Source organism: Alteromonas genovensis, from assembly GCF_010500895.1.
Lineage (GTDB): Bacteria > Pseudomonadota > Gammaproteobacteria > Enterobacterales > Alteromonadaceae > Alteromonas > Alteromonas genovensis.
In genome coordinates this window covers 1-57,671 of the sequence record NZ_JAAAWO010000004.1, presented here as the reverse complement: position 1 = coordinate 57,671, position 57,671 = coordinate 1, and the positions used below count along the sequence as shown (strand labels likewise).

General features: G+C 45.2%; 46 protein-coding genes and 1 tRNA gene (1 of these 47 running past the window's edge). 32 read left to right on the top strand and 15 right to left on the bottom strand.

Annotated elements, in window-relative coordinates; genetic code table 11:
* The 5 genes from GTQ48_RS06855 to GTQ48_RS06835 form a co-directional block, all read left to right on the top strand.
* A protein-coding gene (locus GTQ48_RS06855; protein ID WP_235207859.1) for a lipase family alpha/beta hydrolase crosses the window boundary here: on the top strand, window positions 1-305 show its final stretch. It extends 589 nt beyond the left edge of the window; the window shows 305 of its 894 coding nt (coding positions 590-894); the start codon falls outside the window, past its left edge; it ends in the stop codon at window positions 303-305.
* Window positions 305-1,276 (top strand): lipase chaperone family protein, encoded by a 972-nt coding sequence (locus GTQ48_RS17885; RefSeq protein ID WP_163105808.1) that lies wholly within the window; start codon window positions 305-307, stop codon window positions 1,274-1,276. Before GTQ48_RS06855 ends, GTQ48_RS17885 begins: the two co-directional genes overlap by 1 nt.
* A 119-nt stretch (window positions 1,277-1,395) precedes the next feature.
* Window positions 1,396-2,004 carry a glutathione S-transferase family protein gene (locus GTQ48_RS06845; protein WP_163105807.1) on the top strand — a complete coding sequence of 203 codons (609 nt, stop codon included), beginning with the start codon at window positions 1,396-1,398 and terminating at the stop codon, window positions 2,002-2,004.
* A complete protein-coding gene (locus GTQ48_RS06840; RefSeq protein WP_163105806.1) occupies window positions 2,004-2,663 on the top strand; it encodes a glutathione S-transferase family protein in 660 nt (219 codons plus the stop codon). The genes GTQ48_RS06845 and GTQ48_RS06840 overlap by 1 nt, the downstream gene beginning before the upstream one ends.
* Window positions 2,664-2,845: 182 nt before the next feature.
* Window positions 2,846-4,822, top strand: a complete 1,977-nt coding sequence (locus GTQ48_RS06835) for an alpha/beta hydrolase family protein (RefSeq protein WP_203565126.1) — start codon at window positions 2,846-2,848, stop codon at window positions 4,820-4,822.
* A 59-nt stretch (window positions 4,823-4,881) separates the two neighbouring features.
* Here the strand turns inward: GTQ48_RS06835 and GTQ48_RS06830 are convergent, their stop codons facing one another.
* Together GTQ48_RS06830 and GTQ48_RS06825 are read right to left on the bottom strand one after the other, a co-directional pair.
* Window positions 4,882-5,853, bottom strand: a complete 972-nt coding sequence (locus GTQ48_RS06830) for a homocysteine S-methyltransferase family protein (protein ID WP_163105805.1) — start codon at window positions 5,851-5,853, stop codon at window positions 4,882-4,884.
* Between the two features lie 10 nt (window positions 5,854-5,863).
* On the bottom strand, window positions 5,864-7,000 hold the full coding sequence (locus GTQ48_RS06825) for an ROK family transcriptional regulator (protein WP_163105804.1): 1,137 nt from the start codon (window positions 6,998-7,000) through the stop codon (window positions 5,864-5,866).
* Between the two features lie 394 nt (window positions 7,001-7,394).
* On the opposite strand from GTQ48_RS06825, the gene GTQ48_RS06820 reads away from it, so the two are divergent.
* Entirely contained in the window at window positions 7,395-8,363 is a 969-nt protein-coding gene (locus GTQ48_RS06820) for a carbohydrate kinase family protein (protein ID WP_163105803.1), read from the top strand.
* A 157-nt stretch (window positions 8,364-8,520) separates the two neighbouring features.
* Here the strand turns inward: GTQ48_RS06820 and GTQ48_RS06815 are convergent, their stop codons facing one another.
* From GTQ48_RS06815 to GTQ48_RS06800, 4 genes are all read right to left on the bottom strand, one after another.
* Window positions 8,521-10,212: a cisplatin damage response ATP-dependent DNA ligase gene (locus GTQ48_RS06815; protein WP_163105801.1), complete on the bottom strand. Its 1,692-nt coding sequence runs from the start codon at window positions 10,210-10,212 to the stop codon at window positions 8,521-8,523.
* A complete protein-coding gene (locus tag GTQ48_RS06810) occupies window positions 10,212-11,228 on the bottom strand; it encodes a ligase-associated DNA damage response exonuclease (protein ID WP_163105800.1) in 1,017 nt (338 codons plus the stop codon). The genes GTQ48_RS06815 and GTQ48_RS06810 overlap by 1 nt, the downstream gene beginning before the upstream one ends.
* A gap of 104 nt (window positions 11,229-11,332) precedes the next feature.
* The gene (locus tag GTQ48_RS06805) at window positions 11,333-12,154 is read right to left on the bottom strand and encodes a lipase family protein (RefSeq protein WP_163105798.1); all 822 of its coding nucleotides are present in this window, start codon (window positions 12,152-12,154) and stop codon (window positions 11,333-11,335) included.
* Between the two features lie 43 nt (window positions 12,155-12,197).
* The gene (locus GTQ48_RS06800; RefSeq protein ID WP_420837598.1) at window positions 12,198-13,001 is read right to left on the bottom strand and encodes a UDP-2,3-diacylglucosamine diphosphatase; all 804 of its coding nucleotides are present in this window, start codon (window positions 12,999-13,001) and stop codon (window positions 12,198-12,200) included.
* Between the two features lie 266 nt (window positions 13,002-13,267).
* Between GTQ48_RS06800 and GTQ48_RS06795 the strand changes: the two genes are divergently transcribed.
* Together GTQ48_RS06795 and pdeM are read left to right on the top strand one after the other, a co-directional pair.
* Entirely contained in the window at window positions 13,268-15,730 is a 2,463-nt protein-coding gene (locus GTQ48_RS06795) for a ligase-associated DNA damage response DEXH box helicase (RefSeq protein ID WP_163105796.1), read from the top strand.
* Between the two features lie 10 nt (window positions 15,731-15,740).
* Complete coding sequence (gene pdeM / locus GTQ48_RS06790; RefSeq protein ID WP_163105794.1) at window positions 15,741-16,493, top strand: ligase-associated DNA damage response endonuclease PdeM; 753 nt, start codon at window positions 15,741-15,743, stop codon at window positions 16,491-16,493.
* 147 nt (window positions 16,494-16,640) lie between these two features.
* Here the strand turns inward: pdeM and GTQ48_RS06785 are convergent, their stop codons facing one another.
* The 3 genes from GTQ48_RS06785 to folM form a co-directional block, all read right to left on the bottom strand.
* Window positions 16,641-17,534 (bottom strand): carbon-nitrogen hydrolase, encoded by an 894-nt coding sequence (locus GTQ48_RS06785; protein WP_163105793.1) that lies wholly within the window; start codon window positions 17,532-17,534, stop codon window positions 16,641-16,643.
* Complete coding sequence (locus GTQ48_RS06780; RefSeq protein WP_163105791.1) at window positions 17,521-18,585, bottom strand: agmatine deiminase family protein; 1,065 nt, start codon at window positions 18,583-18,585, stop codon at window positions 17,521-17,523. Before GTQ48_RS06780 ends, GTQ48_RS06785 begins: the two co-directional genes overlap by 14 nt.
* Window positions 18,586-18,730: 145 nt before the next feature.
* Complete coding sequence (gene folM / locus GTQ48_RS06775; RefSeq protein ID WP_163105790.1) at window positions 18,731-19,438, bottom strand: dihydromonapterin reductase; 708 nt, start codon at window positions 19,436-19,438, stop codon at window positions 18,731-18,733.
* 164 nt (window positions 19,439-19,602) lie between these two features.
* Here folM and folE point away from each other — a divergent pair, with 164 nt between their 5' ends.
* Complete coding sequence (folE, locus tag GTQ48_RS06770) at window positions 19,603-20,286, top strand: GTP cyclohydrolase I FolE (RefSeq protein ID WP_032097730.1); 684 nt, start codon at window positions 19,603-19,605, stop codon at window positions 20,284-20,286.
* Between the two features lie 189 nt (window positions 20,287-20,475).
* On the opposite strand, the gene GTQ48_RS06765 is transcribed toward folE, so the two are convergent.
* Together GTQ48_RS06765 and GTQ48_RS06760 are read right to left on the bottom strand one after the other, a co-directional pair.
* Window positions 20,476-20,715 carry a hypothetical protein gene (locus tag GTQ48_RS06765; protein WP_163105788.1) on the bottom strand — a complete coding sequence of 80 codons (240 nt, stop codon included), beginning with the start codon at window positions 20,713-20,715 and terminating at the stop codon, window positions 20,476-20,478.
* 312 nt (window positions 20,716-21,027) lie between these two features.
* Entirely contained in the window at window positions 21,028-22,977 is a 1,950-nt protein-coding gene (locus tag GTQ48_RS06760) for an alpha-amylase family glycosyl hydrolase (RefSeq protein WP_163105787.1), read from the bottom strand.
* A gap of 293 nt (window positions 22,978-23,270) precedes the next feature.
* Here GTQ48_RS06760 and GTQ48_RS06755 point away from each other — a divergent pair, with 293 nt between their 5' ends.
* Together GTQ48_RS06755 and GTQ48_RS06750 are read left to right on the top strand one after the other, a co-directional pair.
* Entirely contained in the window at window positions 23,271-24,488 is a 1,218-nt protein-coding gene (locus GTQ48_RS06755) for an MFS transporter (protein ID WP_163106144.1), read from the top strand.
* Window positions 24,489-24,707: 219 nt separating this feature from the next.
* Window positions 24,708-25,520, top strand: coding sequence for a mechanosensitive ion channel family protein (locus tag GTQ48_RS06750; protein ID WP_163105786.1), 813 nt, complete (start codon window positions 24,708-24,710; stop codon window positions 25,518-25,520).
* A gap of 216 nt (window positions 25,521-25,736) precedes the next feature.
* On the opposite strand, the gene gloA2 is transcribed toward GTQ48_RS06750, so the two are convergent.
* Both gloA2 and GTQ48_RS06740 read right to left on the bottom strand, forming a co-directional pair.
* Window positions 25,737-26,126 (bottom strand): SMU1112c/YaeR family gloxylase I-like metalloprotein, encoded by a 390-nt coding sequence (gene gloA2 / locus GTQ48_RS06745; protein ID WP_032097734.1) that lies wholly within the window; start codon window positions 26,124-26,126, stop codon window positions 25,737-25,739.
* A gap of 88 nt (window positions 26,127-26,214) precedes the next feature.
* A complete protein-coding gene (locus GTQ48_RS06740; RefSeq protein ID WP_163106143.1) occupies window positions 26,215-27,165 on the bottom strand; it encodes an aldo/keto reductase in 951 nt (316 codons plus the stop codon).
* 257 nt (window positions 27,166-27,422) lie between these two features.
* On the opposite strand from GTQ48_RS06740, the gene GTQ48_RS06735 reads away from it, so the two are divergent.
* The 4 genes from GTQ48_RS06735 (at window position 27,423) to dbpA (ending at window position 31,523) form a co-directional block, all read left to right on the top strand.
* Window positions 27,423-27,959 (top strand): lipocalin family protein, encoded by a 537-nt coding sequence (locus GTQ48_RS06735; protein ID WP_163105785.1) that lies wholly within the window; start codon window positions 27,423-27,425, stop codon window positions 27,957-27,959.
* A 207-nt stretch (window positions 27,960-28,166) separates the two neighbouring features.
* The gene (locus GTQ48_RS06730) at window positions 28,167-28,646 is read left to right on the top strand and encodes a PhnA domain-containing protein (RefSeq protein ID WP_163105784.1); all 480 of its coding nucleotides are present in this window, start codon (window positions 28,167-28,169) and stop codon (window positions 28,644-28,646) included.
* A 175-nt stretch (window positions 28,647-28,821) separates the two neighbouring features.
* Window positions 28,822-29,871: a dihydroorotase gene (pyrC, locus tag GTQ48_RS06725; RefSeq protein ID WP_163105783.1), complete on the top strand. Its 1,050-nt coding sequence runs from the start codon at window positions 28,822-28,824 to the stop codon at window positions 29,869-29,871.
* A gap of 272 nt (window positions 29,872-30,143) precedes the next feature.
* Window positions 30,144-31,523 (top strand): ATP-dependent RNA helicase DbpA, encoded by a 1,380-nt coding sequence (gene dbpA, locus GTQ48_RS06720; RefSeq protein ID WP_163105781.1) that lies wholly within the window; start codon window positions 30,144-30,146, stop codon window positions 31,521-31,523.
* 105 nt (window positions 31,524-31,628) lie between these two features.
* Here dbpA and GTQ48_RS06715 read toward each other — a convergent pair whose 3' ends face one another.
* On the bottom strand, window positions 31,629-33,686 hold the full coding sequence (locus tag GTQ48_RS06715; RefSeq protein ID WP_163105779.1) for a M13 family metallopeptidase: 2,058 nt from the start codon (window positions 33,684-33,686) through the stop codon (window positions 31,629-31,631).
* 347 nt (window positions 33,687-34,033) lie between these two features.
* Between GTQ48_RS06715 and GTQ48_RS06710 the strand changes: the two genes are divergently transcribed.
* A complete protein-coding gene (locus GTQ48_RS06710) occupies window positions 34,034-34,660 on the top strand; it encodes an RraA family protein (protein WP_163105778.1) in 627 nt (208 codons plus the stop codon).
* A gap of 26 nt (window positions 34,661-34,686) precedes the next feature.
* On the opposite strand, the gene GTQ48_RS06705 is transcribed toward GTQ48_RS06710, so the two are convergent.
* On the bottom strand, window positions 34,687-37,218 hold the full coding sequence (locus GTQ48_RS06705; protein ID WP_163105776.1) for a carbohydrate binding family 9 domain-containing protein: 2,532 nt from the start codon (window positions 37,216-37,218) through the stop codon (window positions 34,687-34,689).
* Window positions 37,219-37,509: 291 nt separating this feature from the next.
* Here GTQ48_RS06705 and GTQ48_RS06700 point away from each other — a divergent pair, with 291 nt between their 5' ends.
* The 16 genes from GTQ48_RS06700 to tuf all read left to right on the top strand — a co-directional run.
* Window positions 37,510-39,351, top strand: coding sequence for an ABC transporter ATP-binding protein (locus GTQ48_RS06700; RefSeq protein WP_163105775.1), 1,842 nt, complete (start codon window positions 37,510-37,512; stop codon window positions 39,349-39,351).
* Between the two features lie 167 nt (window positions 39,352-39,518).
* Window positions 39,519-39,595: transfer RNA gene (locus GTQ48_RS06695), tRNA-Trp, on the top strand.
* Window positions 39,596-39,653: 58 nt separating this feature from the next.
* Complete coding sequence (secE, locus tag GTQ48_RS06690) at window positions 39,654-40,031, top strand: preprotein translocase subunit SecE (protein ID WP_032097746.1); 378 nt, start codon at window positions 39,654-39,656, stop codon at window positions 40,029-40,031.
* Between the two features lie 3 nt (window positions 40,032-40,034).
* The gene (gene nusG, locus GTQ48_RS06685; RefSeq protein WP_032097747.1) at window positions 40,035-40,583 is read left to right on the top strand and encodes a transcription termination/antitermination protein NusG; all 549 of its coding nucleotides are present in this window, start codon (window positions 40,035-40,037) and stop codon (window positions 40,581-40,583) included.
* 120 nt (window positions 40,584-40,703) lie between these two features.
* On the top strand, window positions 40,704-41,231 hold the full coding sequence (locus GTQ48_RS06680; RefSeq protein WP_338023300.1) for a methanogen output domain 1-containing protein: 528 nt from the start codon (window positions 40,704-40,706) through the stop codon (window positions 41,229-41,231).
* Window positions 41,209-42,210, top strand: a complete 1,002-nt coding sequence (locus GTQ48_RS06675) for a GGDEF domain-containing protein (RefSeq protein ID WP_163105772.1) — start codon at window positions 41,209-41,211, stop codon at window positions 42,208-42,210. The genes GTQ48_RS06680 and GTQ48_RS06675 overlap by 23 nt, the downstream gene beginning before the upstream one ends.
* Before the next feature lie 224 nt (window positions 42,211-42,434).
* Window positions 42,435-42,863: a 50S ribosomal protein L11 gene (gene rplK / locus GTQ48_RS06670; RefSeq protein ID WP_163105771.1), complete on the top strand. Its 429-nt coding sequence runs from the start codon at window positions 42,435-42,437 to the stop codon at window positions 42,861-42,863.
* 4 nt (window positions 42,864-42,867) lie between these two features.
* A complete protein-coding gene (rplA, locus tag GTQ48_RS06665; RefSeq protein WP_032097750.1) occupies window positions 42,868-43,563 on the top strand; it encodes a 50S ribosomal protein L1 in 696 nt (231 codons plus the stop codon).
* A gap of 309 nt (window positions 43,564-43,872) precedes the next feature.
* Entirely contained in the window at window positions 43,873-44,391 is a 519-nt protein-coding gene (gene rplJ, locus GTQ48_RS06660) for a 50S ribosomal protein L10 (RefSeq protein ID WP_032097751.1), read from the top strand.
* A 57-nt stretch (window positions 44,392-44,448) separates the two neighbouring features.
* Entirely contained in the window at window positions 44,449-44,823 is a 375-nt protein-coding gene (gene rplL / locus GTQ48_RS06655; RefSeq protein WP_163105769.1) for a 50S ribosomal protein L7/L12, read from the top strand.
* Window positions 44,824-45,150: 327 nt separating this feature from the next.
* Window positions 45,151-49,179, top strand: coding sequence for a DNA-directed RNA polymerase subunit beta (gene rpoB / locus GTQ48_RS06650; protein ID WP_163105767.1), 4,029 nt, complete (start codon window positions 45,151-45,153; stop codon window positions 49,177-49,179).
* Between the two features lie 81 nt (window positions 49,180-49,260).
* Entirely contained in the window at window positions 49,261-53,433 is a 4,173-nt protein-coding gene (gene rpoC / locus GTQ48_RS06645; protein ID WP_163105765.1) for a DNA-directed RNA polymerase subunit beta', read from the top strand.
* A 310-nt stretch (window positions 53,434-53,743) separates the two neighbouring features.
* Window positions 53,744-54,118, top strand: coding sequence for a 30S ribosomal protein S12 (rpsL, locus tag GTQ48_RS06640; protein ID WP_032097755.1), 375 nt, complete (start codon window positions 53,744-53,746; stop codon window positions 54,116-54,118).
* 75 nt (window positions 54,119-54,193) lie between these two features.
* Entirely contained in the window at window positions 54,194-54,664 is a 471-nt protein-coding gene (rpsG, locus tag GTQ48_RS06635; RefSeq protein WP_163105764.1) for a 30S ribosomal protein S7, read from the top strand.
* 27 nt (window positions 54,665-54,691) lie between these two features.
* On the top strand, window positions 54,692-56,794 hold the full coding sequence (gene fusA, locus GTQ48_RS06630) for an elongation factor G (protein WP_163105762.1): 2,103 nt from the start codon (window positions 54,692-54,694) through the stop codon (window positions 56,792-56,794).
* Window positions 56,795-56,857: 63 nt separating this feature from the next.
* Window positions 56,858-57,671, top strand: an 814-nt coding sequence (gene tuf / locus GTQ48_RS06625) for an elongation factor Tu (protein ID WP_163105761.1), incomplete at its 3' end; no start/stop codon positions are given.

The following is a 57,671-nucleotide window of genomic DNA, read 5'->3' as shown; positions in this document are numbered from 1 at the left end:
ATGATGGCAAAATGCTGGCGGAAAATGGGGTGTATTACTATTCATGGAGTGGAGGTAAAACTTTTACCAATGCGCTTGACGTTGTCGACCCTTTCTTAGCCATTACCGGCACTGCATTTAACGAAGCCAATGATGGATTAGTGGCTACCTGTAGCTCTCACTTAGGCAAAGTACTGCGAGATAACTACAGAATGAACCATCTCGATGAGGTTAATCAAAGTTTTGGTATTACCCACTGGTTTGAAACCAACCCAGTGAATGTGTTCGTGCAACAGGCTAACAGACTGAAACGTCAAGGGCTGTAGTGAAAGCGGCAGTTATAGGAGGGGGGCTATTTGTCCTCCTTATCATTGTTGTGTTATTGACGGTTGCTACAACACAGAGCGATACAGAAGCTTTTGTGGCGACGACTTCAGGCTCACAAGATACCGCTAACAATGGCGCATCCCCATCGTTTCCCGCTGCTTTAAAAAGCACGGTTGCAAGTCAGGCAGCCTCATCCACAGTTGAAGGTGAAAATGCCAAAAATCTCATTCCATTTGTGCTAAATATTTGGGTTAAGGACAGGTTCGAGCTCTTTATTGCAGAACACGCTGAACAAGCGCCGTTGGCAGTACAAATTGCTTATGTGGCCCACAGTGAATCACTATATACCAAAGATACCCATGATTACGCAGTAGACTTGTTTTCCCGTTTTGTTAACTACAAAGTGGCATTAGCCAGCGAAGATGTGGAAATAAATATGGTTCAGGCGTCACTGAAAAGTGTTCAGGAAAAGCTGGACGCCCGATATGATTTACGACGGCAGTTTTTCAGTCATCGAGAGTATGAATATTTGTTTGGCAGTGATGCAGCCTCCGATAACGATGCGCTAGCAAGGCTTGCCATAGCCCAAGACAGCACCCTCACTCGCGAGGCAAAAAAGAACACCATCGTCGAATCTCTCGCTATTTCAAGCGATAGCGAAGCCTTTAAGCCAACGGTTGATATGCACAGAATTCAACAAATAAAGCAGCAATACCGTGATAACAATTCTCGCTTTAGTGCAATAAGCGCAGAATTTGGTGATGAAGTGGCTGAGCGTTTTAATACATTGTGGGAAAAGCAGGGCGCGTGGGAACAGAAAGTAGAAGGCTACCGCGCTCATGTTAAAAAGCTACAAAGCGCTAACCTTTCAAAGCAAGAATACAGCAAATTGATACGTGAATATGAGACCTCGGATTTTACAGAAAATGAAATTAAGCGTCTTAGAGTAGTGGTGAACAGCAACAATTAATGATTGGGCAAACAGGTATAACCATTCAGTGACTGAATAGACTCACCTTAATTTAGAGTGATTTGATCCCTGTTTTACTAAGTTCTAATCTACTTAAAACAAACTAGGCCCCTACAATTATGAAAATTTACGAAACCAAAACTGCACCTAATCCCCGTCGCGTTCGCATGTTTCTCGCCGAAAAAGGTATCGATATGGACTATGTTCAGGTTGATATCCAAAAAGGTGAAAATTTGAGCGCAGAAATGCGTGCGAAAAACCCCCTTGGTAAAATACCTATTCTTGAGCTTGACGATGGAACATGCATTGCAGAAACAGATGCAATTTGTACCTATTTTGAGGCGCTTCATCCAGAGCCATCATTAATGGGAAGTAGTGCACTTGAAAAAGGCACTATAGCAATGTGGCAACGGCAAGTAGAGCTGGCTCTTATGCTACAAGTTGGCATGTGTTTTCAGCACACCACAGGGTATTTCAAAGATCGTATGGTCCCAGTACCCGAGTATGGCAAAGAAGCGGGTATTAATGCGTCTAAGTATCTTAATATTCTTGAGCGCAGGTTAGAACTCAATACGTTTATTGCAGGAGACACGTTCTCGATTGCAGACATTACCGCCTTATGCGCCATTGATTTTGCCCGGGTTGTTGATATAAGAATTAAAGATGAACAAACCAACCTTCTTCGTTGGTATGACAGTATGAATAGCAGAGCGAGTGCCAAAGCCTAATGATTGACTTATATACAGCAGCAACACCGAATGGCTGGAAGGCCTCCGTAGCACTGGAAGAAATGGAATTAGCATACTCTGTTGTGCCTGTTAATCTCTTGAAGGGCGAACAGAAAACGGCATCGTTTCTTGCTAAAAACCCTAACGGTCGCATACCAGTAATTGTGGATAAAAGTGAAGACGACCACGTGGTCTTCGAATCTGGCGCCATAATGATTTATCTAGCAGAAAAAACCGGTATGTTTTTACCCAGCGATGTGAAAGGGCGCAGTAAAGTGTTGCAATGGTTGATGTTTCAGATGGGCGGCGTAGGGCCGATGATGGGACAAGCCAATGTTTTCTATCGATACCTAGAAGAAAAAATGCCCATAGCTATCGATCGCTATCAAAACGAAGTGCGTCGACTGTTTACGGTGTTAGATGGTCACCTCGCCAACCACGAGTACTTGGTTGACGATTACAGTATTGCTGATATGGCAAACTGGTGCTGGGTAAGAACCTACGAGTGGTCGGGCGCAAGCATTGACGGGCTAGATAATCTCATTCGTTGGAAGAACAGTATTGAAGCTCGTCCCGCTGCGAGGCGCGGCGTGGAAGTCCCTAATAAAATAGACAAAGAAGCGCTATTAAAAGGAGCAAAAAACGTGGTGACTCGGTAGTGCTAGTTTGTTAGTAACACTAAAGATGGTTAACCACATTTAATGGTTCTTTGCAGGCATAACTCACCAAAAAATAAAACATTAAATATTACTTGGTGGCTTATGCCTGTTATTGAAAACAACATGGCAGTCATGTAGATTCAACAAAAAAAAAGACCTACTAATAAGTCAAAAGGACATTTATGAGACGGATTTTAGGGGCCATTTTGGCCTTTTATTCTTTATTTATTTCTGCAAACGATCAGCTTCCCCTCGATTATTTTATTAAACACGGTGACTACCTCGACCTTCAGCTCTCCCCAGATGGCAAACATTTAGCGGCCCGAGTACGCTTAGACAATAAGGTGATGCTGGGTATTTTGTCCACCGAGGACATGAGCATTGTCGGCGGCGTGCGCCCACAAAATAACGATATTATTCATACGGTAACTTGGGTGAATAACGAGCGTCTTGTGTTCGAGTATGCTGAAAAGCAGTTCTCTTTTGATAGACCTGTGCCTACGGGTGAACTATTTGCTATGAATCTTGATGGTGGCAGACGAGAAATGCTCTACGGGTATCGAGCAAGCGACGAGCAAACAGGCACTCGAATTACAAACAAGGACGATAGCTTAGCCAGTCAAGAAGTTCTAAGTCTATTAGAAAATGATGACCGGTACATCCTAATTGCCGAGTATCCGTGGGATATGAATGGTAATACTTATTATAACAACCGTGTTAAGCCTGCCATCATAAGTAAGCTCAACATTATGTCTGGCAGAAAACGAAAAATAGATGTTTTACCGCACAAACGCAGCAGTGCTCTAGCAACCAGAAATGGTCAAGTGGTTTTTATGAAGTGGGAAGATGAGAATGGTAATTTTCATGCTGCTTACAGAGAAGATAACGACAGTGAATGGATAAATTTAGAAGACGCTTTCAACGTTGGCGAAGACGTAATTCCACGAGGTCTTAGTGAAGACGAACAATATGTTTATATGTCTGGGTTTACCGGTGAAGAGGGTATTTATACACATTTCAAGCTCAATTTGTCGACCGGTGAGCACAGTAGAATCTTTGATGAACACAATACTGATATCGAGCAAATTGTCCTCGATAACGGTGGTTTACCAGCTGTGGGTATCACCTACCCGGGCAAATCTCAGTACGTTTACGCCACGGAAGAAAGCAGAACAAGCAAAATACACAAACTATTAGCCGATGCCTTTGAAGGTCAAACTGTTGTTATCGCCAGCCACACTCGAGACTGGAAAACATTACTTGTGCATGTACGCAGCGATGTAAATCCTGGTGAATACTACTTGTTTGATAGTGAAACGCTCGCCGCACGATTTATATGGGCAAATAGCTCGTGGATAGACCCCAGATTACTAGCGCCGATGAAGCCGATTAGCGTTGAAGTATCAGATGGCGAAACAATTAATGGCTACCTGACCCTTCCAAAGCAATCAAGTGAGGAAAAGCCTCCTCTAGTGGTTATGATCCATGGAGGCCCGCATCAAAGCGGTACCAGAGATTTCTGGGACTACAACAGCGAAACACAGCTTTTAGCCAGCCGTGGCTACGCAGTTTTGCAAGTGAACTTTCGCGGCAGTGATGGTTATGGAGAAAGATACAAGAGATTAGGTTATCGCGAGTGGGGCGGTAAGATGATTGATGATATTAACGACTCTGTGAAATGGGCCATAGATAAAGAGTACGTAGATGGAAACAACGTTTGTGCATACGGAGCAAGTTACGGCGGGTACGCGGCGCTTATGTCTGCGGTGAAAGAGCCAGACCTTTACGAGTGTACAATAGGGTATGTAGGCATCTATGATTTACAATACATGTTTACGCAAAGTGATATCCCTAATAACTGGGGCGGTAAAGCCTATTTGCAGAAAGTGCTGGGTAACGACAAAGCGCAACTTAAAGCCTACTCGCCCCTGTACCATGCAGATAAAATCAAAGCGAATGTAATGCTTATTCACGGTTCTAAAGATAGACGAGTGCCAGAAATTAACTCAGAGGCACTTTCTCAAGCGCTTATTAGGGCAGGTAACCCGCCAGAGTATCTTCAATACTCCCAGGCGGGGCACGGTGTCTTCGATGAGGGAGATAGGCGAGAGCTCTATCAGGGGTTAATTAACTTTCTGGATAAAAACCTAAAGAGCTAGCACGCTCTGTGTGAAAAAACGCCCCATAAGGGCGTTTTTTGATCCTGGCCTCTTATTGTCTAGAGAATGCGAGGAGACTCTGCTTTCTTTTTTCTGGGAAGGGGGGAAGAAGGATTTTTGAAATAGTCCCATAATGCTTCTATATGTTCAGGGCCAATTCCGCAGCACCCCCCAACGATGGATGCTCCCGCGCTAACCCACGTTTTTGCATAATGTAAGTATTGTTCAGGGGTTACATCGTTGCGCAGTGATGAAAGCAGTGCATTAGCCTCATGTTGACGGTTGCGCTCAGAGAAGCTGTTGGCGTAGGCACCGATGCGTATGCCACTGTTCATCTTGCGGGTCATTGCAATGGCGTCTTCCATTTCTTCTGGTTGAGAGCAGTTAAATAAAACCGCATCCACACCATCAAGTGTTGCAGCAATGTGGGCCAATGGCTCTTCAGAGCGAAGCTTAGGCGTTTCTGAGTCGCTATGTCTGTTGGCAAGAGAATAAGAAAGCCAAATGGGTAAGGTAGAATATTCTCTTAGTATAGAGACAACGGCATTGGCTTCTTCTATTGAAGATACGGTTTCAATTAGCCAAAAATCAACGTCATCTTGCTGGCCTGTTATCAAGGGACGTAAAATGTTTTCAACCTGGCTTTTATCGAACAAGTCGGGGCGATATGAGCCGAATGCAGGTGGAATACAGCCGGCAAGTAGCGGTGTGTTTTTTTCTTGTGCCTCTTGCTCAGTGACGAACGCGTCTATTTCTTGTCTCGCAATACGAGCGGCTCGTTGAGCTAAAGAAAGACTTTGCCCTTGAAATGCGTCGTCACCAATATGAAAAGGCACAATAGCATAGGCATTGGTTGTGATTATTTGAGCGCCGGCATCTAAAAAGTGGCGATGCACTTGCGCTACTTTTTCAGGAGACTGCATAAGCGATAGCGCAGACCACTCGGGCTGCTTGAAGGGAGCGCCCACACGCTCAAGTTCTCGCCCCATACCGCCGTCTAAAATGTCTATGTATTCAAAGGGGTCTGTCATAACTCGCTCTTCAATAATAATTTGCAACTAAAGGAAGGTTTGCGCTTCCAATGGATTGAGCTTTTGCTCCCACTTGCCCCTCTATGATGCGCGGCGATGTAATGCCACGCATGTCTCGTTTGGCAATTTCATTTTTTGTTTGCTCAACAAGTCGCGTTTTAATGCTTTTAGGTAGCGCACCGTCAATGATAACGCCATCAATGTCAAGTAAGCTCATTGCGCATTGTGCTGCATAAGCAAGACCTTGCGCTGCAGAGTGAACCCAATTATCAATCACGCTCTCCTCTATGTTCCAGTACTCGGTAGAGCTGTAAATTTGTCTACCCTCTGCGCCAGTATTATCAAGTGTATTTTCTAAAACATACAATGAAGACTGTGTTAAAAGTTGATGTTCCTCGTTGCCGTTAAAAAATGGTAAAGAACCTACCGCGCCCGCATTTCCCGATCTTCCCGTAAACAGTGCGTCGTTAATGACCACACCACCGCCAAGAAATGTGCCTACAAATAAATATAAAAAGTGAGAGAAATGGGCAGCATTACCGAATGACATTTCTGCACTGCATGCGGCTGCCGCGTCATTGCGCACTAATACTGGCAGAGAGACAAGAGACTCTAGCGCTAATTTTGGGTTGAATTGCTTCCATTGCTCTAGCATTTCTTTCGGTGCCCCGGCTTCTTCTGCCCAAGTCCAAATTTCAAAGGGCATGGCCACACCTAATCCGCGAATTCGGGGTAAATGGTCAGCCGCAATGTTTTTCGTCAACATGTTGATAGCCCGTTCTGTAAACGACATAAGGGTATCAACCGTAGGGTAAGCCACCTTTTCTTTGACGGTAGCCCGTACATTTCCACAAAGATCTATAAGGGTCATCTCAAAACTGCGTCGACCTACTTTTAAACCTAGGCCAAACGCGCCGTCGGCATTAAGGCTGAAAGGCACCTTTGGTTGCCCTACTTTTCCCTTAACTGGCGCATTGCGTAATACCAAACCGTCGCTTTCTAACTTTTTAATAATTACCGTGGCAGATTGTGCAGAAAGGCCAGTTAATTCAGCTATTTGAGCTTTTGGTAATTCTTTATGCTTATTAATCAGCGAGATGATGGCCCGTTCATTGTCCGAACGATTATCTGCCAAATGTGTTGCCATAGTTAACTTGCTCTCTAGTGTAAAAGTAGTTGTTCAATGAGGATTATTAAAACATTGAAGTTTGCTTTGAGTGTGAGTTTTACGTGTTGATGTTAAATAAAAATAAGGCTTTCCCATGGTGCGCGTTAACACAGATTATAGCGAAAAGTTTGACACACCCAACAGTGCTCGTGAACCAGAATGTAACCTATAAACCCCAGTGGGTCACTAATCTTAACCTAAAGTATACAAATTTTGTTGTCTTCATTTTAATTAAGTCAATTAGGTTGATTTAATTAAAAAGAAAGATAATACTATGCCCGATTGAATAACTAATTAACGACTTATTAACGTAAAGTGCGATATGTATAATGTGCATTACGGTTGTATGTATAACGAATAAAGTGAGGCTGGTATGAAAATATTATGTTTAGGTGAAGTACTTATCGATATGTTAAGCCAAGGTGCGGCGCCAAAAGACGGTGACATACCGGCAATGAAGCCCTTTCAACCCTATGCAGGTGGTGCGCCAGCCAATGTTGCTGTGGCAGTGTCACAGCTTGGTGGCAGCAGTGCTATGGTATCAAAAGTGGGTGATGATACCTTTGGCGCTTTTTTAAAAGAAATGCTTGAGCATTATAAAGTTAATACCGATTTTGTATGGACTACCTCACAAGGCAATACAGCATTAGCGTTTGTGAACCTAGATGAAGACGGTGAGCGTTCCTTCGACTTTTATGTGGATAATGCAGCGCATAAGCACATTACCGAGCAAGACCTGGCTACTATCGACTGTAATAAAGATGCGGTACTGCACTTTTGCTCAGGCTCTCTTGCTGGGCCAGAGTTGATACCGGGTACAGAGTTTATTTTAGACAAAGCGCGCCAAGAGGGCATGATGGCGTGTTTAGATATCAACTACCGCCCTGCATTTTGGGACGATACGACTAATGCACCTTCAAGAATAGATGCTGCAGCGAAACGGGTTTCCATTTTAAAGGCAAGCCGTGAAGAGCTCGACGAGCTATACGGTGCAGAAAATGCTGATGCGAAAGTAAAACAATGGCTTGAGAGCGGCGTAAAAGTGGTATTGGTGACTGACGGCGGTGAGCCTATTCACTACATCACGACATCATTTAGCGGCACGTTAGCGTCGCCCAAAATGGAGGTTAAAGATACAACGGCGGCAGGCGACTCCTTTATCGGTGGGTTCCTTTATTACCTATCAACCAAAGTTAAAAATGCTGACGAATTTGATAGCTGGGCAGCAAGTTTTGAAAATGTAAGCGAGGCCACTGAGTTTGCGATTCGCTGTGGTGCATTTACCGTAACTCAATACGGCGCGTTTAGTGCATTGCCCACTCAGCAAAATATCGCGAAATAGCAAAATAGCCAAGATAACAGCGAAGCCAACGGCTAAGCCGATAGGCAAGCTAATCATTAAATAGGCAAAGCGCTAAATGAGCGAAGCGCAGAATATTTAAAGCGCCAAGCAACGCAACAAAGAGCCTGTTACGCAGTAGCGTAACAGGCTCTTTTAATTAACGTTCTATCAGTAGTTTAAGCGCGTCTAAGGTATCTGCTTCATTAGCAGGCTTGTCCCAGCGTATTCGATGAATTCGCGGGAAGCGAAGGGCCACTCCCGATTTATGACGATTAGAAGGGTGCACTGCATCAAAAGCGACTTCGAAAACCAGCTCTTTTTTCACTTCTCGCACCGGACCAAACCGGCCAACCGCATTGCGCCGCACCCAATTATCTAATTTTTTCAATTCTTCGTCGGTAAACCCTGAATAAGCTTTGCCAATAGGCAATAATTGCTCGCCTTCCCATGCGCCAAATGTAAAGTCTGAATAAAAGCTTGAACGTTTTCCGTGTCCTCGCTGCGCGTACATGATAACCGCATCCACCACTAGAGGGTCTCGTTTCCACTTATACCACTGGCCTTTAGGTCGACCGGGCACATATGTACTGTCGAGTCGTTTAATCATTAGTCCTTCAACGGATCTATTGTCGCAAACCGTGTTATGAAGGGCGCGCAAACTTTCGGGCGATGATGCACGTAAGGTGTTAGATAAAAATAGCCGAGGCGGCTTCTTTTGCTCAAACCAAGAGGCTAATTTTTTACGCCTAGCCTCTAGCGTTAGGGAAGTCAGCTTCTCGCCCTCTAGTACAAGGGCATCGTAAACAATAAGCCCCACCGGATTTGACTGCATTAAGGGTTTGGTTGGCTTTTTCTTGTTAAGTCTTTGCTGCAGCGCATTAAACGTATCAACGATAGGTTCTGATGCAGACGATCTGCTGGCCATATCTGATGCACTGGCAGTAGCCTTCTCGGTATTGTGAATAACCAATAGCTCGCCATCGAGCACCATATTGCCGCTCATTTCGTCCAATAAATCAGGGAATGAGTGACTGATATCGTCGCCAGTTCGAGAGAACAGCGCCTTTTCGCGCTCTTGTTCATCAGTGGAATTGGTTGCGAGCTTTTCACTTTCTTTATCCTTGCCAGCAAGCTCAGTATTCACCGCAAGCTGTACACGAATGCCATCGTACTTATTTTCAATTTGCCAAAGGTTGGCATCAAAGGTGTCGATATCATTGTCTTCAATGGGGTGAGAAAGCATGACGGGATGAAACGTGACGGCATTTTCTATATCAGGCTTGTCGGCCTTCCCTTCTAACCACTGTAGAAGCTCGGTATACGGTGGGTTTACAGCGTGCCATAAAGTTTCTATCTCTTTAATATCTTTTTTGCCGTAGTCAGCCAATATTTGTTTTATTGAGCGTGCTGATACGCCAATGCGCAGCCCTCTAGTGCCTAATTTCAGCAGTGCCCAGCGCTGGGACGGTGTCATCATGGTTAAGTATTCAGCCAGCGTTGCAGACACTTTCTGTTTAGAAACAGTAGCAAAAGTATCTACAATACTATGAAGAGACGGTAAGGGAGACACAGGGCTATTGAACGGCCATAGATGCGCAACGGTTTCGCTCACTTCGCCCACATAATCGTAACTCATCGCAAATAGGGCGGGGTCAGTATGCTCGGTAATCAATTTTTTCACGGTATTGCGTTTAAAAAAATCAAACCGCAGGGTGCCTGCCATGGCCGCAATAGCCCAGCCTCTATCTGGGTCGGGCGTATTTTCAATATAGTCTGCAATAAGCTGTGCTTTCGCTTTCGTTCCAGCGGTAAAGTACAGTTGCTCTAACAGGTTACTAAATGCCTCCATTAATCACCTCCTTGTTCCTCCTCGTCATAGCCCACCAATGATAATGCTCGGGCTTTAAACCCCATCTTTTCAGCTTGATACATCAGCGCATCTTCTCTTCCGTGAGTCACCCACACCTCTTTCGGGTTAACTTCCTCAATAGTCCTAAGTAGTTCAGGCCAATCACAATGATCGGAAATAATAAGAGGGAGTTCGGCATTTCGCTGCTTTGCGCGGGCGCGAATTTGCATCCAGCCCGATGCCATCACCGTGCGCACATTAGGAAGACTTCGCGACCATCTATCTGCCAATGCAGAAGGCGGAGCAATCACAATTTCTCCCGCGAGCTCTTTTTTATCGTCAACCTGCGAGACGGGAATAAGTTCGCCAAGGTCAATATCAAACTGTTGGTATAAATCGCATAACTTCAACTGAGCCCCATGCAAATAAATAGGTTTGTGGTAGCCTGCCTCTCTAAGCGCAATAATCAAACGTTGGCACTTGCCTAAGGCATAGGCGCCTACCAGATGACACCGAGTGGGAAATACCCGCAGCGAGTGAAGCAATTTCTCTATTTCGTTCTCAATGGGTGGGTGTTCGAAAACAGGCAGTCCAAAAGTGGCCTCGGTGATAAGCACATCGCAAGGCACAATTTGAAAAGGCGGACAAGTGGGGTCGTGACGCCGTTTATAATCGCCAGATACCACCACTTTGTAGCCACCGTATTCTAAGAGTATTTGCGTAGAGCCTAATATATGGCCCGCGGGATAAAAAGTTACCGTGACATCATTAAAGGTGAGTTTTTCACCTAATGATACAGTGTGTTGCTTTTCGGCCATATCCTCGCCGTAGCGAGTTTGCATAATGGCTAGGGTTTCTACGCTGGCATAAACTGTATGGTGTCCGGCCCGCGCGTGATCAGCATGGCCGTGAGTCACTAATGCAGTGTCTACTTCGGTCATGGGGTCGATGTAAAACCCACCCGGTTCGCAGTACAAGCCAGTATTATCAGTTTTTAACCATGTTGATGGATGCACAGGCAGCGTTTCCCTCTGTATTTGCAGTAAATGTACATACGACAGAAAAGATAAAGCGACCACTTAGCCTGCATAGCTCAATTTTTTACTTCGCTCAACAGGCCCTAATGTTTATCGAAGAAGTCTTTGTTGCGAATGTATTTATGCATGTAGTGATATGAGATGGGGGAAATCAGCCACTGGGAAATAACCCGATATAGCCGCCAGATAGGCTTGGCGTTGTCGTAAACACGCTCGTTATGTAGCCAAAGCGAGCGCCCCAGGTGCTTAAACAGCCCTGGAATAGGGGGAAGGAAGGTGACAATATCTAGGTCGCAAACGACTCTAAATGTGCGGTGATGCAGTAAGTAATGCTTAAAGAATCGACGATAGCTGGTAGAAGGTTGTCCAAAAGTGACAACGCGGCGCACGCTTTTAGGAAATGCCAATTCAAGGCGCTGCGCTGCTAAAACCGCCATGGCTCCGCCAGACGAATGGCCGGTAAGTGTGATGCGTTTACCTGACTCGATAAGCGGTGCCAATTTAGCCTCGATATCTTCATATATACTGAGCGTTACGCTGGTTTTTTTACTGTCAGCAGGTAAGGGGATCCTAGTCTTGCTTTTTTGGTTGAGGAGAAGCTGATAGCCAAAATGAACATAGCCGTTGTGCGTTGATTTATCTTTAAAGTTTCCTTTGGCTTTACTTGGGAAAATACAAAAGTTGAGTAACCAATCTCGGATGGATTGGGTTCCCCTGAACAGCACGATAACTTCTTTTTTGTTTGGGCGACAGAGAATGCGTGCCACTACGGTGCCGCGTGAATCGCACACAGCATGGTGCTCATGGGCTGAAAAGCCCAGTGATGAATAGTCAAATTCTTTCGGATATGCCAACTTACACAGTACGGCATAGCGCTCGTACTGATACCGCTTAAGTTTCTTCAATGGCTAATGTCTTTCACATGCATTCATTTGGTTGACGTGCGCATTACGCCGCCTTATTTTTCGAATCGAGGTGTCTAAGGTCTAGTTCAGACACCGTTTCTTGTTTGGTATACACAACCCAGTCTAATAGCTGCAAGTTTCCGGCGTTGTCTTCAACTAGCGCAGAGCAATTTTCTATCCAATCGCCATCGTTCACATAATGAATCCCATTCACCATATCTGATTCTGGGTGGTGAATATGGCCGCAAATGACGCCATCAAGCTGCAGCTCTTTCGCCCGCTTGGTAGCGGCGTTTTTGTACCGAGCTATGGCCTTATTTGCGCCTTTCACTCGCTGCTTGATGTAGCCTGCTAACGACCAATAGCTTTGTTTTCTCCAGCTTCGCAGCAGGTTAAACCAACGGTTTGCAAATAGCAGCGCATCATACGCCTTATCGCCAATCCAGGCGTGAAAGCGGCCTAAAGTTACATCGCCATCACATTGATCACCATGCAACACCAAGTAGCGTTTGTTCGCTGCGGTTTCATGCACGTATTGGCGCTTTATCTCTATATCGCCAAACTGCATTCCTGAATACTTCTGTAAGGGGGCATCGTGATTGCCCGGTAGAAAAATGACTTTTGTAGATTCATGACTAAGCTGGATAACTTTATGTATCACTTCATTGTGCGCATCAGGCCAACGAAACTGTTTGCTCATCGACCACATGTCTACAATATCGCCCACTAGGTAAAGCCTGTCGCAGGTCATATTGTTGAGAAAGTGAAGAAGAAATTCTGCTTTGCAGTCTTTGTTGCCAAGGTGTGTATCTGAGATAAAAACGCTTCTGAAGTGAGGAGCCTTAATCATTGAAATGCTCAAATAGTCATTTGGTGTGGGCATACCCTAACCAATCAACTTGACAGTTAATTGACACCTTCATGACGATATCGTTACGGTGCTGTTCTGAAATCAGTTAGGTGAAAGCCTTTTCGTTTAAATGCCTTCTTTTACATGCAAGGACGGGTCAGTGCATGAGTATTGAGGAATGTAGCCAATGCAAATAAACCTTGCTGGTAAACCTAACTGGGTAACCTGCGTATAACGAGTAAAAAATGGAAGTAAGTTAATTAATGAAATCAGTACCTCCTGTATTTGCCAAATGGTTTAAAAAGAAAGGGTGGCAGCTTCGCGATTATCAGCGGGATATGCTTGTTGAAAAAGACCAGCATGACTGCACCTTGCTTATTGCACCTACAGGAGCGGGAAAAACATTATCAGGCTTTTTACCGAGTCTAGTAGAGTTGGATGCGTTACTGAGCACGTCAAACTTTACGGGGTTGCACACCTTATACATCTCTCCCCTAAAAGCGCTCACCCAGGATATACATCGCAACTTGCTGCAGCCTATTGAAGAAATGGGGTTAGGTATTAGCGCAGAAACGCGAACCGGAGATACACCTTCCCACAAACGTCAGCGCCAGCGTAAAAAGCCCCCGCATATATTATTAACTACGCCTGAGTCGCTGATGTTAATGCTGAGCTATGCTGATGCAGATAAACTATTTGGCAAGCTGAAGCGGGTGATCATAGATGAAACCCACAGCTTAATGGCGAATAAACGTGGTGACTTTTTGTCTTTAGCGTTAGCGCGGCTATCTATTTTATCGCCAGCCATGCAGCGTATTGGTTTATCAGCCACCGTGGCCTTCCCTGAAACACTTGGCGCCTGGCTAGCAGGCAGCGACAGTACTGCCAACATTGTTAAAGTAAAGGCAGGGGAGAAGCCCAAGGTAGATATGCTGCATTCAAAAGCACGAATGCCCTTCGGTGGGTTTATGGCGCGCTATGCCATTGATGATATTTACCAGGCAATAGAAAAAGCGAAAACCACGCTGGTGTTTGTTAATACCCGAGCGCAGTCGGAATTGCTGTTTCAAATGCTGTGGGAAGTGAACAAACTGGCACTGCCTATTGCCCTTTACCACGGTAGTTTAAGCAAAGAGCAACGTCGCAAAACCGAAGCTATGATGGCAAGCGCTATGCTTCGCGCTGTGGTGTGTACATCTGCACTAGAGCTGGGCATAGACTGGGGCGATGTGGATAAGGTTATACAAGTGGGGGCGCCGAAAGGGGTAAGCCGATTATTGCAGCGTATTGGGCGGGCTAATCACCGACTGGATGAACCTAGCGAAGCGCTGTTAGTCCCAGCGAATCGCTTTGAAGCGCTAGAATGTCAGGCTGCAATAGATGCCATTAACAAAGGTGAGCTAGATGGCGATGCCCCGCACTCGGGGGCGCTGGATATTATTCCCCAGTTTATTTTGAACTGTTTGTGCAGTCAGGCCGATAAGCCTGACGCCTTGTACCAACAAATTCTAAACGCCACCCCTTACCAAGGGTTAGACCGAAGTGATTTTGATAAACTATGGCAGTTCACATTAGATGGCGGCAGTGCTCTTAATGCCTATGAGCGTTATCAGCGGCTATTAGAAAACGACGACGGTACGTTTTCCCCCGCGAATCGGCGCGTGATCCAGCGGCATAGGCAAAATATTGGCACAATTGTGGAGTCTGGCCGTCTTAAAGTTAAACGAATACGCCGTGGTAATCAGGGCAAAATTATTGGTGAAGTGGAGGAGTATTTTGCTCAGCAGCTTACTCCAGGCGATACATTCTACTTTGCCGGTGAAGTACTTAAATACGAAGCAATTAGAGACATGCAGCTTCACGCGAAGCCTGCCAAGGCAAAAGAGCCTAAAATACCGAGTTACGGTGGCGGGCAAATGCCGTTGTCTACGTACTTAGCTGATGGCGTAAGAGGGATTTTAGCTGATAGCTCGAAGTGGAAAGTACTGCCTACACAAGTGCAAGAATGGTTAGTTCTTCAAGAAGCCTTCTCTCAACTGCCAAAGCCCGGCAATGTATTGGTAGAGCAATTTCCATTTCGACAAGCGTATTACACGCTGTATTACACCTTCGACGGGCGAAAGGCCAACCAAACCCTTGGCATGTTGTTAACCCGTCGTATGGAAAAGATGAGTATTAAACCCCTTAGCTTTAGCGTTACTGACTACGGGCTATCAATAGCGTCGGTGAACCCAATTACACAGCAGCAGCTTCAGCGCTTATTCCAGCCCGATATATTGGGCGACGAGTTAGAAGACTGGATGTTGCAGGCACCTATGCTAAAACGGTCGTTTCGCCAGGTTGCTGTGGTGAGCGGGCTCACGGAGCAGCGCTACCACGCCAGTCAAAAAACCATGAAACAGGTAACGTTTTCGACAGATTTAATTTACGACACCTTGCGTGAGCACGACCCTGACCATATTTTATTAAAAGTGGCGAGAGAGGACGCAGAGCGAGAGTTGCTAGATTTATCCAGGCTGGCAAACCTGCTTATTCGCTATGTTGATAGCGCGACCTTGGTCAATTTAGAAAAAGTGTCTCCCATGGCTATTCCTATTGTGCTGAATGTTCGCAGTGAACAAATAAAAGGCGCAGGGGCTCAGGCAATCATCGAGCAAGCAGATTTGTACGCTGAGGCTGAAAACATGCTAGAAGACGTACGCGCACTACTTTCGCAAACACAATAATAGGTATTCATTGGCAATCAGCGACAGTTGGCTAACGACTCAGTTAGCAAAAAGAAAACTCAGTATAACCAAATTTGCAGGTCTTCTGTGGGTGCTAGATGCCAGAGGCGTGGCGTATTTGCCGGCGCTAGATTGGCTGGTGGTGTCAGATTTGCATTTAGAAAAGGGAAGCTACTTACGAAGTTATGGTAATCCGCTGCCAAGTGTAGACTCTCAAGCAACCCTTAAGCGCCTAGCGCTTATTATTAAAGATTATCAGCCGGCAAGAGTCATTAGTTTAGGCGATAGTTTTCACGACAAGCACAGTATGGCTCGAATGACAGCTGAAGACCGCGCCTTTCTATGCAATTTAGTATCGCAAGTGACACAGTGGAGCTGGGTAGAGGGCAATCACGATCCTGACTTGCCGGAGGGCATCCCCGGCGAAGCTTGTGAGGAGATACATCTTAATAAAGAAGGAGCTTACGATGTGGTGTTTCGTCATGAGCCCGAAGCTGGTTTAGAAAATAACTTAGGAAACAACACAAAAACTGGCAATAGAGCGCAAATTATTGGTCATTTTCACCCTAAAATGCGAACCGCAATCTCACGCAGGCGATACTCGGGAAAGTGTTTTATATCAACGAGTCAGCTATTTGTTATGCCAGCCTTTGGTCAATTTACCGGCGGCCTCGACATCGAGGATGAGGTGATGCTGTCACTGCTGGCAAAAAACGAAAGGAATACATTTATGATGTACGACGGTATTATTTTTAAAACATAGCGTTTAAAGCATCGCATTTAAAACGCAGCATTTGTACACCACAGGCTCGACAAAAATGGGGTCAGATTACAATTTAGAAGCTGCTGCTGCTTTGAAAAAATGCACTCTGACGTCCATTTATTTCACTCTGCCCCCCATTTATTTGGGTTAGTCGCGCCAGCGTCTTGTTAGGTCATCATAGGCATCTATGCGACGGTCACGGAAGTAAGGCCAAATGCGCTTAACCTGCTCGGTACGTTCCATATCAAGCTCAACTGATAGCGTAGTTTCACCATCTGCCCCAGCCTTTGCCAGTATTTCACCCTGGGGGCCTGCTACAAAGCTCTGCCCCCAGAACTGAATACCTGGGTCGCCTTCAACAGGTGACGCTTCAAAGCCAGTACGGTTGGCTACGATAACCGGAACTGAGTTAGCCACAGCGTGCGAGCGCTGAATGGTTTCCCACGCGCCATGTTGACGGGCGCGCTCCTCGGCAGTGTCGTTCACATCCCAGCCAATTGCGGTGGGATAAAACAACAAGTCTGCACCGGCCATTGCCATTAGGCGCGCCGCTTCTGGATACCACTGATCCCAACACACTAGTACACCCAGCTTTCCAACACTTGTTTGTATGGGTTCAAAGCCGGTGTCGCCCGGTGTAAAGTAAAACTTCTCGTAAAAACCCGGGTCATCAGGGATATGCATCTTGCGATATTTCCCGGCAATCTCCCTACTTCTATCAAAGACGACCGCAGTATTGTGATAAAGCCCTGAGCCGCGCTTTTCAAAAAGAGAGGTAACCAAAACGATATTGTGTTTTTCAGCGAGCTCACCAAAAAAGTCTGTCGCCGGTCCTGGAATTGGCTCTGCTAAATCAAAGGCGTCGGTGTCTTCTTGCTGGCAAAAGTATAAGGTGCTGTGCAGCTCTTGTAGCAAAATGCATTCACAACCTTGCTCGGCAAGTTTAGCCACTTGCTCGGCACTTTTGTTCCAATTTGTCGCTTTGTCGTTATCGCTTACAGCCTGCTGCACAAGGCCCACTTTTAACTTATTTGGGGGCATGTAGTGATACTCCTTTCCTTAATGTCTCAATGATGTCGTCTTTCAGCGTATTTTTTGGCACTTGCATAGAAATGCAGTGCAAACTGCCGTATTGCTTTACGAGTACACGACAATCAATTGGTTCAACAATGTAATTTGGAAACGCTTTCTGAATAACATTAATCGCTTCCCTGTCTTCGTCTTGCCCGTAAATAGGGAGCAAAATAGCGCCGTTGCAAATAAGATAGTTAGCATAAGAGGCGGGTAATCTATCGCCGTCCTCGTTGTTGATGAGCGGCAGCGGTAAGCGGTACTGCTGATGCTCTGGAAGTGCACAGGCGCATTCGTCGCAAAGTGCCTTCAACCCTTCAAAGTGACTGTCATCAGGGCGATTATCACACGCTTGAATGACTAGGCCTGTATTAGGCGTAAATCGCACCAACGTGTCTACATGACCGTCGGTGTCATCACCTTCAAGATGCCCGTGTTGTAATACGGTAACCTTGCTACATCCCAATATATCGCTGAACGCATCAGCATAGGAAGACAACGGCATATCAGCATTGCGTTTTGGGTTTAACAAACATTGTGCAGTGGTTAGCAAATGCCCTTGATCGTCAATTTCAAGTGCGCCGCCTTCAGCAACAATAGGGCTGCTTCTCAATACTGATTTACACAGAGCGGCCAGGTATCGCTGATTGGCAAGATTGTCGTCTTCAGCGTTAAATTTGTTGCCCCAGCCGTTAAAGCGAAATTCCACTGGCGAGCCGTTTTTGTCGCTATCTAAGCAGGTTATAAACCCATAATCCCGCACCCAGGTGTCGTTATATGTGGCAGGTACAATTAATACCTTTGCATCAGGTGCAAGGCGCGCCGTGAGGTCGTCGATATCGGCGGGTGCACAAAGTAGTATTACCCCTGCGTTATATCGGTTTATTGCAGTTATGACGTTGAGATAGGTGTCTCTGGCTTCTTCAAGCCATAGTGCCCAGTCGGTCTGGGCATGAGGCCATGCCAGCATGATAGCGTCTGCATCATGCCATTCTGGCGCCATAGTGCGTGTGCCCTGCATAGTTCATCCAAGTAAACAGTGAAAGGCTAAGTATAACTGTACCGTGCAGTCCCACCAACACTCCGTCTAATAAATTTACGGCATTGGCTACATGTTACAAAAAGCATCTAACACACTATTTTTCTCGTTATTCTGAGCCTTTGCATCATTTTAAATGCCTACCGCCATTTAAATGCAGGGTTTGTCCGGTGATGTAGCCGCTGTTCAGTAAATAGTGCATAGCTTTTACTGCTTCTTGTGCACCAGGTACCGTTTCAAGTAAGGATTTCTTTAATGCCTTCTGTTTGTAGGCCTCGTCATCACCTTCATTAAACATGAGAAGGGCAGGGGCAATGCTATTTACCTTTACGTGGGGAGCTAGTTTTTTTGCAAAAGAGAGCGTTAAGTTGTGCAAAGCTGCTTTGCTGGCCGCATAGGCCATATGTTTTTCACTGCCCGTATCCTGTACATAGTCTGTCATGTGAATAATGTCGCTAAAACCATCTTGATTTGAAAGCGAATGGGCTAAGGCGAGATTAATACGGTAGGGTGCGAGAGCGTGGACATTCATCATGCGGTTAAACAAGCTGTGCTTATCGGCATGGTCTTTTTCTTGTGCCCAATCGGAGGCGTTGTGAATGATTGCGCGATAGCTTTCGCTTGCTGCCTTAATATCATCAATTGCTCGATCAATAGCCTGCTCAGTGCTAAAATCTGCATATATAGCGGTTGCGCCCTTGTCTTTGAGTTTTTCTATTGTGGGTCGCAGTGTTCTGTAGGTTACGACAACGGCATTACCCTCTTCGAGCAAGCTGTCTGCCATAGCCAGTCCTAATCGCTGACTAGCGCCTGTAATAAGTATAGGTGAGGTCAATGTGTTTTCCTAAATAGTTAATATGTAAGGGAATACGTAAATAGTGTGCCATTGGTACATAACTTGGCAACTATATTAAAAAAAAGTCATTTACTGGCCTAGTCGATCTGTAACGCATTGATGTGCGTAGAAGTTAAAAAAAGAAGTCATATACGGATAATCCAATGTTAGCAAAAGAAGCGGTAATTGTGCGCGACGCACTCGATCCCTCTATATCTGAATCAGCGCAGCGTGTACGTAACGTATTAGAAGCGAAAGGCTTAGAAACGCCCATGGTGCCTAACGGTCTAAGCGATGAGCAAAAGCGCACGCGTATTGCCAGTGCCATGCGCGACGTAATGGAAACGCTAGGTCTAGATTTGACGGATGACAGCTTGTGCGACACGCCTACGCGCATTGCAAAAATGTATGTGAATGAAATTTTTGGTGGCTTAGATTATAGGAAATTTCCTAAAATCACTGCCATTGAGAACAAGATGCAGATTGACCAGCCTGTGCAAGTGTCTGACATTAGCCTAACCAGCACGTGCGAGCATCATTTTGTGACTATCGACGGAACTGCGACAGTGTCTTATATACCAAAAGATACTGTTATTGGTTTGTCCAAAATAAATCGTCTTGTTAGCTTTTTTGCCCAGCGCCCGCAGGTACAAGAACGATTAACACAACAGGTACTCGTGGCTATACAAACGCTAGCAAGAACAGATGATGTGGCGGTGTCTATTAACGCTACGCATTATTGCGTGAAAGCGAGAGGCATTAAGGATACAAACTCGTATACTAAAACGTCGGCGCTAGGCGGTGAGTTCCTTACTGATAAGGACTTGAAACGCAGCTTCTTTTCATAGCAAGCTTGTAAAGCCAAGTTAAAAAGAAACCTTAAAAAAGGTTTAACGCTAGATTTCAGCACTAGTTTTATCAGCAACACCCATAAATAATACAAAAGGCCGCGTAGTTATTGCTCCATAAGAGCGTTAACTACGCGGCTTTTTTCATATTTATACTATGAATACAGTTTTTGAATTTGTCTTTTGAATTTATCTGGCTCGAAAATCGGGGTCTAAGGCGTCAATGACCAAGTTTATCCTTCCGCCAACGCCATCAGCGGGTGTTAAGCTCAAGTGTTTTTTACAGCCACTGCAGGAATCAAATTGTTCGGTATACATGTCTTTGAGTATACCAATTTGAACCGTGTTCGTTGCCCCACAATGTGGGCACATATATTCCAATCCGCTTTCGCCATGCATAATTTTTTCTTTCCCCATAATGATGTCCATATTTCACGCTTTGCGTGATACTTCCGTTGCGTACTCAGTTTCCCGAAGCACAAAAATTGCGTGATGAATCAATCTTCAAAAGCTTAAAAGTGAAAAACTACTTTGACGGTGGCGCTTCCTAGCGCAACGTCGGTAAACTAAGGCTCTCACTAAACTAAAGTATAGTGGTATTGGTAATATTTGCCTTAAAAAGTCATTAAAAAAAGGTAAGTGTTTGCTATATATAATAATAAAAACGCAGCAGCGTTGACTGCTGCGCCCTTATTGTACGCTCAATGACAGTTAATGGGGCGAATAAGATAAAAATACTTTTTATTGCGTAATCCAAAGCTGTTGGAAAGGGCGAAGTGTGACTACCGTCTCATCGCCTTTAAAGGTGCTGTCAGATAGTAAGTCTTTACACGATGTGCCATTTAGTGTTCTTAGTATCTCACCATCAACTTGCTGCACGTGTTCGCTGAAGTTACTTATTACTAATAATTTCTCGCCGTTTTCATTTTCTCTTAAAAATGCAAAACAGTGGTGATTGCTAGCTTCTAAAATGTATGTGCGCGCCTTACCAAATACAGCGTGGGTTTTGCGAATTGCCAACATGTGTTGAAGGCCTTTAAATACCTTTAAACTCGCATCTTCTTGAGGACTTAGCGTACGCTGTACTTTTTCCATGGCCAGTGCAGTGTCTTCAGGGGTAACGGCTATTCTATTTACCCAGCGGTCGTCGTGTTGCTTAGTTACGTCATCGCGATAGCTGTAGTCATTAAGCTTTGCAATCTCATCGCTTGAGTACAATAGCGGTATACCACCAATACTGAACGTAATGCCGTAAAGTAACAACATACGGTTGACGGCTTCCTCAATACCCTTCGCATCGTTATTTTGTAGGGCACTTTCCAGTCCGCACAGAGACGCGAGAGACCCACAAACGCGACAATCGCCATTTGATGGGTTTTCTGCAAACGGCACGCCGTTAGCAAAACTGCCTTCAAAGCGTCCGGTAAAAAATTGGTTTAAGAAAAAGCGGTGATCATTGCCGTTAATACCAAGCTCTTGTGCCACATCATCGTCGAAGGTCCATCCAATATCATCATGGCAGCGAACATAATTCACCCAAGTGCAATTATCAGAAATAGCAAAGCTCTTTTGCATTGAGCGAGTCAGTAGTCTGGTTTTTCTGGTTGCTAGGCTATTCCAAAGCAGTGCCATAAGAAGTGGATTATAAGACAACTTACATTCGTCTTCGCCAATATATTTATTGACTTCATCGGGATGCACAATCGCTTCAGATTTAAATACCACCGCAGGCGCCGCTATTTCTAAACAGCAATTAAACGCTTGAATTAAAACGTGGGCCTTGTCTTGGTTTTCGCAATTAGTCCCCATTTCTTTCCAAATAAATGCAAGGGCATCTAGGCGAAGGGCTGCAGAGCCTATATTAGCTAAAAACAGCATTTCAGATGTAATGGCATTAAAGACTTCTGGATTACTGTAATTCAAATCCCATTGGAAGCTGTTAAACGTAGTCCATACCCATTTTTGCATCTGTTCATTGAAGGTAAAACTCCCTCGACGAACCTGAGGAAATATTTCCCTTAGCGTGGTCTCGTATTGGTCGGGTATGGTTCTATCATCATAAACGTAGTAATAGTTCTGATATTGCTTTTTACCCTCAAGCGCTGCCTTTGCCCAGCGATGCTCGTCAGAGGTGTGATTGAACACAAAATCGAGTACCAGGTTAATTCCCTCTTTGAGCAGAGCATCAGCAAGCTTTTCTAAATCTGCTGTGGTGCCAAGCGTAGGGTTTACCTTGCGATAATCAGACACAGCGTAGCCACCATCGCTGTCGCCCGCAGGCGCATCGTAAAGTGGCATTAGGTGAAGATAGGTAATACCTAGTGCTTTGTAATAAGGAATTCGGTTGTGTAGGTCGTTAAGGGTAGGGCCCATTAAATCAACATAACACGCTAAACCTACTTGTTTTTCGTCGCGATACCATAGCGGTGATTTAAGCCTGTTTTCATCAAGCTTTTTAAGGGCGGGTTTTCTTTTCTTAACCCCATCTCTTAACGTTTCTACTAATTTTTGTAAATGGTAGTAACAATCGTATTGGTGGCCATACACATAAGTGTATTTTTCGAAGAGCGAAGGAAAATGCGCTTCAAGACGTTGGGTGAATAACGTCGCGTCCTTCTTCGTTAGGCCTGATAGATCGGTAGACTCCAAGATGCGGTCTAGGCAAACACTAACGTCAGCGGCATAGTTCATAGATGGCTCCAAATTGTTACGCAAATCCGTTTTTTCTGTTGCGTTAAAAGAAAGATAAGAATTAACAAGTTTACAGGGATTTTAAATTCTGTTAACTTTTATCTTAAACGATTAAGTTATTTTATCAAATAAACTTACACATTTGTTCATCAAATAGTCTAGTACATCTAGATAGTGACGGGCGAATAACATAAATTAGCTTGGTTTTAGGCTCTAATAGCAGTATTGATGCGAGACTCACTATGTCCAATCAGGATCAAAATAGCAGAATTATAAGATGGTTAACCTACCTGATGTTTATGATGTTCGCCATGACATCAGATTCGGTAGGGGAAATTATAAAGGAAGTGAAGGTGGCATTCTCTGTCACTAATGCACAAGCAAGCCTTATGCACTCCCTTCCCATGTTGGGCATAGCGTTGTCAGGCCTGTTTTTGGGCTTTTTAGCCGATAAAATAGGTAGAAAGCCAACTATTATTATGGGTTTAGCCATTTTTGGTGTGGCGTGCTACAGCTTTTTGGTTGCTGATGATTTTTTGCTTATTGTAAGTTTGATGAGTCTATCTGGCGTCGCTGTAGGTGTATTTAAAACCGGCGCGCTTGCGCTTATAGGCGATATTTCCTCATCCACAAAACAGCATACTTCAACGATGAACGGTGCCGAGGCATTCTTTGGCGTTGGCGCAATCATAGGGCCGTTAATCGTCGCTTACTTAATTCATCAAGGAGTGGCGTGGCAGTGGCTTTATGTGATTGCAGGTGGTGTATGTACTGTATTAATTGTGGGTGCACTATTTGTAAAATACCCAAATTATACCCGTGAAAAAAGTGAGAAAGTAAAGCAGGTTTCAGTACTGCAAAGTCTAGCGCTTATAAAGAATCCTTACGCCTTTGGCTTTTCGGTAGGCGCATTTTTATACGTAGCCGCGGAAAGCGCAATATATGTGTGGATGCCTAGCTATTTAGTATGTGATGCCTCTACACTTCGAGCAACTTACGACTGCTACACAGAAGGCTTCAGCCAAACCTTAGCGATTTACTCGGTAACGGCGTTTTTCATTTTACGCGCTGCGGGTCGCTTTGTTGGTATCTGGATGATGTCGCATTTTAATTGGGCACTTGTACTGATGTTATTTAGCGGCGGCATTGTGCTTTGCTTTGGTGCCGGGCTGATGGGTGGCAAGCAGGTAGCGCTCTACTTATTTCCGTTAACGGGTATTTTCATGTCGGTTATTTACCCTACCTTTAATTCTAAAGGAATAAGCTGTTTTCCCAAGCACCAGCACGGCAGTGTTGCGGGAGTTATTCTTTTCTTCACTGCCGCAGGTGCGGCAGCTGGACCTTTTATCATGGGGTTGGTGAGTGATGCTAACGGTGGCGACGCTAAGTACGGGTTTATGGTTGCTACGGCATTTGCCGCTATTTTATTCATCGGCATGGTGTATAACTTTGTTAAAAACCCAACGCAAAAACGCCTAGCCGAAATTGAAGCGTCTGAATACAGCAATTAGCGCCGCAAGTTAGAGCCTCAACAAAACGGCAACATGGATATTATGAAACACCCCCAGTCATTGGACATTCCAATAACTGGGGGTGTTTTCATTTGGCCGTTTCTATTTGCGCAGACACTTCACGTTACCCACACGCTCTAGAGTCCTCATTTTATTGTATGTCGTTTCAATGTTGTTTATCCTCGGAACATCTCAATTATTGACGTATTTTTTTCACCTATGGACGAACTCAAGCAAGCCCAAGCACTCTACGATACCCTGGTAGAGTTTGCAGTAACCTACAGTTTCCAGATGTTTGGCGCTTTGGTTATCTTTTTGGTGGGCTGGTGGTTATCGGCAAAAATAGGTGGCGTTGTCGAGCGCGTGATGATCAGCCGAGATATTGATATTACGCTAAGTCGCTTCACAGGAGGCGCCAGCAAACTGGTTATCCTCGGCATCGTTATCATTATTGCGCTAGGCAATATCGGAATAAGCGTTACGCCGTTAATTGCGGCCATAGGTGCTGTGGGTCTTGGTGCTGGACTCGCCATTCAAGGAATGCTTGCGAACTATGCGGCGGGCTTTACCATTATCATTACGCGTCCTTTCGTTGTTGGCGATACTATCAGAGTGCAGGGCGTCTCGGGGGTGGTAGACCAAGTAATGCTGCCTTACACCCTGCTTATCGATGAAGATAATGTCACTATTCAAATTCCTAATAAACTGATTGTGGGGGAAGTGCTGCATAACTCTGCTGACAACATGCTTATTGAACTGTCTGTTGGCGTAGCCTATTCAAGTGACGTAGACCGCGTGCTTTCAGTAGTGACAGATGCAGTGACGTCGGTAGACGGTGTTCCTTCGGACAAAACGCACTCTATTGGTATAGACAATTTCGGCGACAGCAGTATTAATATTGGCATACGGGTGTTAGCTCCTTCAAAGCGCCATTTTGAAATTCGGTATGCACTGAATAAAGCCGTGTTCGACGCCTTAAAACAGGCGGAGATAGAAATACCCTTTCCTCAACGTGAAGTTAAAATGCTATAGCTTGCTTGGCCTACTTACCTTAAGAATGCGGTGTTCTTTTGTTTGAAACAGCACGGTTTAAAACAGCACGGTTTAAAACAGCATGATTTAAAACAGCACGGCTCAGGACAGCTATGTTCAAAACAGCATTGTTTATGACTGTTTAAAATACAATTGCTCAGAACTGTATTGTTAGGGCTTCATTGTTTAGGGCATGATTATTTATGGCATGATTGTTTAGAGTGCTACCTCATAGAGTTCTAACGGCAAGCCGTCGGGGTCTTGGAAGAAGGTAAAGCGCTTGTCAGTATATTCATCTACGCGAATGGGTTCACATTCTACGCCTTTGTCCGTTAGTTTTTGGATGGCCGCATCTAGGTCATCTACTTTAAACGCGAGGTGTCTTAACCCTTGCGCTTCAGGCCTAGAAGGTCGAGTTGGAGCACTCGGAAACGAGAACAATTCAATTTGACTGCCGTCGGCAAGTGCAAGGTCACATTTGTAGGAATCTCGGGCCTCGCGATAATTTTCCGCTATAACGCTAAACCCTAATATCTCGGTATAAAACTGTTTTGAACGCGGGTAGTCACTACAAATAATAGCAACGTGATGAAACCCGTTTAGCATAGCAAACCCCTTTGCGCGAAGAACGCGCTAAGTATGTAATGAAATACAGCGGCGTTGACCACAACGCCACTGCGTTGTGGCTTTGGTGTTATGGAACTTCCTGGCCGCGAGCGGCTTCTACAAGCGCATACCAATGCTCACGCGATAGCGTAAGGTTATCCGCTTCTTTGCATGCTGCTAGTCTTGCAAGATTGGTCGTGCCAAGTACAGGCTGTATTTTAGCGGGGTGCCTCATAAGCCAACCTAATACAATAGCTTCTGGGGTAGTTTGGTACTCACTCGCTAATCGTTTTACGAGTTCTGCGGTGTTCTTGTCAGTGTTATTATTTGTGGTGGCACCTGTGTAGCGACCCTGGGCAATGCTTCCCCATGCTTGCAGTTGAATATTGTTTAGCATGCAGTGTTCAACCGTACCCGATGCATAGCCAACTTGGCGATTGGCAGTGCTATTGGTGGTTATGCCGTCCTCTACCCACTCTCTAAAGCCTAAGCTCATTTCGAGCTGATTGGCCACAATAGGCGTTGATAGCGAAGATTGTAGGTACGCTATTTGATGTCCGTTCATATTAGACACGCCAATGTGTTTAATCTTACCTTGCTGTTGAAGTGACGCCACACATTCAGCCACCTCATCAAGCTCCATAAGTGGGTCTGGTCGGTGAAGAAGAAGCACATCAATTTGCTCGATATGTAGACGGGACAGAATTCCCTCCACCGATGTGTTTATCCATTTTGCCGAGAAGTCGTAGCGCTTAGGACCTAAGTCATCTTCAAAACGAATAGCGCATTTTGATTGGATAATCATCTTGTCCCGTAACGTGGGCGATGTTTTTAGCACCTCACCGAAGGCTTGCTCTGCTTTTCCAAACGTATAGATGTCTGCGTGATCAAATACGTTGATGTCTAGCTCTAACGCTTTATTGATAATGGCATGTGTTTCGTTTATGTGGTCTGACGTTACTGGGTTGTTGTTCCAGCCACCGCCTAGGCCCATGCAGCCGTAAACGAGTCTGCTGGCAGATGGGAAATGTGCTTGCATGCCCTTATTAGCATGGCTTCTCAAATCGGAACTCATATCGTTACTCAAAGCGTTTCCTTTCAAAAGTGCGTTCTCCAAAATATGCTTTTTAACCCTCATCTTAGAAAAAGGTGTTCTTCAAAAAAGCTGTGACGTATAGACTGTGTCGCATCAGTTACAATATCGCTGTTGCAGGCCTTTTAAAAGCGACGTATCAATAAATAAAGTGACGGCATTAAAGCTAATGCTATGAATACGTATGAAATTAGGAAATTAGTATGCGCTTTCTACAAAAACTAACACTTGTTACCTTTCTTTGCGTGCTGCTATCGAGCTGCACAAGCGTACCCGATGGCGTGAAGCCCATCACCGGTTTTAATCTCAACAAGTACCTTGGGCAGTGGTATGAGCTTGCCCGTTATGATCATAGTTTCGAAGAAGGGCTTTCCCGTGTTACGGCTACTTACTCTATGAGAGATGATGATGGCGTGAAGGTTATCAACCGCGGTTATTCGGAAGACGCTGGTGAATGGGAGGAGGCAGAGGGTACCGCTTATTTTGTCGATGAGCCCACCACAGCACACCTTAAAGTGTCATTTTTTGGGCCATTTTACGCCAGCTATATCGTGATGAAGCTTGATAAGGAAAATTATCAATACGCATTAGTAACCGGCCCAGATAGAGAATATCTATGGTTGCTAGCGAGAACGAAAACATTGCCAGATGCGACCATCGCAGAACTAATGACGTTTGCTGAAAATGCGGGCTACGACACCGACAAACTCATATGGGTAGATCAAAATACAGCACTTTAGGGGGTAACGTTAGACAACAACTTTAGAAAATAACGCTAAAAGGACCTGTTGAAGTTCACCTCGAGAGAGGGCGTGTTGATGAGCAATTTATGCTATTATTGCACACAGTTTATTTTTGAGATGTAAATTGTGCTTCAAGACGCCGTTATAACCAGAGCTGATCATGCTTGCGAACTATGTAAATCCACCTCTGATACTGAGGTTTACATGGTACCTGAATCACCAGACGACACCGCAGGGTGCGCTATTTTAACCTGCGATACTTGCCGTGCTCAGTTAGAGGGTGAAGCAGAACTTAACCCCGTGCACTGGCGCTGCCTTAACGATGCTATGTGGTCGACAACGCTTGCGGTGCAGGTGGTTGCCTATAGATTGTTGTCTCGATTAAGCACCGAAGCGTGGGCGCAAGATGCACTAGATATGATGTACCTCGATGACGGTGCTATGACCTGGGCCGAAGCTGGCCTTATAGAGCGCGATGCCACATTAGATAGTAATGGCACTGCGCTTGAAACCGGCGATAACGTACATCTTGTTAAAGACCTAAACGTTAAAGGTGCTGGGTTTACTGCGAAGCGGGGTACACCGGTAAGGGGGATCAGCCTTTGTGATAACCCGTTACATATTGAAGGCAAGGTCAACGGCACCCGCATCGTTATTATTGCGGCATACACGAAAAAGTCATAGATAATACATTTTACCACTGGCGCAAAGCACGTTAGAGCGCTTATGACCGAGCTCTTATGTATGTGCATTTAGCGCTGAGGGTTTTATGACATAAAGACCTCAGTGCATAGAAAATTTAAGTACTCAGTAAATTGTAGTAATACCAAAATCCTGAAAAGTAATGAGAGAATTAGGCATGCAAACGTTAACCATCACTACTCCTGACGATTGGCATCTTCACTTCCGTGATAATGAGATGCTAGCTGAAACTGTTCCTGCTACGGCACGATGTTTTCAGCGCGCCATTGTAATGCCTAATTTAGTGCCCCCAGTGGTTAATGCTACAATGGCGATGGACTACAAAGCGCGTATTGATGCAGCGCGTCCTGCCGGCAGTAGCTTTGAACCTCTAATGACACTGTTTCTCACTAACGAAACATCACCACAAGATATTGTCGATGCGAAAAATGCAGGGGTAACTGCGTGTAAGCTTTACCCCGCTGGAGCCACCACTAACTCCGATGCTGCAGTGAAAGGGATTAAAGCCTTGTATCCCGTATTTGAAGCCATGCAGAAGCAAGGTTTACTGCTACTTATTCACGGAGAAGTGACAGAAAATCACATTGATATTTTTGACCGTGAAAAGGTGTTTATCGATACCCATTTAACTCAAATTACCGCTGCTTTCCCTGAGTTAAAAGTGGTGTTTGAACATATTACTACAGCAAACGCTGCAGAATTTGTGGCGCAGTCCAATGAATTTGTGGCCGCGACTATTACGCCTCAGCATTTATTACTTAACCGCAACGATTTATTAGTAGGCGGTGTGCGTCCACATAATTATTGTTTACCCGTATTAAAGCGAAACACCCACCAGAAAGCGCTAAGAGATATGGTCGCCAGCGGGAACAAGAAGTTTTTCCTAGGCACCGATTCAGCGCCTCATGCCAAACACAAAAAAGAGAATGCGTGTGGTTGTGCAGGGTGTTACAGCGCGTGGTCTGCCATAGAGCTATATGCTGAAGTGTTCGAGCAGCTAGGAGCACTAGACAAGCTTGAAGGATTCGCCAGCCACTATGGTGCAGACTTTTATGGTTTGCCTCGCAACACAACAACGATGACCTTAGTGAAAGAAAATTGGGATGTACCCGAGCAAGTGACCTTGGCCGATGGCACTGATATGGTACCGTTTTACGCGGGTCAAACACTGCAGTGGAAGCTTAAATCAGCTTTCCAGTCGGCGTAGCACTTAGCGTAATATTTGCGCTATAGCGACAATTTCTTTTTATACTTAAACACGCGACCTTGGTAATAGTACTACCTGTTTAAGAAACAGTGGTAGTAGCAGTTATAAAAGCTGTTATGAAAACGGTTATTGAAAAACCGCTCGCGTGTTTTTAAATTATCATGGGCCTTCCGTTTTTACCTCCTAATTACCGCTAATGGTCAGTAAGAATGCCACTAGCGAGTGGTAAAAACGTTAAATAGGGCCTTTGAATCTCCCCATTGGATAGAATAATGACAGTTGAAACGATTAAAGACCTTGATATAAACCCCGCAGTTGTAAAAGCGCTAGACGCTCAAGGCATTCACCAACTGTCGCCTATTCAAGCGCAGTCTTTACCTAGTGCCTTACAAGGCAGGGATATTATTGGCCAAGCGCAAACGGGCAGTGGCAAAACCCTGTGTTTTGTTATTCCTGTGCTGGAAAACATTGATGTTAATGACTTTACTACTCAAGCATTAGTCTTATGCCCAACGCGAGAGTTAGCCGATCAGGTCGCAGAGCAGTTTAGGCAGGCGGCAAAGCAAATTGGTAACGTGAAAGTGACAACTCTATGTGGCGGTAAACCCATGGGGCCGCAAATTCAGTCCCTTAAACACAGTCCGCACGTTATCGTGGGTACGCCAGGGCGAATTATGGATCACGTAGAAAAACGTCGAATTACACTAAAAAATGTGCGTTTTCGTGTGCTTGATGAAGCTGACAGAATGTTGGATATGGGCTTTGAGGATGACTTGCGCGTTATTTTCTCTCCTATGTCATCTAAGGTACAGACACTGTTGTTTTCTGCCACCTTTACTGAACAAATTGAGCGTGTAGCTAATCAGTATTTACGAGACCCTGTGTCGTGCAAAGTGGAATCTCAAGACAACAAGCCAGCAATCACGCAGCTTGGTTACAACGTGCTAGAGCACACTCGGGTTCAAGCCCTAAAAGCGGTGCTGACTCATTACCAGCCTAAAAACGCCATTGTGTTTTGTAATCGCAAGGTTCAGGTAGCTGAAGTGGTAGAGGAGCTTGTAGAAGAAGGTTTCAGTGCAGCAGGCCTAAAAGGTGATATGGAACAGCATGAGCGCACCGCTGTACTTATGCAGTTCGCCAGTGATTCACTGCAGGTTTTAGTTGCTACCGATGTGGCTGCCAGAGGACTGGATATTGATGATATCGCGTGTGTCATTAACTACACCGTAAGTGAAGAGCCAGAAGTGCATATTCACAGAATTGGCCGCACTGCACGAGCAGGGGCAGAGGGCATGGCCATTACGCTAATTAGCGATGATGAAGAGAACTCGCTACGAAAAATTGAGGTGCTGCAGCAAGAAGACATCCCCCTTAAAGGCGCGCAAAGTCTTCGTTTTCATAAAAACAAAATTACCCAGCCAGAGTTTACCTGCCTGTCACTTAGCGCGGGTAAGAAACAAAAGCTTCGCCCTGGCGACCTCCTTGGTGCATTAACCAAAGATGCAGGTATTCCAGGTGATGATATAGGTAAAATTGCGGTACAAAATAGCGCAAGTTTTGTCGCAGTGAAGCAGCGCAGCGTGAAGCGTGCAATGACCCAATTTCGCGAAGGCAAAATAAAGGGCAAGCGCATTAGAGCTAAAAAGCTATAACGCTGTAATGGAAAAGTGATGGACAAAGCTCAAGCAAGTTAAAACAAGAGTGAGAAAAAAGGGGCGCCTGTGAAGACAGGCGCCCCTTTTTAATTGGTATAATGCTTACCAAATTTTCACGCGGTCTGCTGGTGCAAGATACAGTGCGTCTTCTTCGGTTACGTTAAATGCTTCGTAGAAGGCAGGTACATTCCGAACCGCGCCGTTAGTACGAAACTGAGCCGGTGAATGGGTATCGGTTTGAACTTGGCTTCGCAACGCTTCGTCGCGGTACTTACTTGCCCACACTTGGCCATACCCTAAAAACACACGCTGGTCGCCGGTAAAACCGTCTAAAACAGGTGCTTCTTCGCCATCTAAAGACAGGTGATAGGCTTTAAGGGCAATACTTATTCCACCCAGATCGCCAATATTTTCGCCAAGGGTATATTCGCCATTAACATGCACATCAGGCAGCACTTCAAACTCGTTATATTGTTCAATAAGGTTGGTTGTGCGGGCTTCAAACTCTGAGCGGTCTTTATCGGTCCACCAGTTGCGCAACACACCATCGCCATCAAATGTTGAGCCTGCATCGTCAAATCCGTGGCCAATTTCATGACCTATAACTGCACCAATTCCACCATAATTAACGGCGTCTTCAGCATTCATATCAAAAAATGGCGGCTGAAGAATTGCTGCAGGAAATACAATTTCATTTAGCGGCGGATTGTAATAAGCATTCACGGTTTGCGGCGTCATACCCCACTCGTGAGTCCATACCGGGCCGCCCTGTTTCTTCAACATCTCTTCATAAAGTACATCAGAAGAGCGCTTTAAGTTGCCAAATAGGTCACCGGCTTTTACCGTAAGTGCTGAATAGTCCTTCCACTGATCTGGATAGCCAATTTTCACGGTAAATTTTGATAATTTATCGAGGGCTTGTTCGCGAGTTTCATCAGTCATCCACTCAAGGTTTTCAATACTACTTTTATAGGCAAGAAGTAGGTTGTTCACCATTTCCATCATGCGTTCTTTGGCTTCAGGCGGAAAGTGCTGTTTCACATAGACCTTGCCAATTAGCTCACCCACATGGGCATTCGATAAGTTTACTGCACGTCGCCACTGAGGCTGCTGTTCTTCAACGCCGCGAAGTGTTTTGCTGTAAAAGTTGAAGTTTGCTTCATCAAGCTCACTATTCAATCGACTTGCTGATGCATTGAGCAGTCCCCACTGCAGAAAGGTTTTCCAATCATCAATAGAGGTTTGCTGAATAACACCATCGATATTTTGCATATAGTCTTTTTGCAAAATTCCCAATGCCTCAATGTCGCTTATATCAGCGCTTTCTAAATAGCTCGACCAGTCAAAGTTAGGCATGAGTTCGCCAAGCTCTTCAATGGTCAACTTATTGTAATTGGCCGCGAAGTTTCTCGCTTGCTCTTTCTTCATATGTAACTTTGCAATACGAGTTTCTAGCTCAAATAACATTTGCGCGCTTTGTTGTGGTGCGTTGAAATCGGCCAGTTCGAACATAGTTTGAATATGTTTTACATAGGCATCACGCACAGTCTGCGAGGTTTCATCGTCTTTGAAATAGTATTCGCGCTCTGGTAGCCCAAGCCCCGATTGCCAGGTATACATAAGGTACTGTTGTGGCGATTTTAAATCGGGATATTGAGTAAGGCTAAACGGCGCGCCGTAACCATACCGAGCCGCATAGGCAAAATAGGCCGCAAGATCTGAATAATTTTCGATGTTCGCAATTTTATCTAACTCAGGGGTAAGCGGTGTGACACCCAGTGAGTCTCGGGTGTCAACATCCATATAGGCGCGATAGAAATCACCGACTTTTTGCTCGTCGCTACCCGCTTTGAAGTCGCCTTCTGCCGATGACTTTATAATGTCCATCACATGGTCTTGTGCTTCATCTCGTAATATAACGAAGGCGCCATAGCTAGATTTATCGGCAGGGATCTCGAAAGTATCGAACCATTTCCCGTTTACATATTGAAAAAAGTCATCGCCAGGGCTGACACTCAGGTCCATATTTTCAGTGATGATCCCCGAAGACAGCGTTTCATTTTGTACTTCGGCAACGATATCGGTTTCTGGTACCGTGTTTTGCGGGCTACATGCCGCTAATGCAAGTGCAACACTTAAGCTTAATACGTTACGTAACATCTTTTGCTATGTCCTTCTTATTAAAATGTAGCACTGCTTTGTATTACCTTTCTCTACGTGTTGTAGGCCTACTTTATTAAGCGCTATACAATGTAAAGCTATGTAATGGCGATGCTGTGCCGTTGTTTTGTGTGGCTATTAATCCTATTCAAAAAAGGAAAAACCGCTCACTTATTAGAGGTTTGAAGCATCTTTTAGCATGAAGGTACCATTAGCAAAAGTATTTATAGTGAAAATACACAGGTTGTAACAACTTGTAATGGCTAATTGGTTATAGTGGATGCCTAGTTAGAACTTAATGAGTTAGAGCTTGCACGCTCATCAGTTTGCTTAATCGAGGACATATCATGAAGCCATTCAACTCAGCACTATTTGCCTCAGTCTCGCCCTGCGAATATGCCGATGCACTCTCGCGGGACCAATTTATGGGCTACGAGATAAAGCCGTTATGGGATGGAATGGGTCGCATTGCAGGGCCTGCCTTTACGGTAAAATGTGCTCCGGGCGATCACCTTATGCTGCATGCTGCAATTTACCGCGCCCAACCTGGCGATATAATTGTGGTTCAAGCCGATGATCAATTTGCTGTGGCAGGTGGGAATGTGTGCGCTATCGCCCAAGAAAGAGGTATTGCTGGCTTTGTCATCGATGGCGTGATTAGAGATATTGCAGAGACGAGGGAAAATAAGTTTCCAGTTTTTGGGCGTGGAGTTGTGCCAAAGCCAGGCGCCAAGAAATGTATAGCGCCACTCAATGAGCCTATTGTGTGTGGCGGTGTTACCGTTAATGCTGGCGATATCATTGTGGCTGATGAAGAAGGTATCGCGGTTATTCCACGCGCTGAATCAGAAGAGGCCTTTAGCATCGCAAAAGCGCGGGCAGACAAAGATTCGTCAATGTCGTTAGCTCAGTGGCAAAAGCAGCACAGGGAAAAAGTCGAAACAACACTTACTGCCCTAGGTTATAAAGATTAAGCCCAGAGCAGTTCATATCGATAACGTTAATACAGCCACGCGTAGCTAAATTTCATAAACACAGCTTGCTCTGTTCGAAAAAGCCCGGGTGTTGCTTCATCTGCAAATGCAGAGTCTCCATAGCCAATGAACAAGCGAGACAAGGGGTTAATCATGTAAGAATACACTAGCTGTGTACCCATATTGCGTTCTCTGGCATCTACATTTACCAGATAATTATTGGGGTTTCTTCTTACATCTGAGTAAATAAGCGCAAGGCGGAGAAACTGTTTTGCGTCAAATTGATAGCTCATTCGAAAATCAGATAAATTGGCGGTAAACAGCATCTCGTTGCTTACGTCAATACGGTTGTATTCATGGCTAATTGAGGCTTCTAAATGCTCACCAATATTCAGAGTTATTTGGGGCTCAAGCAGAATTTGATCGCCCAAGCGATTGTTGCGTAAATCAATTCTATCGCCTATTCGGGCAAAGTTTTCAAAGTACAGGGTTCGGTTTGGTCGCGCTTCAAAATAGAATGAAAACTGCTCCTCGGTAAACCGGGTGGTATTACCGTCGATGGCAAGGCTTGCGCCGTTTTGGCGTAATCCAACTCGGTCTCGCTTCACCCATTGGAAGTTGAAATACGATTGATAGGCTGCGTTCATCTCTATCTGCGCCTGAACTTCTCGTTCTATTAACTCGCCATTGTCATTGTGAGTGATATCCCAGTCGCCACCAAACTCTAGACGGTTCCACCACGCATTATCTTTCCACCACAACAGCCCACCACCGAGTACCGATTTGTGTCTATCTACATTACTTTCAAAACCCAAGTCGGCGCGAAAGTCAGACTGAGTGCTGGTTCTGTTAGCAATGACATACCATTCTCTTTCTTCATGGCGGTAATCAATCTTGTAGGTACTTCCAGAGAACGCGTCTTGTTTGTCTGTTCTCAAGGTAGTTTCGGTAACATCTTCTTGATTCTCGCAACTGCCTCGACAAAACTGTGAGGCAAGAGCGTCAGGGTATTGGGTGTCAGAGCGAAGCAATTGCGCACGTAGAGTGTCACTAGGTGTAATTTGATAGCGCACGTCAACACCGGTGACTAGGTTGTGGTATTCATCAGCGTGTCTACCTGTAAATATAGAACCAACAGACAGGGTGTCGGAAATATCATAGCGATAGCGCGCAGCAAGGTTTGTACTGCCTTGTTCGAGCTGCGCAACGCTTGAGCCCAAATTCCCTGGAACAAGGAACGTGGTAGTTTCATCGTTTGCCAGCAGTAAACCAAAGGTATGGTCGTTAATTCTGCCAGTAAGTTTGCTGCCAATATCAGGAGCGCCAATGTTGCGGGTGTACACCAAGTCGTACTGAGTGCTGAAAAAGTCGGCGTTCTCCACAAAAAACGGACGTTGTTCAGGAAAGAAAAGTGCAAAAGGGTTGTTGATCCCAAGCTGTCCTGCGTCGGCCTCTACTTGTGAAAAGTCTGGGTTAATCGTGGCTTGAAGCAGCATGTCAGAGGTAATGCCCCAGTTTATATCTACTCCCACTTCTTGATTGTTGCCGTATTCCCATTGCTCTGGGGTTGCTGGCGTTCTACTGCGAGCGGCCCCGGCTACGGCATAGGGAGTAATTGAGAGGTTCTTCCCTTGCTTAGCACGACTAAAGCCTTCCATTTTTCCCATTTGGCATAAGCTACACGCGTTATTGCGATCCACAGGGCGGTTCGAGATACGCAGGTTGTTATCTCTTGGGTAAAAGCGGACAAATTCTGCGCGCCATTGCTTAAGCCCATCAATATCCAGAAAATTCATAATGCGAAACGGCAGCGCGATTTCTACGGTATAGCCTTCATCGGTGATTTTTGCTTCAGCGTCCCAAATTGCATTCCAACTGGCGCTTTCGCTGCGCGTCATTTGGTTTTCAATAGAGTCGGTTTGTATGCCGTGAGGGTTGACAAAAAATTGATAAGAGAGACGACTATCGCCGAATGTATCCAGCTTAACGCCTACCAAGTCGTTATCCCACACGCTATCGCGGTCGCGAAACAATGCGCGTATTGCAGAAGGGTCATCGTCAAATGCAGTAAAAGCGATATAAATCATATCGCCATTTTCGAATATTCTGGCGATGGTTTTTACTGGTGGGGCTGTGTTTTCAAATGGGCGAGTCACTACATTTAGCGGTATTTCCTTAGCCCGCTGCCATGCTTCATCGTCTAAGATACCGTCTAACGTAATCGTCTCTGAAAGATAGGGAACAACGATAGTGTCAAAGGTACGGGCCTCGTTAGGAGAAGTAGTCTCATCAACGTTGGTAGAGCCGCTATCTGAAGAGAATGGCTCAGCCGATTGAGTGGCAGATTCTGTAGTGTTTTGAGTAGCAGATTCCGTAGCGCTCTGAATCACCACGGCTACCGGTTTGTTGTCTTCTTTTGTTTGTTGGCTATCCTGCTGTGCTGAATTACCTTCAACAGCATTGCCAGAAAATGCTAGAGCAAGCAATAAAACGAGGCAGCACGAGCGCCAGTAAAAACCGATGCAACGCAGAGGTGCCTTATATATCCAAGTGTCCATTTTTTTAAACGTCTTTTTTGTTGTTATAGTTTTTATGTAAGAAGTATGAAGCATCCCGTTAAATGTCAAAAGAATGTTAATCGCATATAACAGGAAGCTTAACGAAAGACTGATAGCAAAATACATGCTCAGTCATTACGCCCTTTATCCACTCTATCTCTAGTGATTTTCATCAAGGAGTTAATTAATTGACTGAACATATCGTGTAGAATTGCGTACTCACCTCAACGTAAATCTTAACGCCGAGATGCAGTACGCATCTGGCGATTCAATAACAAAAAGAGTTTTTGCATGTTTTCTTTTTTTGAAAGGCTCACACAGCCTTTTCCAGATACGCCGCCCACGCAACCGCCTAAGGGGTTAGTCGCATTTTGTAAGTACTACACGAAAGGCATGTGGCATATCATCCTGACCGTTTCGGTGTTAAGTGCCATAGTGGCGATGTTAGAAGTGGCGCTATTTGGCTTTTTGGGACAGCTTGTCGATTGGTTTTCAGAGCAAAGTCGAGAAACGTTCTTAGAAGAGCAGAAGTTTACGTTGATCGGAATGGGGCTAACGGTTCTTGTCTTTATTCCTGCATTTATCTTTTTGCGTTCATTGTTCTCTCGCCAATCGCTGATGGGCAATTACCCTATGCGAATAAGGTGGCAGGCCCACCGATATTTACTCGGACAAAGTCTTACCTTCTTTCACAATGAGTTTGCCGGTCGCGTGGCCACAAAGGTAATGCAAACCGCGCTTTCCGTGCGAGAAACAGTCACCAAAATGCTCGATTTGTTGGTGTATATCAGCGTTTATTTTATCTCTATGGTGGTGCTGGTATTTAGTACTGACTGGCGATTAGCGCTTCCACTAGTGGTGTGGTTCTTTGTGTATATTGGTATTTTGCGGGTACTCGTACCAAAGCTAAAAGCGGTTTCACAAGCGCAAGCCGATGCTCGCTCATTAATGACTGGGCGGATAGTCGACAGCTACACCAATATCACCACGGTTAAACTTTTCTCTCACAGCCGCAGAGAAGCAGACTATGCCAAAGAGAGCATGGACGGCTTTTTGCAAACGGTGTATCCACAAATGCGCCTTGTTACCATTCTTGAATTCTGTGTTGAGATGGCAAACGCCATTTTGATCTTCACAATAGGCGCGCTATCAGTATTTCTTTGGTTGGAGCAGATTGCGACCCCTGGAGATATCGCCATTGCGGTTAGCTTATGCTTGCGACTAAACGGCATGTCCCATTGGATAATGTGGGAGGTGTCTGGGTTATTTGAAAACCTAGGAACAGTGCAAGACGGTATGAATACCCTTGCGCAGCCAGTAGCGGTTAAAGATAAGCCCCATGCCGATGCATTGAACGTAGGCGGCGGTAAAATTCATTTTGATAATGTTAACTTCTCTTACTCAGGTGCAAACAATCAGCCTATCGATGTGTTCAGGCAATTAGATTTAACCATTAAGCCCGGTGAGAAAGTAGGCTTGGTAGGTCGCTCTGGTGCAGGTAAATCCACACTCGTTAATTTATTGATGCGTTTTTACGATACGCAAAGCGGGCGAATCGTAATTGATGGTCAGGACATTACTGAGGTTGGGCAAGAAACACTGCGAGCTAAAATCAGTATGGTGACCCAAGATACATCACTGATGCACCGCTCAGTGCGTGACAATATTCTGTACGGACGCACCGACGCAGGCGAAGCAGATATGATTAAAGCGGCGAAACAAGCGGAAGCCCACGACTTCATATTAACTCTTACTGATAATCAGGGACGCACAGGGTACGATGCTCACGTTGGAGAGCGCGGTATTAAACTGTCTGGCGGGCAACGACAGCGAATAGCGATTGCCCGTGTGCTATTAAAAGACGCCCCAGTGCTCATTTTAGATGAGGCGACATCGGCGCTAGATTCAGAAGTTGAAGCAGCCATTCAAGCCTGTTTAGATAAAGTGATGGAAGGAAAAACGGTGTTAGCTATTGCTCACAGGTTATCAACCATCGCCCAAATGGACAGATTACTAGTGCTAGACAAAGGTCAAATTGTTGAGCAGGGCACCCATAGCGAGCTAATTGCTTATAACGGTATTTATGCCAAGCTGTGGGCGCATCAAACGGGTGGATTCATAGGCGTGGAATAACCCACGCCCCGTTAGCGATATGCACAGTAGGAGGGGAATAAACCGCTTGTAACTTGAAAGTGGTTAAGTATAATACGCGTCCCTCCCTTGCGATACCGCACTTTCCTTCGAAAAGACGCACAAATCACAAGGGTAGTGTAAGCAAATTTTAAGAGTAAAAACGCCACAGGGGTGTAGTTCGAATTGGTAGAACAGCGGTCTCCAAAACCGATGGTTGGGGGTTCGAGTCCCTCCACCCCTGCCAAATTATTAACTTGCGCGTGTAACGCAAGAAAACGACGCTGTAGTGCTAGGATCGTGACATGAGCGAAAAGACGGAAAATCAGTCCAACGGGTTGGACATGTTTAAATGGGTAGTGGTTTTTGCACTACTTGCAGGGTTGGTTACTGCCAACACAGTATACGGTGAACTTTCGGTATTATATCGCGCTCTTGCAGCGGTAGTTGTTGCTGTAGTGGCTGGCTTTATTGCTGCATCTACAAACAAAGGTAGTGCGTTTTTAAGCTTTGCTAAAGAGTCACGTACTGAAGTACGCAAAGTAGTATGGCCTACACGTCAAGAAGCTAACCAAACCACATTGATTGTTTTGGCTGCAACCTTGGTTATGGCACTTATTTTATGGGGACTAGACGGGATCATCGTTCGTGTAGTTGGCTTTATAACGGGAATCGGAGCATAACGTATGTCTGAAGAAGAAATTAAAAAGAGATGGTACGTAGTACAAGCATTTTCTCAGTATGAAGCTCGAGTCAAGAAAACCCTTCTTGAATACATCAAAATGCACAACATGGAAGAGCACTTCGGCCAAATACTTGTGCCAACAGAAGAAGTTGTTGAGATGCGCGCTGGTCAAAAGCGTAAGTCTGAGCGCAAGTTTTATCCTGGTTACGTGCTAGTCGAAATGGCAATGAATGAAGATTCATGGCATTTAGTGAAAAGTGTTCCTCGCGTTCTTGGTTTTATTGGTGGCACTTCAGACCGCCCAATGCCAATTACTCCTAAGGAAGCCGATGCTATCTTAAACCGTCTTGAAGAGTCGGTAGATAAGCCTAAGCCGAAGACATTGTTTGAGCCAGGTGAAGTGGTACGCGTTACAGACGGTCCATTTGCCGACTTCAACGGTGTGGTAGAAGAAGTAGACTACGAAAAGAGCCGCGTAAAAGTATCGGTACTTATCTTTGGTCGTTCTACACCGGTAGACCTAGAGTTCGGTCAGGTAGAGAAAGGTTAGTCACTAGGCATATCATGTAAAGCCCGCTTTTAGCGGGCTTTTTTTTGCCCAATTTTTATTTGCACAACGAGTCAAGTTAGCCTAATACTAAAGTATAGTTAATAAGAAGAGGTCAACGCTATCGATACTTTAGAGCAGCGCATTGCGTGTAAACAAATCGACATTGATGAAGCGTCCTTCTATCAAACTATCTTATTAGAGCTGGAAACGCTCATGGAAGATGTTATTGGCACCGAGGAGTCAAAAGGCTTCGTAGGTATGGTCGCGGACCATGTTGGAGCCATGTTTCATGAAAAATATAAAGCTCAGTTAGGTAACGAGAGAATGTCTCCTGAAGTCATCGCACAGGTACTTGTGGATTTAAAACGACGGATAGGGGGCCGTTTCAGTGTTTCAACCATCACTCCCGATACCATTGTATTGCAAAATTCATTATGTCCATTTGGAGTCAATGTGGTCGGTAAGCAGCCTCTTTGCCATATGACTGCGAATGTATTTGGTAAGATAGTTTCCTCAGAAAATGGTTATGCTGCTGTAGAGTTAAATAAAACAATCGCTAATGGAGATGGGCATTGTCACGTTGTCGTGCATCTTAAGCCACAACAAGATCATAAGGATGTTGCTCATGAGTACTTTGGCGTCCAGTAGTGTTCCTTTTGAAAGCACTGATGAAAATACTGACACCCAACAGGCTGATACCAGCAAGCTAGGCATAGCATCTATACTGGCAAACGTTACAGAAGCTGCCGTTGTTACGAACCTAAGTGGCAAAATTGTTGGCTATAATAGACAACTAAATGACGTAGTGCCTCATATCCATGATGCTCATTGCATAACAGACCTATTTACTCTTTCTTCTAAGTCGCTTAATACAACATGCCTCACCAATATCGGGGATACCGTCGGACGACGTTCAGGCAGCTTCCCAATTCAGCTAACAAGAATTCATACTGGCGCTGAAAGTCAGCCGTCTATTCCCACTTTTGTTTCTATGCTTAGAGCGCCAGACACGAGGTTACCCGCTGCATTACTCTATAAACTGGATGAGCATATTTTGCGGTTTTCTATGCGACTTCGGCAAATACACATTGCGAAGAAAGAACACGCAAGGTATGCCAAGCAAGCGACTCTTAATGCGATAACCGACCCGCTGACAGGGTTAAAAAACAGACGCTTTGTACAATCATTTATGGATTTGCAGTGGCATGGGCAATTTAGAAAAGGGGAAGATTCTGTATTAATCCTGTTCGATATTGATCACTTCAAGCAGATAAACGATACACACGGCCACCCAGTAGGGGATGAAGCGATAAAAGTGTTTGCCGATTGTTTATTGTCACAGGCACGGCCCACAGATGTTGTGGGCCGTTGGGGAGGCGAAGAGTTTATCGTGTTGTTGACCAACTGTTCTTGTGAACAAGCGCGAGTGTACTTAGAGCGGGTAATGACGCATATACGTTTACTGAAGGTACCATGTGACCAAGGACACATATCGATGACGGCGAGCGCCGGGTACTGCGCTTTTTCCCAGGCGAAAAGTGTAGAACATTCCTTCACGCAAGCAGACACAGCACTATACGCGGCTAAGTCAAATGGCAGAGACAGATACAAAAAAGCCAGTGCTTAAGAAATCCGCGCCATCACATTTAAATAGTTAAGCTATTTGTTCTTGCACTTTTCAAACATTTAGGCCCTATTTGCGATTAAGATCGTTTTTTAATCACGTAGGGGCTTGCATAGCAATTAATCAGCCCTTATAATGCGCGCCCTTTTAAACGGAAACGGGAAGCCAATTGAGCAAATATTCTCTGTATTTGCGAGGCGTTAGACCCAAACAAGAGAGCATTTAAAATGGCTAAAAAAGTAAGCGGTATTATCAAGCTTCAGGTTGCGGCAGGCGCTGCTAACCCAAGTCCACCAGTTGGTCCTGCACTAGGTCAACACGGTGTGAACATCATGGAATTCTGTAAGGCTTTCAATGCAAAGACTGACAGCCTAGAGAAGGGTGCTCCAGTACCAGTAGAAATTACTGTGTACGAAGACCGTTCTTTTACATTCGAAACGAAGACTCCTCCTGCGTCATACCTTCTTAAGAAGGCAGCTGGCATCAAGAGCGGTTCTGGCCGTCCTAACACTGAGAAAGTGGGTAAAGTTACCACCGCTCAGTTAGAAGAGATTGCTAAAACTAAAGAGCCAGACTTAACAGCTGCTGATCTAGATGCAGCGGTACGCACTATCGCGGGTTCTGCTCGCTCAATGGGCTTGAACGTAGAGGACTAATCGAATGGCTAAATTAACAAAACGCGCTCGTCTAGTACGTGACAAAGTTGACTCAACTAAAGAGTATGAAATCAACGAAGCAGTTGCACTTCTAAAAGAATTAGCGACTGCTAAATTCGCTGAGAGTGTTGACGTTGCTGTAAACCTTGGTATCGACGCTAAGAAATCTGACCAAAACGTTCGTGGTGCAACTGTACTACCTAACGGTACTGGTAAAGATGTACGCGTAGCGGTATTTACTCAAGGCGCAAACGCAGAAGCGGCTAAAGAAGCTGGTGCGGACATCGTTGGTATGGAAGACTTAGCTGAACAAGTTAAGAAAGGCGAAATGAACTTTGACGTAGTAGTTGCTAGCCCAGACGCGATGCGCGTTGTTGGCCAACTAGGTCAAATCTTAGGTCCACGTGGCCTAATGCCAAACCCTAAAACAGGCACAGTAACGCCAGACGTTGCTACTGCTGTTAAAAATGCAAAAGCTGGTCAGGTTCGTTACCGCAATGATAAAAACGGTATCATCCACGCAAGCTTAGGTAAGATTGCATTTGAAGCTAACCAAATTCAAGAAAACCTTGAAGCACTACTTGAAGCATTGAAGAAAGCTAAGCCTTCTTCTGCGAAAGGTGTGTATATCCAGAAGATCAGCCTAAGCACCACAATGGGTGCCGGTGTATCTCTTGATAAGGCTTCTGTAGGTCTATAGTTTTGAAGCTAGTGGGCATTGCCCGTTAGTTCTCTTAAAGGTTATGGGTTGGAGTTGTGTACATAGCAGTACTAGTAAACAACTCCCGTCCAAGACCGCAGGTGCGGTGTGGTGAAAGAAGTAAGAGAGCTTTCACAGTCAACATACTGCTTAATAGAACAACCTGCGCAGACGGTGGTTTGACTCAGACTCTCTGGGATAACAAACACCGTAGAGCGGTACCAAATATGATGTTTGGTATCAATCTGTGAACCCTGACGGCGATGATAGGTAACTATCAACAATGTCAGATACAAAGAGGTGAACTCAGTGGCACTAGGTTTAGCAGCAAAAAAAGAGATCGTAGCAGAGGTATCTGAAGTTGCGTCTCGCGCTCTATCCGTTGCCGTCGCTGAATACCGTGGGATGGAAGTTGCAGAACTGACTGACCTTCGCATAAAAGCTCGTGAGCAAGGCGTATACCTAAAGGTTGTACGTAACACACTAGCTAAGCGTGCATTGGCAGACAGCAAATTTGCAGACTTAGAAAGCGCACTTACAGGTCCGCTTATCTATGGTTTCTCTATCGACGCACCAGGCGGTGCGGCACGTCTTTTTAAAGACTTCGGTAAGACCAACGATAAGCTTAACGTAACAGCACTTTCAATTGGTAGTGGTCTACTTGGTCCAGAGAAATTGGACGCAGTTGCTTCACTTCCAACTCGCGACGAAGCGCTTGCAAGACTACTTGCGACCTTCAAAGCACCAGTTGGGAAATTCGTTCAAACAATCAACGAAGTTCCTGGCAAGTTTGTGCGCGTATTGGCGGCGATCAAAGACGAGAAGTAATTTTCGTTTTTGGCATATTGATTTTTTTAACATTAAAACCCCAGGAGTTTAGAGAACATGGCTCTAACTAAAGAAGATATTTTAAACGCGATTGCTGAAATGCCAGTTATGGAATTGGTTGAGCTAATCGAAGCAGCTGAAGAAAAATTCAACGTATCTGCTGCAGCTGTTGCTGTTGCTGGTCCTGCTGCAGGCGGTGAAGCTGCTGCTGTTGAAGAGAAAACTGAATTTGACGTTGTAATGACTTCATTCGGTGCTAACAAAGTTGCAGTTATCAAAGCAGTTCGCGGCGCGACTGGCCTAGGTCTTAAAGAAGCTAAAGAAGTAGTTGAATCTGCTCCTAAAGCTATCAAAGAAGGCGTAAGCAAAGAAGAAGCTGAAGAACTTAAAACGACTCTAACTGAAGCTGGCGCTGAAGTTGAAATCAAGTAATCTGATTTAATCAGATTATTTGCCTGAGACGGCAAGGCTGGTGGTTTTTTAAACCACCAGCCTTTTTGCGCTGTATAATGTGTAGAATATAACCCTAGACTACACTGTGTTAAGCGCAATTCGGACAAGACCATTAAAAAGCATAAAAATCCAACAACTTAACTAATAATTGGTTAAAAATTGTTGTATGCTGGTTAACTTGCCCGAATTAGGGTTGTGGAAGTTTGTTGCTTATTGCGCCATTTGAAACGCAGCTTTTAGCCCATAGCACGCGTTTTAAAGCATTTAGCAGCAGGTTGGGTCATAAATCAGCAGGCTGAGGAACCCATGGTTTACTCTTATAGCGAAAAGAAACGTATCCGTAAGGATTTTGGCAAACGCCCACAGGTATTGGAAATTCCATACCTTCTTTCAATTCAGCTTGATTCTTTCAAAAAGTTTATTGAGATCGACGCCGATGCTCAATACGGCTTGGAAGCAGCATTTCGTTCCGTTTTTCCAATTAAAAGTTACTCAGGTAATTCAGAGCTTCAATATGTAAGCTACCGCCTGGGAGAGCCAGTTTTTGACGTTAAAGAATGTCAAATTCGCGGCGTAACTTTCTCTGCTCCGTTAAGAGTAAAACTACGGTTAGTATTGTTTGACAAAGACGCAGCCCCAGGTACCGTAAAAGATATTAAAGAACAAGAAGTGTACATGGGAGAAATCCCATTGATGACAGAGAACGGAACGTTCGTTATCAATGGTACAGAGCGTGTAATAGTGTCACAGCTACACCGCTCACCTGGTGTGTTTTTCGATCACGATAAAGGCAAGACTCACTCGTCTGGAAAAGTGCTTTATAATGCACGTGTCATTCCATACCGTGGCTCTTGGTTAGACTTTGAGTTTGACCCTAAAGATAATCTGTTTGTGCGTATCGACCGTCGTCGTAAATTACCTGCAACAATTATCTTGCGTGCATTGGAAATGACGTCAGAAGAAATTTTAGATACTTTCTTCGAAAAAGTTAACGTTCGCATCGACAAAGACCGTCTGATGATGGAAGTGAAACCTGATCGCCTTCGTGGTGAAACGGCTGCTTTCGATATCATCGATGGCGATGGCAATGTGGTTGTTGAAACTGGCCGTCGTATCTCTGCCCGTCACACTCGTGCATTAGAGAAGTCTGGTTTAACAGAGCTGGAAGTACCTGCTGATTATCTAATCGGTCGTGTATTTGCTGCCACTTATGTGAACGAAGACACCGGTGAAGTCATTGTAAGTGCAAACGATGAGCTTGCACTTGAGAATTTAGCTGAGCTTAGTCAAGCCGGCATAAAAGAATTCGAAACGCTTTACATCAACGAACTTGATCACGGTTCATACATTTCAGATACGCTGCGTATTGATTCTTCGACAAACCGCCTAGAAGCGCTTGTTGAGATTTATCGTATGATGCGTCCTGGTGAGCCGCCAACGAAAGACGCTGCAGAAACGTTATTTGAAAACTTGTTCTTCTCTGAAGAACGTTACGACCTTTCTTCTGTTGGTCGTATGAAGTTTAACCGTCGCCTAGGCCGTGAAGAACTAATTGGTTCTGGTACGCTAGCCAAAGAAGACATCGTTTCTGTAATGAAGCAGCTAATCACCATACGTGACGGTAAAGACGAAGTTGATGATATCGATCACCTTGGTAACCGTCGTATTCGTTCGGTTGGTGAAATGGCAGAAAACCAATTCCGTGTTGGTTTAGTTCGTGTAGAACGCGCTGTAAAAGAACGCCTAAGTCTTGGTGACTTGGACAACGTTATGCCACAAGATCTTATTAACGCTAAGCCTATTTCGGCTGCCGTTAAAGAGTTCTTCGGGTCGTCGCAGTTGTCTCAGTTCATGGACCAAAACAACCCATTATCAGAAGTAACGCACAAGCGTCGTATTTCTGCATTAGGTCCGGGCGGTCTTACTCGTGAACGCGCAGGCTTTGAGGTTCGAGACGTACACCCGACTCACTACGGTCGTCTATGTCCAATCGAAACACCTGAAGGTCCAAACATCGGTCTAATTAACTCATTGGCGAGCTTTGCGCGCACAAATGATTTTGGTTTCCTTGAAACACCTTTCCGTCGCATAGTTGATGGCGTGGTAGGCGAAGAAATCGATTATTTATCTGCGATTGAAGAAGGCCAATTCGCTATCGCTCAGGCCAATGTCGCGTTGACTGAAGCTGGTGAACTGGTAGACGACCTTATTCCATGTCGTCACCGTGGTGAAACAACGTTGATGCCTAAAGAAGACATCAAATACATGGATGTTTCTCCACAGCAAATCGTTTCAATTGCAGCAAGCATTATTCCATTCCTTGAACACGATGATGCAAACCGTGCACTTATGGGTGCCAACATGCAACGTCAGGCTGTTCCAACACTACGCGCGGATAAGCCGTTAGTGGGTACAGGTATGGAAAGAACTATCGCCGTTGACTCTGGCGTAACGGTAGTTGCTAAGCGCGGTGGTACGGTAGATTACGTAGATGCAAGTCGCATCGTAATCAAAGTAGCTGAAGACGAAATGCTTCCAGGTGAAGCAGGTATCGACATCTACAACCTGACCAAATATACCCGTTCTAACCAGAACACCTGTATCAATCAACGACCTACTTGTAGTGTTGGTGACCCAATTGTTACTGGTGACGTGCTAGCCGATGGTCCTTCGACAGACCTTGGTGACCTTGCACTTGGTCAGAACATGCGTATCGCATTCATGCCGTGGAATGGTTACAACTTTGAGGATTCAATCCTTATTTCTGAGCGTGTAGCGCAGGAAGACCGCTTTACTACTATTCACATTCAAGAGCTTAGCTGTATTGCTCGTGACACCAAGCTTGGTCCAGAAGAAATTTCTTCTGATATTCCAAACGTGGGTGAGTCTGCATTGAGCAAGCTTGATGAATCAGGTGTTGTTTACATCGGTGCAGAAGTGAAAGGCGGCGACATTCTTGTAGGTAAAGTGACACCAAAAGGTGAAACTCAGCTTACGCCGGAAGAGAAACTTTTAAGAGCCATCTTTGGTGAAAAAGCGTCTGACGTAAAAGATACGTCACTACGTGTGCCTAACTCTGTTCACGGTACGGTTATCGACGTTCAAGTCTTTACTCGTGACGGCGTAGAGAAAGACAAACGTGCGCTTGAAATTGAAGATATGCAGCTTCGTCAAGTTAAGAAAGATCTTACTGACGAATTTGAAATCCTTGCGGATGGCATTTTTGCACGTGCTCAAACTGCACTAACGCGCGCCGATGTTGAACAAGCTAAGCTTGACAGCCTGCCACGTGAAAAATGGTTTGAAATTGCACTTAACAGCGAAGACGTACAGTTAGAGCTAGACCAAATTGCTGAACAGCATGCTGAGATCAAAGCTGACTTCGATAAGAAGTTTGAAACTAAGCGTCGTAAGATAACGCAAGGCGATGACTTAGCGCCTGGTGTACTTAAGATTGTTAAAGTTTACCTAGCGGTTAAACGTCACATCCAACCGGGTGACAAAATGGCGGGACGTCACGGTAACAAGGGTGTTATCTCTACGATTCAACCAGTAGAAGATATGCCATACGATGAAAACGGCACGCCGGTAGACATCGTACTTAACCCTCTTGGTGTACCATCTCGTATGAACATCGGTCAGATTCTTGAGACTCACTTGGGCATGGCTGCTCATGGTCTTGGGGTTAAAATTGACCGCATGATTAAAGAGCAGCGAGAGCTTGCCGAGATGCGTGATTTCTTGAAGCAAGTGTACGAACTGGGTGAAAATCACCAGGAAGTAGACATTGATAGCTTCACAGATCATGAAGTTCGTCGTTTAGCTGAAAACCTTCGTAAAGGTGTACCAATTGCTACGCCTGTATTCGACGGTGCTCGCGAATCTGAAATCAAGGAAATGTTGAAGCTTGCTGATATTCCAGAAAGCGGTCAGATTACCTTGTTCGACGGTCGTACTGGTAACTCGTTCGAGCGACCTGTTACGGTTGGTTACATGTACATGCTGAAACTGAACCACTTGGTAGACGATAAGATGCACGCTCGTTCTACTGGTTCTTACAGCCTTGTTACACAGCAACCTCTTGGTGGTAAAGCACAGTTTGGTGGCCAGCGCTTCGGTGAGATGGAAGTATGGGCACTTGAAGCATACGGTGCTGCATATACCCTTCAGGAAATGCTTACTGTTAAGTCGGATGACGTTAACGGTCGTACCAAAATGTACAAGAACATCGTCGATGGCGACCACAGAATGGAGCCTGGCATGCCAGAATCCTTCAACGTATTGCTTAAAGAAATTCGCTCGTTGGGTATCAACATCGAGCTTGAAGAAAAGTAATACGGCAATTGCCGCGTAATGTTATGAGATGGCCCGGCGCTTGCGCCGGGTTCTAGAGACTGACTCCGCTGGGAGAGTAATGTGAAAGACTTATTAAAGTTTCTAAAGCAACAGCATAAGGCCGAAGAATTCGATAATATTCGAATCGGCCTTTCTTCACCTGACATGATCCGTTCATGGTCTTTTGGTGAAGTGAAGAAGCCTGAGACTATCAACTATCGTACGTTCAAGCCTGAGCGTGACGGTTTATTTTGTGCCCGTATCTTTGGCCCTGTTAAAGATTACGAGTGTTTGTGCGGTAAGTACAAGCGCCTTAAGCACCGTGGTGTTATCTGTGAAAAGTGTGGCGTTGAAGTTACACTGACTAAAGTTCGTCGTGAGCGTATGGGCCACATCGAGCTAGCAAGTCCAGTAGCACACATCTGGTTCCTTAAGTCACTGCCGTCTCGTATCGGCTTAATGCTTGATATGACGCTACGTGACATTGAGCGCGTGCTTTATTTTGAATCATACGTGGTAACAGAACCAGGTATGACGACATTAGAGCGCGGCCAGTTACTAAACGAAGAAGATTACCTTGATTCGTTAGAAGAGCACGGCGACGAGTTCGACGCGAAAATGGGTGCAGAAGCAGTATTCGATCTGTTAACTGTACTTGACGTTGATGCCGACGTTGCAGCAATGCGTGAAGAATTACCTTCAATCAACTCTGAGACAAAGCGTAAGAAAATTACGAAGCGTCTTAAGTTGCTTGAATCGTTCCAACAGTCTGGCAACAAGCCAGAGTGGATGATCATGACAGTACTTCCAGTATTGCCACCCGATCTTCGCCCTCTAGTACCACTAGACGGTGGACGTTTCGCTACGTCTGACCTGAACGATTTATACCGTCGTGTTATTAACCGTAACAACCGTCTTAAGCGTCTTCTAGACCTTGCTGCTCCAGACATTATCGTGCGCAACGAAAAGCGTATGTTACAAGAGTCTGTTGATGCACTTCTAGATAACGGACGTCGTGGTCGTGCGATTACCGGTTCTAACAAGCGTCCACTTAAGTCGCTTGCAGACATGATCAAAGGTAAACAGGGTCGTTTCCGTCAAAACCTTCTTGGTAAGCGTGTTGACTACTCTGGTCGTTCTGTAATTACTGTTGGTCCAACACTTCGTCTTCACCAGTGTGGTCTTCCTAAGAAGATGGCACTTGAGCTATTTAAACCGTTTATTTACGGTAAGCTTGAAGGTCGCGGTCTTGCAACAACTATCAAAGCTGCTAAGAAGTTAGTAGAGCGCGAAGCTCCAGAGGTTTGGGACGTACTAGATGACGTTATCCGCGAACACCCTGTTTTGCTTAACCGTGCACCTACACTTCACCGTTTGGGTATTCAAGCATTCGAACCAACACTAATCGAAGGTAAAGCGATTCAGCTTCACCCGCTAGTGTGTGCGGCGTATAACGCCGACTTCGATGGTGACCAAATGGCGGTACACGTTCCGTTGACTATCGAAGCACAGCTTGAAGCTCGTGCACTAATGATGTCGACGAACAACATCTTGTCACCTGCAAACGGTGAGCCGATTATCGTTCCTTCACAGGACGTTGTATTGGGTCTTTATTACCTTACGCGTGACAAAGTAAACGGCTTAGGCGAAGGCATGGTATTTACCAGCCCTAACGAAGCAGAAAAAGCATACCGTACAGGTAATGCTGAGCTTCATTCTCGCGTTAAAGTACGTATTACTGAATACGACATTGATGAAAACGGCAACAAGACAGAGAAAGTAACACTGACCCAAACTACGGTTGGTCGTGCCATTTTCTCACTGATCCTTCCAAAGGGTCTTCCGTTTGAAATCATCAACCAGGCTATGGGTAAGAAGCAAATTTCAAAACTATTGAATGCCTGCTACCGTACGCTTGGTCTAAAAGATACTGTTATTGCAGCTGACCAAATCATGTATACCGGTTTCCACTACGCGATGATCGCGGGTGCGTCTGTTGGTATTGATGACATGGTAATTCCTGAAGCGAAGAAAGAAATCGTTGACGCAGCAGAAGCTGAAGTTATCGAAATTCAGGAACAGTTCCAAAACGGTCTTGTAACAGCCGGTGAGCGTTACAATAAAGTTATCGATATCTGGTCAAATGCCAACGAAAAAGTTGCTAAGGCCATGATGGACAACCTTAAGACTGACATCGTAATTAACCGCGATGGCGAAGAAGAAGAGCAATCATCATTTAACTCTGTTTACATGATGGCCGACTCGGGTGCTCGTGGTAGTGCCGCTCAGATTCGTCAGTTAGCTGGTATGCGTGGTCTGATGGCTAAACCAGATGGTTCAATCATCGAGACCCCAATCACGGCAAACTTCCGTGAAGGTCTGAACGTACTTCAGTACTTCATCTCAACGCACGGTGCGCGTAAAGGTCTAGCCGATACAGCACTTAAGACAGCGAACTCGGGTTACCTAACTCGTCGTCTTGTAGACGTTGCGCAAGATTTGGTTATCACTAACGATGACTGTGGCACGTTCGGTAGCGTTTCCATGACACCACTAATCGAAGGTGGCGACGTTGTTGAACCACTTCGCGAACGTGTACTAGGTCGTGTGGTAGCAGAAGACGTAGTTAAGCCAGGTACTAGCGAAGTATTGGTCGAGCGTAATGTACTGCTAGACGAAGCGCTAGTAGACATGCTTGAAGCCAACTCTGTTGACCAAATCCAAGTACGCTCGGTTATCACCTGTGATAACGACTTCGGTGTATGTGCTAACTGTTACGGTCGTGACCTTGCTCGCGGACACATGGTAGGCAGCGGTGAATCTGTTGGTGTAATTGCAGCACAGTCAATCGGTGAACCTGGTACACAGCTTACCATGCGTACGTTCCACATTGGTGGTGCGGCATCTCGAGCGTCTGCTGAGAACAGCGTTCAGGTTAAAACGGCGGGTAGCCTTAAGCTACACAACGAAAAATCTGTACGTAACTCTGATGGCAAAATGGTTATTGTGTCTCGTTCAACAGAACTTACTGTTATCGATGAGCAAGGCCGTGAGAAAGAACGCTATAAAGTGCCATACGGTGCAGTATTGAGTGTTGATGACGGTGCGAAGATTGCAGCTGGCGACGTTGTTGCTAACTGGGACCCGCATAGTCACCCAATCGTTACTGAACGTGCAGCTAAGATTAGCTTCGCGGACATCGACGACACTAACACAGAAATGCAGCAAGATGAGCTTACTGGTCTAACGCGTATCGTTGTTAAAGATTTAACAAAAGCAAACGCCAAAGAGCCTAAGCTAATCCTTGAAAGTGATGAGTTCGGTCTTCAAGAGATTCGTCTTCCAAGCTTCACAACCATTGAAGCAAAAGAAGGCAAAGTAGCTAACGAAGGTGACGTGCTAGCGCGTATACCTCAGGAAAGCTCGAAGACTCGTGACATCACGGGTGGTCTACCACGAGTCGCTGACTTGTTCGAAGCACGTAAGCCTAAAGAGCCTGCTATCCTAGCGGAAATCTCAGGTACTATCGGTTTCGGTAAAGAGACTAAAGGTAAGAAGCGCTTAGTGATTACACCTGCTGAAGGTGATGCATACGAAGAGATGATTCCGAAATGGCGTCAGCTTAATGTGTTCGAAGGTGAGAAAGTGGAAAAAGGCGAAGTTATTGCCGATGGTCCAGAATCTCCACACGACATATTGCGCCTTCGTGGTATTTCCCATGTAGCAAACTACATCGTGAACGAAGTTCAAGAAGTTTACCGTCTACAGGGTGTAAAAATTAACGATAAGCACATCGAAGTTGTTATTCGTCAGATGTTGCGTAAGTGCGTGATTACTCATGCAGGCGACACGCAGTTCCTAGAAGGTGAGCAAGTAGAAGTTTCTAACGTGAAAGTAGCAAACCGTGAAATTGAAAAACACGGTAAGATACCAGCACAGTACGAAACACAACTACTTGGTATCACTAAAGCGTCACTGTCTACTGAGTCATTTATCTCAGCGGCATCGTTCCAGGAAACAACGCGCGTACTGACTGAAGCAGCGGTTCAAGGTAAAGAAGATGACCTTCGCGGCCTGAAAGAGAACGTAATTGTTGGACGACTTATTCCAGCAGGTACGGGTTTCGCATACCATGAACGCCGTGCTCAACAGCGCAAAGAGCAAATCGAAGAAATGTCAGTATCTGCAGCAGATGCAGAACAGGCATTGACCGAAGCGCTTAACGCTGGTGCAGACGACGATTCGGCCGAATAAGGCATGATCATAGGAGTGCGTTAACGTACTCCTAACATAATGGCAGCTTAGGCTGACAGATTTTAAGAATATTAAGTGCTTAGAGTTTGTACAGCTTGACAGTCAGGGCGATGATCATTAATATTCCGCGACCCGATTTTGGATAGCCCCGAAAAGGCTCGATAAACGGTCGCGGTTTTTTGTATCAGAGCCTGGTAAATATTGACGAGCACAATATTTACCGCAAACAGGGCGACGAATTGAAAAGTCGCATTATATGGACCCAATCACAGTGATTGGGTTTTCGTAGTTTTTAATCAGGAGCTAGTTAATGGCAACAGTTAACCAGTTAGTGCGCAAGCCACGCAGAAAGCCCGTTGAAAAAAGCAACGTAGCTGCACTGCAAGCTTGTCCACAGAGACGTGGTGTATGTACTCGTGTATATACAACTACGCCAAAGAAACCAAACTCTGCACTACGTAAAGTATGTCGTGTACGTCTAACTAACGGTTTTGAAGTTTCTTCATACATCGGTGGTGAAGGTCACAACCTACAAGAGCACAGTGTAGTACTTATCCGTGGTGGTCGTGTTAAAGACTTACCAGGTGTTCGTTATCACACAGTTCGCGGTACATTGGACTGCGCAGGTGTAAACGATCGTAGACAAGCCCGTTCTAAGTACGGCGCGAAAAGGCCTAAGTCTTAACGGTTCTCCGTTAGTAAGGCCAAACTGAAGTTTAAGAGTTTTGGGTATTCCCTGAATTCATACGGAGAATAGAAAATGCCAAGAAGAAGAGTCGTAGGTCAACGTAAAATCCTACCAGAGCCAAAATTTGGTTCACAACTGCTTGCTAAATTCATGAATGTCGTAATGCTCGACGGCAAGAAGTCAGTCGCTGAAAAAATCGTTTACGGTGCGCTAGATATTGTTGCTGAAAAAACCAACAAAGCACACCTAGATGTATTCGAAGAAGCCCTTGATAACATCCGCCCAACGGTTGAGGTTAAGTCTCGTCGTGTTGGTGGTTCAACTTATCAGGTTCCAGTCGAAGTACGTCCAGTTCGTCGTAATGCACTAGGTATGCGTTGGATGGTTGATGCTGCACGTAAACGTGGCGAAAAGTCTATGGCACAGCGCCTAGCGGCTGAAATGATGGATGCATCAGAAAATAAAGGTTCAGCGGTTAAGAAACGTGAAGACGTTCACCGTATGGCCGAAGCAAACAAAGCGTTTGCTCACTACCGTTGGTAATCAACGTTATATAACTGAGAGAGATTTATGCCTCGTAAGACCTCGATTGAGCGTTATCGCAATATTGGTATTGTGGCTCACGTGGACGCGGGTAAAACCACGACCACAGAGCGTGTCTTGTTTTATACAGGACTGTCTCACAAAATCGGTGAAGTGCACGATGGTGCTGCTACCATGGACTGGATGGAACAAGAGCAGGAGCGTGGTATCACTATCACGTCTGCTGCTACTACCTGTTTCTGGTCTGGTATGGAGCAACAGTTCGATCAACACAGAATAAATATTATTGACACGCCGGGACACGTGGACTTCACCATCGAGGTGGAACGTTCATTACGTGTTCTTGACGGAGCGGTAGTCGTTTTCTGTGGGTCTTCTGGGGTAGAACCTCAATCAGAGACAGTCTGGCGACAGGCTGACAAATATCAAGTACCACGCCTTGTCTTCGTTAATAAGATGGACAGGGCTGGTGCTGATTTTGAACGCGTTGTGGGTCAAATCCGCAAACGTTTAGGCGCTAACTGTGTTCCGATTCAAATCAACATGGGCGCAGAAGAAGAATTCCATGGTGTCATCGATTTAATTAAGATGAAATCAATCAACTGGAATGGTGACGACATGGGTATGACATTTACCTATGAAGACATTCCGGCTGAATATTTAGAAAAAGCCGAGCAGTATCGCACTGAAATGGTTGAAGCAGCGGCTGAAGCCTCTGACGAGTTAATGGACAAGTATTTGGAAGGCGAAACGCTAACCGAAGAAGAAATACGATTGGGGCTACGCACCCGTACGCTGAACAACGAAATTGTTCTTGCCACTTGTGGCAGTGCCTTCAAAAACAAAGGTGTTCAAGCAGTATTAGACGCGGTTGTACATTACCTGCCTTCGCCAAATGAAGTAAAAGCGATTACCGGTATTCTTGACGACAAAGACGAAACAGAAGCAGAACGTCATCCGACGGACGAAGAGCCGTTTTCTGCGCTGGCGTTTAAAATAGCCACTGATCCGTTTGTTGGTACGCTGACGTTTTTCCGCTGTTATTCAGGTGTGGTGAATACAGGTGATACTGTATATAACCCTGTGAAAGGCAAGCGAGAGCGCTTTGGTCGTATCGTGCAGATGCACGCGAAAGACAGAGAAGAAATTAAAGAGGTACGCGCGGGCGATATCGCAGCTGCGATTGGCCTTAAAGATGTCACTACGGGTGACACACTATGCGATCCAAATAACATCATTACGTTAGAACGTATGGAATTTCCTGACCCGGTAATTTCAATTGCAGTAGAGCCTAAGTCGCAAGCTGACCAAGAAAAAATGGGCATAGCGCTTAGCAAGCTTGCTGCAGAAGATCCGTCATTTAAAGTGAAAACTGATGACGAAACGGGACAAACGATCATCTCAGGGATGGGTGAATTACACCTTGATATCATCATTGATCGTATGAAACGTGAATTTAAGGTTGAATGTAACGTAGGTAACCCTCAGGTTGCTTATCGTGAAACCCTCCGCAAAGATGTTGAGGTGGAAGGGAAGTTCATTCGTCAGTCAGGCGGCCGCGGCCAGTTTGGTCATGTATGGTTGCGCATTGAGCCTCAGGAAGAGGACTTTGGCTACGAATTTGTGAACGAGATCGTCGGTGGAACTGTTCCGAAAGAGTTCATTCCAGCGGTCGATAAAGGAATTCAGGAGCAGATGCGAAGTGGTGTTCTTGCAGGGTATCCGGTACTTGATGTAAAGGTTACTTTGTTTGATGGTTCATACCACGATGTTGACTCTTCTGAAATGGCGTTTAAGATCGCCGGCTCTATGGGTTTCAAAAAGGGCGCCGCAGAAGCAAATCCGGTGTTGCTTGAACCCACTATGAAAGTTGAAGTGACGACTCCAGAAGACTGGATGGGTGATGTTGTTGGTGATTTAAATCGTCGCCGCGGCATGATCGAAGGTATGGAAGATGGCGTAGCAGGTATTAAAATGATTCGTGCTAAAGTGCCTCTTTCAGAAATGTTTGGGTATGCGACAGACTTGCGTTCACAAACGCAGGGTCGTGCTTCATACTCAATGGAGTTTTTCAATTATTCTGAGGCGCCTAACAATGTGGCGCGGGCTATTATTGAATCTAGAATCTAATCTAAATGAAGGTTCGGTCCGGTCTATTTGTGGGTCGGACTTTTAACTTAGGAAACGAGAAAAATGGCAAAAGAAAAGTTTGAACGTACGAAACCCCATGTAAACGTGGGTACTATCGGCCACGTTGACCACGGTAAAACTACACTAACAGCAGCTATCACTACTGTTCTAGCGAAGACTTACGGCGGTTCTGCAAGTGCATTCGATATGATCGATAACGCGCCTGAAGAAAAAGCACGTGGTATCACCATCTCTACGTCGCACGTAGAATACGACACTCCAAGTCGTCACTACGCACACGTTGACTGTCCTGGACACGCTGATTACGTTAAAAACATGATCACTGGTGCTGCACAGATGGACGGCGGTATTCTAGTAGTTGCTGCGACTGATGGCCCTATGCCACAGACTCGTGAGCACATCCTACTTGGTCGTCAGGTTGGTATTCCTCACATCATCGTGTTCATGAACAAATGTGACATGGTTGATGATGAAGAGCTTCTAGAGCTAGTAGAAATGGAAGTTCGTGAACTTCTTAGCGAATATGACTTCCCAGGCGATGACCTTCCAGTTATCCAAGGTTCTGCACTTAAGGCTCTTGAAGGCGACGCAGAATGGGAAAAGAAAATCATCGAACTAGGTGAAGCTCTTGATTCATATATCCCAGAGCCAGAGCGTGCAATCGACAAGCCGTTCATTCTTCCAATCGAAGACGTATTCTCAATCTCAGGTCGTGGTACTGTTGTAACCGGCCGTGTTGAGCAAGGTATTGTTAAAGTTGGTGAAGAAGTAGAAATCGTTGGTATCAAAGATACTGTTAAGACGACTTGTACTGGTGTTGAAATGTTCCGTAAGCTTCTAGACGAAGGTCGTGCTG

Excerpts from the sequence above, each read along its gene's own strand:
- GTQ48_RS06755 (WP_163106144.1), top strand. The coding sequence starts at position 23,271 with ATGTTTATGATGTTCGCCATGACATCAGATTCGGTAGGGGAAATTATA.
- folE (WP_032097730.1), top strand. The coding sequence starts at position 19,603 with ATGTTAGCAAAAGAAGCGGTAATTGTGCGCGACGCACTCGATCCCTCT.
- GTQ48_RS06760 (WP_163105787.1), bottom strand. The coding sequence starts at position 22,977 with ATGAACTATGCCGCTGACGTTAGTGTTTGCCTAGACCGCATCTTGGAG.
- rplL (WP_163105769.1), top strand. The coding sequence starts at position 44,449 with ATGGCTCTAACTAAAGAAGATATTTTAAACGCGATTGCTGAAATGCCA.
- GTQ48_RS06675 (WP_163105772.1), top strand. The coding sequence starts at position 41,209 with ATGAGTACTTTGGCGTCCAGTAGTGTTCCTTTTGAAAGCACTGATGAA.
- rpsL (WP_032097755.1), top strand. The coding sequence starts at position 53,744 with ATGGCAACAGTTAACCAGTTAGTGCGCAAGCCACGCAGAAAGCCCGTT.
- GTQ48_RS06715 (WP_163105779.1), bottom strand. The coding sequence starts at position 33,686 with ATGTTACGTAACGTATTAAGCTTAAGTGTTGCACTTGCATTAGCGGCA.
- rplA (WP_032097750.1), top strand. The coding sequence starts at position 42,868 with ATGGCTAAATTAACAAAACGCGCTCGTCTAGTACGTGACAAAGTTGAC.
- GTQ48_RS06750 (WP_163105786.1), top strand. The coding sequence starts at position 24,708 with ATGGACGAACTCAAGCAAGCCCAAGCACTCTACGATACCCTGGTAGAG.
- GTQ48_RS06840 (WP_163105806.1), top strand. The coding sequence starts at position 2,004 with ATGATTGACTTATATACAGCAGCAACACCGAATGGCTGGAAGGCCTCC.
- dbpA (WP_163105781.1), top strand. The coding sequence starts at position 30,144 with ATGACAGTTGAAACGATTAAAGACCTTGATATAAACCCCGCAGTTGTA.
- GTQ48_RS06700 (WP_163105775.1), top strand. The coding sequence starts at position 37,510 with ATGTTTTCTTTTTTTGAAAGGCTCACACAGCCTTTTCCAGATACGCCG.
- GTQ48_RS06845 (WP_163105807.1), top strand. The coding sequence starts at position 1,396 with ATGAAAATTTACGAAACCAAAACTGCACCTAATCCCCGTCGCGTTCGC.
- GTQ48_RS06815 (WP_163105801.1), bottom strand. The coding sequence starts at position 10,212 with ATGGAGGCATTTAGTAACCTGTTAGAGCAACTGTACTTTACCGCTGGA.
- rpsG (WP_163105764.1), top strand. The coding sequence starts at position 54,194 with ATGCCAAGAAGAAGAGTCGTAGGTCAACGTAAAATCCTACCAGAGCCA.
- GTQ48_RS06785 (WP_163105793.1), bottom strand. The coding sequence starts at position 17,534 with ATGCCCCCAAATAAGTTAAAAGTGGGCCTTGTGCAGCAGGCTGTAAGC.
- GTQ48_RS06780 (WP_163105791.1), bottom strand. The coding sequence starts at position 18,585 with ATGCAGGGCACACGCACTATGGCGCCAGAATGGCATGATGCAGACGCT.
- GTQ48_RS06735 (WP_163105785.1), top strand. The coding sequence starts at position 27,423 with ATGCGCTTTCTACAAAAACTAACACTTGTTACCTTTCTTTGCGTGCTG.
- GTQ48_RS06825 (WP_163105804.1), bottom strand. The coding sequence starts at position 7,000 with ATGGCAACACATTTGGCAGATAATCGTTCGGACAATGAACGGGCCATC.
- GTQ48_RS06740 (WP_163106143.1), bottom strand. The coding sequence starts at position 27,165 with ATGCAAGCACATTTCCCATCTGCCAGCAGACTCGTTTACGGCTGCATG.
- gloA2 (WP_032097734.1), bottom strand. The coding sequence starts at position 26,126 with ATGCTAAACGGGTTTCATCACGTTGCTATTATTTGTAGTGACTACCCG.
- nusG (WP_032097747.1), top strand. The coding sequence starts at position 40,035 with ATGTCTGAAGAAGAAATTAAAAAGAGATGGTACGTAGTACAAGCATTT.
- GTQ48_RS06705 (WP_163105776.1), bottom strand. The coding sequence starts at position 37,218 with ATGGACACTTGGATATATAAGGCACCTCTGCGTTGCATCGGTTTTTAC.
- GTQ48_RS06730 (WP_163105784.1), top strand. The coding sequence starts at position 28,167 with ATGGTACCTGAATCACCAGACGACACCGCAGGGTGCGCTATTTTAACC.
- GTQ48_RS06830 (WP_163105805.1), bottom strand. The coding sequence starts at position 5,853 with ATGACAGACCCCTTTGAATACATAGACATTTTAGACGGCGGTATGGGG.
- GTQ48_RS06765 (WP_163105788.1), bottom strand. The coding sequence starts at position 20,715 with ATGGACATCATTATGGGGAAAGAAAAAATTATGCATGGCGAAAGCGGA.
- secE (WP_032097746.1), top strand. The coding sequence starts at position 39,654 with ATGAGCGAAAAGACGGAAAATCAGTCCAACGGGTTGGACATGTTTAAA.
- GTQ48_RS06795 (WP_163105796.1), top strand. The coding sequence starts at position 13,268 with ATGAAATCAGTACCTCCTGTATTTGCCAAATGGTTTAAAAAGAAAGGG.
- fusA (WP_163105762.1), top strand. The coding sequence starts at position 54,692 with ATGCCTCGTAAGACCTCGATTGAGCGTTATCGCAATATTGGTATTGTG.
- rplK (WP_163105771.1), top strand. The coding sequence starts at position 42,435 with ATGGCTAAAAAAGTAAGCGGTATTATCAAGCTTCAGGTTGCGGCAGGC.
- GTQ48_RS06835 (WP_203565126.1), top strand. The coding sequence starts at position 2,846 with ATGAGACGGATTTTAGGGGCCATTTTGGCCTTTTATTCTTTATTTATT.
- GTQ48_RS06710 (WP_163105778.1), top strand. The coding sequence starts at position 34,034 with ATGAAGCCATTCAACTCAGCACTATTTGCCTCAGTCTCGCCCTGCGAA.
- pyrC (WP_163105783.1), top strand. The coding sequence starts at position 28,822 with ATGCAAACGTTAACCATCACTACTCCTGACGATTGGCATCTTCACTTC.
- GTQ48_RS06820 (WP_163105803.1), top strand. The coding sequence starts at position 7,395 with ATGAAAATATTATGTTTAGGTGAAGTACTTATCGATATGTTAAGCCAA.
- rpoB (WP_163105767.1), top strand. The coding sequence starts at position 45,151 with ATGGTTTACTCTTATAGCGAAAAGAAACGTATCCGTAAGGATTTTGGC.